This window comes from Halorhabdus rudnickae (assembly GCF_900880625.1).
GTDB lineage: Archaea > Halobacteriota > Halobacteria > Halobacteriales > Haloarculaceae > Halorhabdus > Halorhabdus rudnickae.
Genome location: NZ_CAAHFB010000005.1, coordinates 225431 through 281193, shown reverse-complemented (window position 1 = coordinate 281193; position 55763 = coordinate 225431). Strand labels below are relative to the sequence as shown.

Sequence of the window (55763 nt, the reverse complement as noted above, 5' to 3'; positions counted from 1 at the left end):
GCGGCCATTCCGCTGGCGAACGCTCGGCCGTACTCGCCGCCTTCGAGGCTCGCCAGATTGTCCTCCAGTGCCGTCCGCGTGGGGTTGCCCGTCCGGGAGTACTCATAGCCGCGATCCTCGCCCGGGGCGTCCTGGGCGAACGTCGAGGAGGCGTAGACCGGCGGCATGATCGCCCCCGTCTCCGGGTCGGGGTCCCACCCGGCGTGGATCGCTCGCGTCGCGAAGTCGTCGACGGATGCCCCGTCTTCGTTCACCCGCTCGAACTCGTCGTCGGTCATGCTTTGCCTTCCCACTCCTCAAAGGAGCCATAGATGTTCTTCGAAAGGTAGCGTTCGCCCCCGTCGGGGAACACCGTCACGACGGTATCGTACGGCGCGTCGCGTTCGCCCGTTGCGATCTCCTCGGCGACGTTCCGGGCCGCCACGCTGGCAGCGCCCGAACTCGACCCGACGAGGTGCCCTTCCTCTCGTGCGAGTCGCTGCACTTCGGCGTGAGCGTCCCGGTCGCCGACCCTCAGAAACTCGTCGATTTCGTCGGGGTCGAGCAGGTCGGTCACGTCCGGGTCGTGCGTGCCGATCCCCTCGATCTTGTAGGGACCTTCCTCCCGCTCGGCACCGAGCAGAGAGCCGAACGTCGAGCCTTCGGGTTCGACGGCGACGACCCGTACGTCGGGTACTCTCTCACGGACCGCGCGGGTGATCCCCGTTAGCGTCCCACCTGAACCGACACCGACGACGATAGCGCCGACTTCGCCGTCGAGGGCGTCGAGTATCTCCGGACCGGTCGTCTCGTAGTGTGCGTCGACGTTCAGTGGCGTCGCGAACTGCTGGGGGACGACGGCGTTTTCCCGTTCCGCAGCGATCTCGTGGGCCCGATCGGCAGCCGCTGCCATCCCGCCGTCACTGGAGATGTGCACGATCTCGGCACCGAGTGCCGCCATCAGCCGTTCCTTCTCCACGCTGAACCCCTCCGGGACGACGAAGACGGCATCGAGGTCCAGCCTGGTCGCGGCGATCGCCATGCCGATCCCCGTGTTGCCGGCAGTCGGTTCGACGATCGTCCCGCCGGGATCGATCTCGCCGCGATCGAGCAACGTCTCGAAAATGTGCTTGCCGATGCGATCCTTGACGCTGCCGCCAGGGTTGAACGTCTCCACCTTGGTGTAGACCGGCACCGCGTCTGGCGATGCGTCGAGTTCGATCAGGGGCGTCTGGCCGATCGCTTCGAGGACCGATGCTTTCGATGTTTCGTGTGTTGTCATGTATGGGTTGTGTGACTGCGCAGTCGCTCCGCGATACTTTCCGAACGGCGAAGAGACGAGTCAACAACAGCGACAACAGGGCCGCCGACGCGAAACGAGTGCAGGAGAATACCCGGACTGCCGATCACGCTGTCTGGCGCGGGACCACCGACCGAGCGTCGGCCGGCCACTCGCCCGAGAGGCCATCCGTCGGCCTCTGTCGGATCGATACATAACTCCATGTACTATTTGCCGCTTTATGTCGATTGCCCTTTCGAGAACCGGGGTTGAGACACACGCTTTCTTTGGGTTCTTGTTCTCAATCTGTGAGGATCGGCGGGACATCTTATATGGGCCACTGGCAACGCGGACGTGATGACACCACAGCTGACGCGGCGTCGATTTCTTGCGACGAGCGGTGCGGTGCTGACGGTGGGGACAACCGGTTGTCTGGGGTCACCGAGCGGTGGCAACACCGGTGAGATGTCTCTCGACGAACCGCTCTCGGTGAGTGAGGCGCAGCAGTACAACTCACCCAGTTGCAGCTGTTGTGAGCAGTACGCCTCGTATCTCCGGGACAACGTCTCGGGGAGCGTGACCGATACCGTTCCCGACGACATTACTACAGTCAAACGCGAGCGCGGCGTCCCCGAAGCGCTGGAGAGTTGTCACACGACCATCGTCGGGGACTACGTCGTCGAGGGGCACGTTCCTGCGCCAGCCATCGCCACGCTCCTCGATGAATCACCCTCGATCGACGGGATTGCACTCCCTGGGATGCCCGCCGGATCGCCCGGAATGGGCGGCGAGAAAACCGAGCCGTTCGTCGTACGGAAGTTTACTGACGGCGACGCGGGAGGCACGTTTACTGAAATCTGAGCGGGCGGGCGGTGTTTTCGTGAGCCTCAGTCGTCGACGGTCCGAACTGCAAACAGCGAGTCGTCGGTGAGGACCTGTTGTACGCGGCCGTGCCAGGCCTCCGCGAATGCTGCCCGCTGGTCCTCACTCGCCGATCCGTCGAGGATCCGCCGCAGGTTCCCCATGGCCGGGCCGCCATCCGGCACTTCGCTGACGTGGTAGGTGACCTCGACGGTTTCGCCCGTGTCTGTCCGCCGAAATCGGAACGTTGGATCGGCCGTCTCTGGATCGAAGGCGTCGAAGACCAGCAGGTTGCGCCGGTCGCCGACGCCGTCGCCGAGGCCGCCAAAGCCGTCCGCTTCCGTCGCGCCCGTAACGTACGAGATGATCCGGCTCATCACGCCGTAGGTGGCGTCGTCTCGTGGTCCGGGAGCGAGGACTTCGATATCGCTTCGGACGGGCAGGTCATCAGGATAGAGCGCGTCGAGACCGAGTTGCGTGATCCGGTAGGCTCCGGAGGCGGTCGGACAGGAGTGGCCCGCTTCCTGGACGACGTCGCGATAGGTGATCACGAACGGGTCGCCCGGTTCGAGGACGCCCAGCGCTTCGGCGACGGGGTCGCGAATGCGGATCGGTTCGACGTCGTATTCGACGGCCCAGTTCGTCTCGGTGCTGTGTGATTCGGTCGTGGTCGAGTTCGGAGTCATTGGTGAATGTGTGGAGTCACAAGTGGTGATATGGCTGTTCGTCAGTGCCGCAGCAGTCGCATCCCGTTGCCGATCACGGCGAGGACGCTGGCCTCGTGGACGAGCATACCCAGGGCGAGCGTGACGTAACTTGTCAGCACGCCCGCGAGCAGGACCGTCACGGTCAGCACCGCGAGGCCGACGTTCTCGTAGATGTTCCAGCGCGTCGCTTTGCTCAGCGTCACCGCGTAGGGAATCCGCTCTAGATCGTCGGCCATCAGCGCCATGTCGGCGGTCTCGATGGCGGTGTCCGTGCCAGCCGCGCCCATCGCGATCCCGACGTCGGCGGTCGCCAGCGAGGGGGCGTCGTTGATGCCGTCGCCGACCATCGCCACGACGTGGCCCTCGTCGCGGTACTCCTCGATGACCGTCTGCTTGTCTTCGGGGAGGAGTTCCGCACGGTAATCATCGATGCCGACCTCGTCGGCGACCGCGGCGGCGACGCGTTCGTTGTCACCGGTCAACATTACCGTCTCGATCCCCGCGTCCTGCAACTGGTCGATCACGCCCGGCGCCGCTTCGCGGAGTTCGTCGCGCATGGCGATGGCGCCGACGACGGTCCCGTCGGCGCTCTCGGCTCGCTCTCGCTCGCCGCTCGCGCGGTCGGCGGTCTCGCTCCCGTCGGTCGCTCCGACCGCCCGCACGACGTGGACGACAGTCTCGCCCCGCTCTTCCCGCTCACGGACGTATTCGGCGACCTCGTCGGGAACATCGATGCCGCGCTCGTCGAGCAGTTTTCGGTTGCCGACGACGATCTCGCGGCTCCCGTGGTGGGCGATGACGCCCTTGCCGGCGACGACCTCGAAGTCGTCGGGATCGGCGATCGAGCCGGCCGAGACCGACGACTCGCGCTGGTCGACCGAGACAGCGACTCCGCCGTCGGTCGCCGTCGTCGAACGGTCCTGCGCCGCCGCGACGATGGCGTCGGCGAGGTGGTGTTCGCTCTTCTTCTCGGCGATCGCAGCGAGTTCGAGCGCCTCGTCGTCGGTGACGCCGAAGCCTTCGACGTCCGCCACGGTCGTCTCGCCTTTCGTCAGCGTGCCGGTCTTGTCGAAGGCGACGAGGTCGATCTTGCCGGCCCGTTCGAGGTGCTCGCCACCTTTCATCAGCACGCCGTTGCGCGCGGCGTTGCCGATCGCGGAGACGATGCTGACTGGCGGGCCGATCACCAAGGCACCGGGGCAGCCGATCACCAGCAGCGTCAGCGAGAGGATCGCGTTCTGCGTGACGGCGTAGGTACCGATCGAGAGCGCGATCACGCCCGGCGTGTAGTACTTGGCGAAGCGGTCGATGATGCTCTCGGTCGGCGATTGGGCCTCCTGAGCCTCCTCGACGCGGCGGATGATCCGTTGGAGCGTCGTATCCGTCCCGGAACCGGTCGTCTCGACCTCCAGGGCGCCCTCCTGGTTGATCGTCCCGGCGTAGACCTCGTCGCCGTCGGCCTTGTGGACGGGCGCACTCTCGCCGGTGACGGGCGCCTGGTTGACGGCGCTTTCCCCCTCGACGACGTCGCCGTCGACGGGGATCTTCTCGCCGGGTTTCACGATCACGATCTCCCCCGTTTCGACCTCTCGGGCGGGCACTTCTTTCTGCTCGCCGTCGCGGCGTACGGTGGCTGTGTCGGGCGTCATCTCCAGCAGCTCCTCGAGGGCGTTGCGCGTCTTGCGCATCGTCCGCCCTTCGAGGTAGCTCCCCAGCGCGAACAGGAAGACCACGGCGGCGGCCTCCCAGTAGGATCCGATAGCGATCGCGCCGACGGCGGCCAGAGTCACGAGCGTCTTGATGCCCAAGGTACGGCTTTTGACCTCGTGGTAGGCCGTTTTCGCGATGTCGTACCCGCCAACGATCGCCGCCAGGATCAGGGTCGCGGCACTCAGCGTATTCAGGTCCGCGACGTATCCGATACTCCAGCCGCCGGCGTACAGCAGGCCGCTCACCACGACGATGATCGCCTTGCGGTGTTTGCGATAGTATTGGTTGATCGTTTGAGTATCCATGGTAAGCCTCCTCAGGCGGGCTGGGGCGTGTAGCCCTGGTTTTCGATGGTCTGATCGAACGTGGCGGGGTCAGCGACCGAATCGTCGTACTCGATCTCGACGCGACCGGTCGTGTAGTGGACCTCGACGGTTTCGACGCCCTGTTGGTTCGATAGCGCGCGTTCGACGGTACTCGCACAGGATGGACAGTCGAAGTCCAGGACGCGGAGTTGCGTTGTCTCGCTCATTGCAATTCAACGTAGCACCCACATTGCCATAAGTATTTTTTAGATGATATGTTTGAATAGTGGTATCGGTGATGCAGACGGTCAAACGGGTCGTCTAGGGCTTCGGTCGGCACTGGTGACTGGGCGTCCGAACAGACGGACGGCCACGCCGGACTTTTCACAGCACCGTGTGTCGGTTACGCTATGAGCAGCAAAAACGGCCATCAACTCACCGACATCGCCGTCCGTGATACTCGTGTTTCGGACGCGATCGACGAGCCGATGCGGGCGATGATCCTCGATATCCTTGGCGAGGAAGCGTTGACGGCGGGCGACGTGCACGAGCGCCTAGCCGATCGCGGGATCGACCGGACGGAAAACACGGTACGTCACCATATCAACGAATTGCGCGACGCCGGACTCGTGGACGTGGTCCGCTTTGAGGAGGGTCGCGGTGGGACGACGAAGTACTACGGTGCGAACACCATCGTCCTCTCGTACTCACTGCCGGACTCGGCCGATCCCGCTGTCGCGGACATGATCGACGCGATCGAGCCCCAGGTCGCCGACGCGCTCGCGACGCTGACCGGGCAGTTCGACGACGAGATCGACGAGATCGTCGCGGACATGCAGCCCTGCGAGCACTGCCGCAATCAGAAATACGAGACCTACGTGCTCCTGACCGTGTTACGACTGGCATTCGTTCGGTCCTATCAAGATATTGAGTGACTCCCGTCGATCGGAATCAGCGAACTCGGGGATCCGATGGCATCCCCCGGAGTCGGTGGTCGGGCCGTTCACTCCGACCGCTCGAGCCTGGTCCGGCGCTCCTCGAACTCGTCGTCGGTGAGATCACCACGGGCGTACGCTGCGCGTAGCTCCTCCATCGCGGGATCTCGGGACGACTGTGATTCCGTCATCCGACGGAAGAGGAGGTACCCCCCACCGAGTACAACGAGAAGGAACGCCAGTTGGACGAGCATACCGACGAGGGAGCCCCACCCGCTGGTGGTTCCGTACCCACCCATCATCCCGCCGTGGCCCATCATCCCACCGAGTCCGGCCCCCATCGTGAGCATCGGCAAAACGAAGATCGCCCCGAGGATGAGGAGCACGATGGTCGTGGTGTCGAGTTGATTCGATGACGACATCGCTATTCACTCTCCACGGTCGTTCCAAACTCGACCGAGACCGTTGCGATGACGCGTTCGAATCGGTCGTGGACGTCACCCGCGATCTCGTCGAGATCTGGGTTCTCCGCGATGCCAACCAGTTGTTCGGGGTCGACGGCGCTGACGACGACGTCACCGCCATCTGTCTCGTAGACGATGACATTACACGGGAGCAGGGCCCCTAGTTCTGGGTCTTCAGCGAGTCCATCGTGGGCGAGTGACGGGTTACACGCTCCGAGAATGCGATATCGATCGACGTCGACGTCGAGTTTCTGGTTCAGGGTCGTTTGGACGTCGATATCACTGAGGACCCCAAATCCTTCGTCCTGGAGTGCGGTGTTCACTGCGGCGACAACATCGTCGAACTGTGCATCGATCGTTGTCGTAATAGTATATGACATCGGTCTAGTGAGTCATTGATTTCGCGTGTGTGAAGTGCTTCGTTGCTTCGACACTATAGGTCCATCAGCAGTGGCCGTGCCCACCCATTCCGCCGTTAGCGTCGTGGGCAGCCGTCCCATCGTGGTAGTCACCGTCAGCCATGTCCTGGGCCATCTCATTGACGGTCACTCCCATGTGTGACTCCATCCACTCGACAGCACCGGAGCCCATGTGCTCGGTCATGTGGCCGTCCATCCACGTGGCCCACTCCTCAGCGGTTGCGTTGTTCGTCGGTGCGTCGTCAGCGGTCGTTTCGTTGCCGTGGGCGCTGACCGCCGGGAGTGCAACTGCGATTCCGATGATTGCAACCACCACGAGCAGCCAGCGGCCAGATTTGAGATTGGTCATTGTCGTTTGCCTCGAGTACCCGTAGGACAGCTCCGGGGATATCGGGATGGGTGTAAATCCGCGTCGGAGAACGTTCGAGACCGTATATAGCGAGTTCTAATCGTTTCTCAGCGAGAAGACCGTTCGTTGATGCCGAATTCGAGTGATTCAGTGGTCCTCTTCGTGTGAATTGGCTTCCCAGACGGATGTCCGGTTGCAATTGGGATTCGAAAGAACGAGATGGATACAGCGGTGGAGTCGAAGCAGAAACCGCAATAAATCGTCGTGTGCTATTACTTGTATGGATTCGACTGCCGCGGACATGGACTCAGCTTCGGACCGATCTTCGGGGTGGACGCGTCGCTCATTTCTTGGGCTCGCGAGCGCCGCTACTTTCGTCGGCCTTGCGGGTTGTAGCTCGCAGTCGTCGACATCTCCATCCAGTGATGGGAGTCAGTTAGCGGTCAATCGAGACGGGTATGCAGGAGATGCGTTCGCCGGAAGCCTCACTGATGGGGTCGGGTCGTCCGAACCCGCGGAGGCCGATCCAGGAACGTATGAGGGAGTAGTTGTGTACGACCGGTCGTGTGAGCCAGTCGGCGATGGGCTCACTGGCTGTGATGCGGGAATTGAGACACAAGAACTAGGGACGGTCAATTTCTATTACGAACACGACATGCATCAAAAGCCCTGTTTGGTGCCAGATCAGTCGGTCGTCTTCGAAGTCAAAAACGAAAGAACAGTCGTCCAAAGAAAGTCATAAAGTGTGCTATCAACTGGGTTGATAGTGACAAATTTATATAAATACACATTGTCGGAAGATTGTTCGACCATTGGTCGCGAGCGACAGTGAAACTGTTTACTCATTGCCGTATCCACGACGTCAACGCTGTGGTAGTTCAGTAGCGTTGGAATAGGCTGAGCGGGTGGTGCTCGACAGCAATTGGACATCATACCGCTGCACATCACTCATTGGGATACTTTCTTGCAGCCAGTTTCCAATAATAGCACGCGGTGGCGTCGCAACGGCAACGATCTCGCCCTCAGCTGTCGTGTATACGTGTTCGACGTATGGTGTCTTGATGACTGCTTCTCGAAGTGACTCCGCTTTATCGAGTTTAGTTTGGAAACGAACCATGACCTGTATCCGATTTTCGTACTGTGTGAGGTCAAGGTCAACGGTGAATCTACGTATGATGCCATCTTTCTCCAGTCGACGGACGCGTTCCGAAACGGACGATGCTGAGAGATTTACTGCCTCAGCGATGGTGCTGTACGGCCGTCGTGCGTTTTCCGCTAAGAGGCGGAGGATTTCACGGTCCGTGTCGTCAATTTCTATTTGAGTCATCGAAAGACGGAATGGGGGAAGGGGGTTGGGGTGGGTTGGGGGAGCTACGACGCAGGTGCGGGGTACTCCCGGTGGCTGTGCCGTTTAGACGTAGTCTTCCGGTGCCGAGGTAAACGTCTCCTTGCATCCCTCGGCACAGAAGTAGTACGTCTGACCGTCGTACTCGGCGGTAGCTGTTGCATCAGTTTCGTCAACGTCCATTCCACAGACGGGATCAGTTGCCATCGGTTTTACCCCGTGGATATGTACGGGGCGATGGTTCAAGCACTTTCCTCTTAGCAATCCAAAGTGAAGACAAGAGGCGACGCGAGCACTTCTGAACGTTCTGCTCTTTCAAAACCACGGAACGAATACCTCGTCCTCAGAATGCCGAATTCATCGCTTGAGCGTATCCACAGTTTCTTATCTGTGTCCAATATAATTGACGTGCTTGAGAGACGAAAGCGTCTAATGTCTACTTTAAAATTCATCAACTTAGAAATGTGAAACGCTGGGTTAGATGATAACTGCTGATATTTCGAATCCTAACCGGAGAAGTAAGGTGGCTATGACTGGACTGGCAGGGTGTGGCAACTAATCCGAGAAAGAGAAGCAACCGGTTCCGTGGGAGTAGGGAAGCGTATCCTCGACGGTCGAACAAAAGCCGGTGAGTGGGTTTAGGTAGTTCACTTTGCTTGATTCTGCTGCAAATCATCACTCGGATAGATCCGATACGTTCGCCCCTGGCGCTCTCGGGATAGTAAGCCGCGTTTCTCGAGGTCACTCACGGTTTGGCTCACCTTACTCTTCGAGAAGTCCGAGCGATCCCGGAGTTCGATTTGTGTGATGCCAGGCGAGGAGAGGACCGGTTCGAGAATTCGACGTTCGTCATCCGGCAAGAGGTCCAGTACGCGAGCCTGTGGCTGAGACTCTGGATTGATACCCCCCTCTGTTTGGGTGGTTTCCTCCGGCAATCCAGCCATCTCATGGTCATCCGGACTGGTCACCTCTTTTTGTGCGCGCTCGCTCGCGTCTGTGCTGGTGAGGTCGTCTCGTATCACGAGATACCCCCCACCGACGACAGTTGAAACGAGGATGGTTCCGAGGACGTACCAGAGCGGACTCGTTCCGTGAATACCCCCCATCGATGTACCCATATTCATCATCGATCCCATCTGTTCGAACGACTGTTGTTGCTGGTACGCGTCCCAACTGAGTGCCCCGCCGACGATTACGACGGCAGCGACGAGAAGACCAACCCCTGTATCAACTCGCCGTCGATTCATCCATCCCACCTCGATTTACTGTGATACCTGCTCATACCTCAGAATAGGCGAAACAGCGCTGTATCAGTTGTGATTGTCCGAGACACGGAAAAAGACTGGACACGTTACCTGACATCACAGCGCAGCGGTCAGTGACGGTCGTGGCTCTGGAAAGTTTCCGTCTCTGAGACCGCCGGGTGTTGTTGGGCAAATTCTGCCGGGTCTTCTTCGAACGTTCGCTTGCAGGCCTTCGAGCAGAAGTAGTACGTCTCGCCATCGTGGATGAGACTCGGCTCGCTGTCGTCGACTCGCATCCCACAGACGGGGTCGCGGTACTGGCCGGGTGCACCTAATCCCCGTCGATAGACGTACAAGAGGAGCCCCGAGAGTGCGAACGCGATAAGGTTGAGGTAGAACGTATAGTCGATTTTGAAGTATGTCCGTTCCGTTGCTGTTTCTCCACCGGCCAGGTTTGGAACGATGTCAAGGGCATTGAACAGAAGTTCCATGAGGAATCCACTGAAGGCCATCGTCACGAAGAAAACCCCGAGGATGTACAGCATGATCTTCCAACCGTAGTACTTCCGGTAGACGTTGAGGACGGGAATCGTGATGAGATCGGCGTAGATGAACGCGATGACACCGGCGAAGCTGACGCCGCCACCCCACAACGCGACCGCGAACGGGACATTCCCAATGCTGCCAACGAAGCTAATGACGGCAATAGCGACGCCCATTATCGCGTTCTCAGCGGTCAGGAGGAGGCCATCACCCTGGATGAACAGCGTGTTCCACACCCATTGGGGAACGAAGACGATGACGAACCCGGAGATGAGAAATCCCGCGATAACGTCCGTCCAGATCATTGACCACTCCTTGCGGAACTGATTGCCGACCTTGTACCAGCCACCCCACGACAATAGCTCGTCGCGCCACTCGCCGTGGCTCGCCGTTTCCTGATGGTAAGTCTCCATACACCCTTCTGAACAGAATTTTACCGTTTCACCGCTGTCGGTCGTGAGGGAGTACTCGTCTTTTCCCTCCATGCCACAGGTAGGATCCTCCGTGACGCCCGATTCGTGGTCGCGTTCGTTGAGTGTCTTCCGAACGTCGTCGAAGAGGTTCTCGGGGAGGGTAAGGTGAACGATGATCGCCATGACAGCGATGAGGACGAGGCCGCCGAGCAGTTCCGCGAGGAGGAACTCCCAGCCCAGCAGAATTAGAATCATCAATCCAAGTTCGACGATGAGGTTCGTCGAGGCGAACTGGAACGCCATGAAATTCACGGCGTGTGCACCTTTTTTGAACAGGCCCTTGCCGATGGCGACCGCACCGAAGCTACAGCCACTACTCGCTGCCCCGAAGACAGTCGCCTTGATGAGTCCGCTCAGGTCGCCGTCCCCGAGGACTCGGGCCATTCGCTCCTTGGAGACGTAGACCTGGACGAAACTCGTGATCGTGAGGCCCATAATGATAGCCCACGCCGCCACCCAGAAGAATCCGACACCGATGCGTAATGACTCGAGGATACCACCGACGAGGCCTGGCATACGTATACTATCACAGGCCATTGTTTTGTCATTTGTTCTTGTGAAGATGTGTTTGTTCACCACCCTAAAATTTGGATTCGAAAGCCCAATCGTTAGCGACAGCGATTCTCTGTTCGAGACGGCTGTTCTCGTTCGGTGAAAGCAGCGGTGCAGACGACCGTGAATGCAACTGTCAGACGCACCCGCGTCCTTTGAGGCTAGCTTTCACGTACACATTGTTAATCTCGGCTTGAGAAGGGGGATATTGATTTCTCTCGAAGGGGTATCAGTCGATCAGTTCCCACTGGTTGGTCATCCCTGCGTAGACACGTCGAAGAACGTCAGATCTCGAAAAGATGCTTGTGAAGAGAATGGGATGTCGTAGTAGCCGCAGTACCACCGCTCTCGGCGACCGATCAACGTCTTCAATATCTAATCCGGAAGCCGCACTGTTTGTCGATCCAAGGATCTGTGAGTTGCGAGTTTCAAGAAAATATCTCACAACTGTGGCGAATATATACTCTGCTTTCATCGTCTGATATAATCTGTCGGGGTATGTGTGTAATTGGCCGCTTTTAGCCAGCTCTGCGGCCAGAAATCCTGATTCGACGGCCTGTGAAATCCCCTTTCCAGTGAGTCGGTTTGCGAGACCTGCAGCGTCACCAATCCGTACGACAGAGTGCTCCGGAAGATACGTTCTGTCGGGATCGAGGCTTGGTCCCTCGGGAATGATTGCGACGTTCGTCTGTTCCTGCGACGGGACTGGCCACCCATTCCGCTTACAGGCATCCCTCAATGCCTTCATATAATCACTAGGCCGATCACTGACCGTCCAGCCGATACCAACGTTGGCTCGTTGCGATGTCTTCGGGAATGCCCACGAGTACCCAGTATAGTTCTCCAGAATTATCCGGCTGTTCGGGTACAATTCGGTGAAGTCCCCTTCGACATCACTGTTAAGCGCCACCATATATCCTGAATACTCGTTGGTTGTTCCGAGCGCTTTACTAGAGAGTGATGGCTGACCGGTTGCATCAACGACGAGATCATACTCATCGGCGAACTCGTGGAAATCTGTCCGTGTGATAGACTGGTTTTCGTGGATGTCAACACTCTTCTCTGAGAGTTGTTCTGCCCAGGACTGCTCAACGATATTTCGGTCCGTTATATATGTATCCGCAGCAGGAAAGGTACCGGCTCCAGTGTGGTGGCGATCGGCGTCGATTCCGTCATACACCTCCACTTCCATCGCTGGCAGCGGATTGAGAAAGCCGTTCTCTACAGTCGGCTCGAGTGGGATCTTCGATACCGCTGTCATCGCTTCTCCGCAATTAACGCGTTTGCTGTCGTAGGACTGACGCTCATACAGTTCGACGTCGAATCCAGCGTCGTCGAATCCAGCAGCTGCTGCAAGTCCGGCCATCCCTCCACCTATTATCGCAATTCTGGATCTTTGATTCATTGGTCAGGTCCTGATCGTGATTCATAGAGAAACCGACGCCACTGTCCACTACGAGGAACAAACATCGGAACTTTCCGTTTATATGTTCGATAGCGGTCACCAAATTGAGTGTCCATTTCGCGTTCTTCTTTGCGTGCTAACCACACAAACGTCAGAACAATAATGGGGAATAACCCGACAGAAAAGATAGTTGGCCAGTGAACAATTCCCTCACCAAAAAGAGCAATGAATAAGCCAGTATATTGTGGGTGTCGTACTACGCTGTATAGGCCCTCAGTAACAAGCTGATCTTCTTGCCGCGCCTGATGAACTTGCCTCCATCCCTGAATGAAGACGCCAATTCCAACGAATGCAAGACCATATCCCAGTGCCATTGAGATGATCATACCGGTCTCGCCTACGCCAACCAGTGTTGACCAGAGATTCGCGCTCACGTACTCACGGTCGAGCCCAAAGTATCGAACCAATAGATAAATCGTCAACGGGAAGCCAAACATTTCGGCGTACAACGCGATTACGAAGGCCTGTACAACACCAGCACCAGCCCATTCTCGCCACGTTTGGGGTGCAAAGTAGCGATAGAATACCCACGAGACGAGTACGATGACGATAACCGCGATTGCCCATCCTCCAGAATGAGCAATCGTCCCGTCCCAGTTTGGTATGTTTTGAATCATATTTTTTGAATATTACCAGCGCATAGTTGCCGCCTTTGTGACATCGAGATCCTTGAAATTCCGGTACAAGACAAGAATAATTCCAAGTCCGACAGCGACCTCTGCAGCAGCGAGGGCCATGACGAAGAGGCTGAACGTTTGCCCCGTGAGATTCCCCCATTGATATGAGAAGGCAACGAAATTTATGTTTGCCGCGTTGAGCATTAGTTCAACAGACATCAAGAACATTAACGCGTTTCGCCGGGTCAAAATCCCGAACAACCCGATACTGAACAGTCCTGCCGACAGTAGTAGGTAGTATTGAACTGCAATCATTAGTACATCACTCTCAATATGTCCCGGACTGCCTTCCACCAACGGGAGGCCAACTGCTGATTCTGGACCATCCCCACATAGAATCGTCTCTGTCCGAATGAATCTGCTTCACTTTGGGAAGAGGACAACTTAGTCATCGTTGCTAGCACCCCGAGAGGGAGATTCAGATGTTGATTGCTTCCGTGTGAGCATCACAGCGAAGCTGATCAGAATAAGTACACCGCCGACATATACAAGAACCTGCATCGCAGCGACAAACTCAGCCTGTAACATCACGTAATGTACTGCAATACTTAGAAGTGTTACACCCATTAGTAACGCAGAGTGCCACATATCCTCAACGAGGACCATTGCGAGAGCACTCCCGAGCGTGACTAACGCGAAGAACACGAACACGATCAGTTCGAGATGTTGTGTCATATATGAATCACCCTAGGAGGACTATATTGACGTGACCGTTTTGGGTAGATTTCATCGTTTATCATTATTTAACTAATAGGTCTAATTCTTGTAACTTCGATTCTACTATGTCGAATGCTGTTCCAGCCTGCTCAATACTGGTTGCTCCCGTGACCACGGCTTTTCCACTCCCAAACAGCAATATTACGACATCTGGTGTTTCCAGTCGGTACACGAGACCAGGAAACTGCTCCGGCTCATATTCAATATTCTTAAGCCCAACTCCAATTGCAACCGCATGTAAATTCAGTCGATGGTTGAAATCCCCACTCGAAACAATGTTCTGGATCTGTATTTCACGGTCACAATCGATAGCGATCCCGAGTGTTTGTAGTTCGTTGAACACGAATTCTAACGCGTTATTAACGTCTTGAACACTTTTTGCGCCAGTACAGACCGCTTTCCCAGAGCGGAAAATAAGTGTGGCAGCTTTGGGAGATTGGGTGCGAAAGACAAGTCCTGGGAAGGATTCCGGCTGATACTCTGTAGTGGGAAGGTCGTCGGCTAACGGCTCTAGATTCAGTTCCTGACCCAATTCGGTTGAGGCGACCACGTTCTGGATTTCGAGGGGCTCCTTTGACTCAGGCATGGTTTTCAAAGGGCCACGATAGTCTTACTACTCCCGCTCATAACCGCTGATCGTGAAGGAGTCTCGCAGAAGCCTGCTACTGTTCTACTCGACACCATAATCACCACCGTACTTCATGAAGACGTAAGTCAACCCGAGCGTGCTCACCATCGCGGCGAACGCTAAGATACCTAGGGTTTTTGCACTGTCCGGCACCTGTGGTGCTGGTTGTCCACCACCACTCTCGCCACTGCCACCACTCGCAGTGCCAGTAAACGGGTACGCAATCGACCCTTGATCGACGATCGTTTGGCTATCTGGCAACTGTCCGCTCGGAGGGTTGGTCGGGATAGAGCTCTCTGTTGCCGGTCCACCGGGACTTCCGACGACGATTCGCCCGACCTGTCCCAATGATACGTGAGCGGTGCAGTTGTAATCATATGTCCCCTCAACCTCGAACGTATGTTCGAACGTCTCTCCTTCTTGCAATAACCCGCTGTCCCAAGGCTCTGCACCGCTTGGGATGCGGTCTTCGTAGGCCGTCGAGGAATGTGGGGCTCCCGCGCCGATTTCAAATGTCACGGTCTCCCCCGGTTCGACGAATAGACCGATCGGATCCACGAAGAAGTCACCACCCTCCATAGTGATTTGTACCGTTTTGGCTTCCTGTGCTGCTGCCGACTGTGCCAGAGTACCCGCTGCTGCAATCCCTCCAGCTGTTTGTAGAAACGTTCGACGCCTCATTATTCTATCATGATGTGCCGAGACGCTCGCTTCAGTATGCGACCAGCAGCACCGTAAGTACCTTCTCTCTGTAGAAAGCGTCGCAATGTCAATAACGGCTTCTTTGGCCGTTTTCGGCTACCAGTAGAGTACTCGGGCACTATCACGATATACGTGCTCCCCATTCATTCGAATTCCTATTAGAAAAGACAAGACTCTAAGGACATGCACTTTCGACAATACGGCTATGACATCGGGCGATCAGTATAGTCGAATGATGCAATGGAGGGAACGCAACAATGAGAACCATCTATCCGTCAGTATCAGCCCTCTTAACGCCCGTTACCGTTGGTTCCGGATCTTCAGATCAAAAGGGATTTCCTATATAAAGACGTTGTCAACAACTCCACTTTCACCCGCTTAGGATTGACATCAGTTCGCTTTTGTCTGGGAGTATGGCGGCATCACTTCGCCCCGACCAATCATCAGTGGAACAACATCCGTCATCGTGGGATACGTTGCGTCGGTATCGATTGGTCAGTCGGTCATCGTCGCATGTTTCTCATCTGCGACCGAATCCTGGCTATGGAGCCAGTAGAGGAATACGAAGAACGCGGTCACGAGGACGTTCAACACGAGCTTGTAATTGAGCTCGATGGATACCTCGACGATCTGCGCGGAGGCCCGCGAGGTGATGAGTCCGAGACCCAGGAAGAGGAAGGGACCACGAACTCCGCGACGACGGCGCTGATGAAGATCATCAGGCTCATCACTGCTGTGAAGGTCGTACCGTAGTACTCGTCGTAGGCTTCATGATGGGTGGGACGATGAGATCCGCGAGGATGTATGAGAGCACTGATCCGAAGGGCAGTCCACGGGTCCAGAGGACCGTCCCGAAGGGAACGTTTCCAACCGAACAGACGAACGTAACCACCCCGAGCATTGCGCCGAGTGCGGCCGTCCAGAGAACGCACACCGGTAAGCCGAACACGGCGCCGGAGAAGACACTTGTCCACACCTATTCGGGGATGAACCCAGCGATGAGGCCAGCGAAAATAAACCCAATCGCGATCTCATCCCAGAGCATCGCCCATCCCTCCACTGTTTGTCCGCAAGTCCCATCCACCCGGACCAGGATGTCGCCTTCTCCCGAATCGAGATGTTGGCTTCCACTGGATCGAAGGAATCCTTGCAGGACTGCGAACAGAAGTAGTAGGTCTGCCCCTCGTACTCGATGGAGTAGTCGGTCTCTTCGGGATCGACGTCCATCCCACAGACGAGATCCTGTACGGTGGTTCCCTCGTCGTCGGTGACGTTCTCGCGTGCTTCGTCGAGATCTTGTCGGGAACGGCGTAGACGAAGCCCACCAACATCATGGCGAAGAGGATCAGGCCACCGATCACGTCGGCGAGCAAGAACTCCCAACCGAACAGCAGCCAGATGACGATGCCAATCTCGATGACGAGGTTCGTCAAGGCGAACTGGAACGCAGCGAGTGCCACAGCAGCTAACGCTCCTTTCTTGTAAAGGTTTTTCGCGGTGGCGATGGCGGTGTTCAGATAAGCGCCGGTCAAGGAGCCATCATCTGCCGGCTAAGCAGCCGAATCCTGGTGGATTGAAAGAGCGAGCCAGTTTCGGGAACCTCGACGACGTAAGCACTGCAGGGCGCGAAGCGCCCGAAGCGCGCAGCGAGTCGCGGGACCGAAACTGGTGAGGGCTTCCAGAGCAGTCTCTCTCCGTTTGAGTCCTTATCTGAACACCTATGGAAACGCTGCTACCTACACAAACCACCGTTTTCGATAAAATAGTTACGCCGTCTCGCGATCTGCTGCTGACACAGCCGGCAGGCGGTCCCAATCGTCACGCGGTGCGGTCGCTGTCTGACGATAGCTGCCGCTCACCGATGGCCTCGGCCGGCCACTGAGGGCCGCCCGCTCGGCGGCCCTCAGATTCCTCGTCTACGCGCTTACACCAGGTGGGTCATACACTTCACCTTGGTTGAGCATGTGATAGATCGACACCAACATCTTTCGCGCTGTCGCCACGATTGCTTTCTGTGAGTTCTTCCGACTCGCTAGCCGCTCGTAGAAGCGACTCAGATACTCGTCGTTACAGGTGTGAACTGCTGTATGGGAAGCTTGGACGAGCAGCCATCGGACCCTCCCCGATCCACGCTTCGAGATGCTCCCTTCGATCCGCGAGTCGCCTGACTCGCGGATCACCGGATTCAACCCGACGTAGCTGACGACTTCTTTGTCACCGTCAAATCGGCTGATTTCGCCCAACTCCGCGTATATCGTCAGTGCCGTATAGTAACTCACGCCAGGAATTGTCATCAGCAGCTGGGTCTCCTTCAGAGACCCAGCGCGTTCTTCGATTGTCTCGTCGAGATTGTGAATCTCTTCGGTGAGCGTCTCTATCACCGCAAGATACGACTCTAACAACGAATTCCATGGCGTCGGGAACGAGAGTTCCCGCAGGAACTCTCGTCCCTCCACGCTCAACGGCTTCACATCCTCCGTGATACCGTGATCGGAAAGCAACCCGTGGACTTTGTTGGCGTACTTGGTTCGATCCTCAACCAACGTCTGTCGCCCGCGCACGAGTGCGCGGGCTTCCCTGATCTCGTCGGTCGGAACGTAGCTTTCTGGCATGGAGTTCAGCCGTACCATCCGCGCGAGTTCTTTTGCGTCGACGCGATCAGTTTTCTTGTCCGAATTCGCGATCTGAGTCAGCTCTTTCGGGTGGGCAACAGTCACATCCAAATGTTCCGACAGCGTATCGTGGATGTGGTAGTAATTGCTGGTCGCTTCCAGTGCAGCTTCGGCACCAGCATATCGCTGGGCGAGATCGTCGAGGTTCGCGTTCTCGACGCGAACCTCTTCGACGATCTCACCAGCCTCATCCATTACTGCCACCTGTGCGTACCGTTTGTGAACATCAATTCCGAGGTACATGGTTTGTTCACCCGGGACGCCAGTGCGTGAAGCAGAGATGCACCTATTCGGGCTTTCCCGACTGCCGCCGAGAGCGGCAGTCGGGCTGTAACGCCCATGACTCGGCTCCCTTCGCACATGGACCAGTCACTACCACGTGCTCGATGGCACGGTTCAGATATCGGTCTCTTGCGCCCCATGTCTTGGTTCACGCTCTCATGGCGTAGCAGCGTTTCCATCGAGTCACTACCGTGGCGATGGCCGAGTACGAACACGACGAGGAGACGAACCCGAAGAACGTAGCGAGACCGATATCGCGGGGACCGTGACCTTCGAGAATATCCGAGATCTGCTGGGTTGATACCTACGCGTCCACACCGCCCGCGATGACAAATCCGATGACGAGCGCCCACCAAGTGATCCACGCCATCGTGACGGTCGTTGTCGCGGCCTGTTATGTGCTCTCCGCGAAGAACGTCCCGAGCGGTTGGTTGGTCGTCACGACGCCGATGGCGACAGTGATTACCCCGCTGATCGAGAGGATTGCGTAATCTGATCTGTCCATTTGTCTTGAATTATGCTACGGTTCCTATTCCAAATGCGGTTGTGTCTTCTACTGTGGTGCTTATCGTGCTCTGATCTTTTGATTAGGTTTGTTATTTGCGGTTTAGAATTTGGAATCCAAACCAGTGAGAGTTCAGCGAGGGATAACAGATTTGTGGCTGGCTGGTGTGATAAGTCATATGCTCACTTCCCCCAGCGAGATTCTCCTGACGGGTATTATTCTCGCGAGTACTGCGTATACAGCGATCAAAACGCCTGCAATCTGGCAACGGTACACGGGAAGATATGGTCAGCTACTCGTTGGTGTCCCGCTCGTTGGCCTCCTGTTCGGTCTCGTTCACGTCGGGATGTTCACGCCGCTCTCACATGGCCTGCTTGCCACGATTGAAACAGGGGCTATCCTCGGTGTAGCAGCAGTAATCGGCGGACTTGGGTACATTCATCCGCGACTTGGATACTCGGGGGGAAAGCCGCGATGACCGTACTACTGCTTTCGCTCCTCTCGATATTCGTCGCTGGCGGGCTTGCACGCTATTGCTACGCGCTCCTCTATCGAGACGACGTATTGGTGATTCAACGTCCGTTCTTTTTCAGAATCGGCTTCGGGGCGCTCTGTGCTGCAGTAATCGGGACGAGTGCAGTATTAGTTGGCTGGGACCCGACACAGCTAATCCACACCGTCTTTGCAGTGTCGATCGCTGCAGCGGTCCACGCCGTTCAGGGTGGTCTCCACCCGGATACCGAAGCGTGGTTCTACTCGCTATTCCGAACTTGAGCATCGATTCGTGCGAGTTTCGCTCCCGATCGGGTTGGTTTGGATTCCGAATGGGTAGCACCTAAAGGAGGCGACCGAAAAAAAAAACAAGACGATTCTCTCCGGAACCGATGGCGTACGATGCTGATGGTACCGGGGGCCTGAAGCGCTAAATGGCCCGGGCAGTATTGTTATATGTGCGCTTTGGGGTTCACGCTGCAGTTGCTGGCTCCCGTTATTGACCTCACCCAATTGTGGAGGAGATCGACATCTATCGAAACCAGATTTGGTGGTTGGACTTCTAGGAACTCCCCAATCTCTTCTTGAGCGAAACTGTGTAGACAATACCCCATTGAATTCACGAGATATGAACGGTATCCTCTTTGAAAAACGATTAGATAGCGTTATACACTGTCTTGAACGTTCTCCACAGTGGATTTAGACCCAGTGCCATAACCCCACGCCCCTATTTTGTGTATATGTGGTACAAGACATAAAATATAGACTGACGCCAATCTGGGACACGTTCCGTTCAATAACCACTCTTACGGGCCCTAAAATATCGAGCGAGTGGATTTCGAATTCAATTTCGGCCAATGCGGAGTCCTTTGATATTGAACAGACAGTGCAATAAAGAAGTAGAACGTACATCAAAGCAGCGAGTGACTCTCACAAACTCATGAAAATGATTGCTGAATATCGACTGCCATCGTATGAACCGATCACCGAATTGAACGAGGCAACTGTCGCTCCTAACGGTCCATGGGGGAGTCCAAGAGTACCCTCTGGGGGACGATTGCATGGATAATATTGGCCGAGGACTGGGTATCGGAACTGTCATTTTGGGGGGACTAGCTTTTCTCGCTCCGTCTTTCCTCGGTAGTACCGGCTTCGGCCGCAATGTCGGTGAATATGGAGGGGACGGCGGAATGATGGGAAATCGAGGCCTGTATCTTTCCCAAGAAGCGACTGAACCCATCGTTAAGGCCCTGACCGCGGATCAGACCGGAGTCTTCTCGATCGACTGCGGTTCCTACTGCGGATACGGTCACCAGCACATGGACGCGCCCGGTATTCTCTCCGTCCAATGAACGAATCACTCAAAACAGAGGACCATCACATGAACGACTCAACTACAATCGAAGGAAGAACCGATGCAGAAAAACGACGATTCGAAGCGTTCACTCTGCCCCCATCGTGGGGCGGGGCAGGCTTATCGGCTGAAGACGCTGAGGAGCGAATCGCAACGCTGGAACGACAACTTGAGGAATAACTCCAATGACGTACACGCTATCGACGACGACTGATGCATCGTTCGACGAAACCATCGACACCATCACGACCGAACTCGAAGCCGAGGGGTTTGGTATCCTAACGGATATTGACGTTCAAGAGACGCTTCAGAAGAAGTTGGACATTGAGACCGATCGATACCGGATCCTCGGCGCGTGTAACCCTCCACTCGCACACGAGGGACTTGAGACAGAACCCAACCTCGGTGCGCTTCTTCCCTGTAACGTCGTCGTCTATGAAACTGACGAGGGCGAAGTGGTCGTGAGTGCGGTCGATCCTCGAGTGCTCGTCGGTATCACAGAGAATCCTGCCCTAGACAGCGTCGCCACCGAAGTTTCCGAACGGTTCGAACGGGTTCTCGACGAGGTGAGCGAACAGCTCGCGACGGAGACCGATCAATAATGGCCGAGCGAAACCGATTTGAAACGTGGACGCTTGCTCTGGCCGTTCTCGGAGCGATCGTCCTGTTCCCGCTCCTCCTCGGAGGTGGGGGGATGGCGGCAGGCGGATTCGGGATGCTCGGCGGGGGAATGTTTCTCACGCCGATCATCCTCGTCGCCCTCGTCGTCTATCTCGTGTACGACTCCGAGAGTAGAACCGGGTCGACATCCAGTCCCGACGCGATGGACACACTCCGGGAACGCTACGCTCGGGGCGAACTTACAGACGAAGAGTACGAAACACGATTGGGCACACTCCAGAACGATGACCAGGGTCTGTGACCATGCGAACTGACCGATACTAACTAGACGACACCCTCCACGACTAACCCACCCGACACCAATGAGATCAGATATACTCGACACACTCGCACGATCGCTCGCCACCAAAACCACGACATCGGCCGACGACCCAGTCGATATTACCGATCGACTCCGCCCCCAAAGCATGCACGGCGGACGAGGCCTGGGTCGCCTATTCGGCGGTGGGATGACGGGACACGGACACCATCACGATACGGGGGGCTGTGGATCACACGAAACCTCGACCGAATCCGACCACCGAACCGAGGGCGACCACGAAGATACGTCAAAAACCGATGAGGCCCTTGCAATTCTCCGCGAGCGATACGCCCGCGGTGAAATAGACGAAGAGGAGTTCGAACGCCGACTCGATACGCTTCGAACGATGGGATTGTGACCGCCCGAATGCGCTGGTGATACACAAATTACAATTATACACTATGTCAGAAGATAAAACGCCATCTCACCCTGTGTTCGCGGCGATATACGATCCCGTGATGGAACATGCCGAGGATTCGCTGCTTCGTGAAATCCGGGAATCACTCGTCGAGGACATGAAAGGGACCGTCCTTGATCTGGGTGCGGGGACCGGTGCGATGTTTCCATATTTCAAGAGAGCAACGGACCAGGAATTATCACTCACCCTGCACGCGATTGAACCAGATCCACATATGCGCCGACGAGCGGTTCAGAAAGCGGACGAACTTAACCTCGATATTGCGATTCAACCCGAGGGGGCACAGTCACTCCCGTACGCCGACGATTCGGTGGACGTAATCATTGCGTCACTCGTGTTCTGTACGATCCCAGACGTCGATGCAGCACTTTCCGAGGTCGCTCGCGTTCTCAAATCGAATGGCGAGTTTCGATTTCTCGAACACGTTCAGGCGGACGGATGGCTGGCTCACGTGCAGACCGCGGTGAACCCGGTATGGCGGCTCGGTGCAGCTGGCTGCAATCTCGATCGAGATACGGCGACTACATTCAAAAACGACGATCGGTTCGACGTCATTGAGCTTGAAGAGTTATCGATCGGCGTACCCCCGGTGGCGCCATTTGTTCGTGGCGCACTCGTTCCGAGATGACGAATACCGGAATCAGTAGTTGTTCAACGGATTCAAAGAGTAGTTTCTTCCGATGGGTGGCACGAGCCACGTTCGTTCGAACGCTCAACCTTGCCAGAGGACTCCTGCATAGACTTGTAGACCGTTTCGTCATCAACGTGCTCCGTTGAGTTATTCACGAGCCTCCTTGTAGCTAGTCCCACATCTTCCCTAAATTGATGATGATATTCTCTCCGAGATTTTCTACGGATCATTCAGACGTGTTTGAAAGTGCATCATACCACCAAGTGTCTCGATCGGCGTATCCCTGACGTAGCATCCTTCCGTTCGGAGGATGCTGCGTGGGAACCACCAGAAACGATGACGAACCAACCACCGACTGGCAATTCATCACTAACGACGTACGCATCAAACTCCACCAGCGCTACTTAAGAACTCGAGATTGGAGCGGCAGTGAACGAACAACGTCGTAATGGAACTATCGAGAACGAACGGTTACATCACCAGCTGAGTTTGAGCGAACTGGAAGCGATAGTACCAGATCCCGAACGCGATCCCTGCGAGGTCTATCACAACAATGATCCACGCATATCGGAGTACGACAATCTCGAGAGTACGGGGGTGCGGCGGAGGTACAATAAAAGGGCGTCCCGAGAAACGATAGTTGCCAGTGAGCTCTCGGCTTACATTCCTGATCCGCTTTCGGGACGGTTCGTCATGATGAGCCCACTGAGCCGCATCAGGACCGCGAGGGCGACCATCCCGAGGTCCCAGCTCATCCCAGCGGTCATCGATGAACCCATACCGCCGCTTATCCCGCTGTTCATGCCGGATCCCATTCCACCGTCTATTCCCAGTTCATACTCCCGGTGACGCCGACGAGGGCTTGGTTGAGCAACATCACGAGCGAGTACCCGATCATCAGCGGCCCGCTCGCGTGCCCGAGCCGATCCGCGTAGGGCGTCATCAGAACGACACCGTAGATGACCACGATGACGCCGAGGAGCGCCATGAGCAGCCCGCTGTTCGAATTCATCATCCCGCTGCTGGCGGTCGCGGAGAGCAACGAGTACAGACCGGAGACGAGTCCGATTACCGCACCGTATTGCCGTGTCGTGTCGGTCGTGTTCATTGTATCCATTATCAGGCTCCGAGCATCATCCGAAGTGACCCACGGACGCCCATCGGCAGTCCGATCGCACCGATGAAGAACGTCATAAGCCACCACCACGCGTGATTCATCTCCTCTTTTGCGTCCGCGAGGTACCACACGATGCCAAGAGTCACGAGGAATTTGAGGACGAATGTCGATCCGGAGAAGCCGGTGGCTTGGTACACGAAGTTCGTTACGACCAGCTTCGGGGAGAAGCCGAGGAACGTCACACCGATGAGATTCTGTGCTGCGTCCCACAGCTGCCCGAAGACGGCCAGCAGGATCAGCGGGTGTCGGAGGTGTGCGACATCGACGAAGTTCGTTCCCCAGTAGTAGAGCGCGGTCACGCCCAGAGCGATTCCCGTCGTCGCGATGGGGGCCCACAGGCGGAATGTCGCCCCGGTCGAGAAACCATGCCGGAGCGCCCACCCGATGGCACCGACAGCCCAGATCGCCCCGACGAACCCGACCGTCGACGGAGTAGAACCGAGATCGCGATCACGCGCGAGTGCGCCGACGCCGAGCGCGAGGACGGTGACACCGGTGACGACGACGTAGATCGACGGCGTGATGAACCACACCGCGTAGTCGCCGAGTAGTCCGATGTCTTCGAGAGCGCGCATCGCCCCGCCAGCGACGATCATCGGCGCGAGCCCATAGGCCAGTCTGGCGTTGAAGGATACGTCCAGCGCGTCGAGATACGCTCTGAGTCCGGGGAGGCTATAGGCGACTGCCGCGAGGTACGTCACCGTATTCACCGCGTTATAGCCCTGGACAGCGCGGATCCCCTCGTGGGTGACGGGCTGGCTGGCGGCGTCGGCGACGACCGGTCCCCAGAGGTACTGCCAGATGAACTGATCGTAGATGAGCGTCGGGAATGCGAGAAGCGCTACACCGACGAGTACGAGCGGAGTGAGAAGGTACAGCGCCCACCACTCGCGTGAGCCGGTTTCCGGAAGCGCAGTCTCGATGCGCCGGGTCACGGTACTCACGATTCGCTCACCTCCAGTCGCCACGTCGTACTCTTCGAACGAGCCCACTTCTCGAGTGAGACGTCGGCGAGTTCGTCCTGGAGTTGGCTGAGGTACTGTGCAACGGCTTTCGGCGATCCACCGAGATCACTGGCGATCTCGTGAGCGCGGAGATATGTGGGTTCGCTGCTGGCAGTTTTGACCAGGTATCGCCGGACTGTGTGGCGGGATATATCGGACATGCGTGGGTGAGTGGGAGGAGATTTAGCGGAAACGACCGAAGAGCTTGTAGTCGTAATCGGGGGTGTACCGGCGGAACAGCAGGCTGTTGGTCAGCACGGAGACGCTGGAAAAGGCCATCGCCGCGGCGGCCAACACCGGCTGCAGCAGGCCCAGCGACGCCAGCGGAATCATCGACGTGTTGTATCCCAGCGCCCACACGAGGTTCTGCTTGATCTTCTGGAGCGTCGCATCCGAGATGCGGATCGCTTTCACCACGTCGACGGGGTCGTCTCGCATCAGCGTGAGGTCCGCGGCTTCGATCGCCACGTCTGTTCCGGACCCGATTGCTGTCCCGACGTGTGCGACAGCGAGCGCGGGAGCGTCGTTGACGCCGTCGCCGACCATCATTGCCTTGCGACCGTCGTCCTGGATAACGTCGACGGCGTCGGACTTGTCCTCGGGGAGGACCTCCGCACGGACGTTCCCGGGATCGATCCCGACCTGTTCGGCGACCGCGCGGGCAGTCCGCTCGTTGTCGCCAGTGATCATCATCACGTCTACGCCGCGCTCCTGGAGCTGGGTTACGGCGTCCGTTGCACTCTCTTTGATCGTGTCGGCGTCGGCGACCACGCCCGCGAGTTCGCCGTCGACCGCGACGAGCATCGCCGTCTTCCCCTCGTTCTCGAGGCGTTCCATCGTCTCGGCGGCCGGCGAGGGGTCGATGTCGTTGTCACGCAACAGTTTTCGATTGCCGACGAGAACCGTCTGGCCGTCCACCGTCGAGCGAATTCCATGACCGGGGACGTTCTCGAAGTCCTCGGGTTCGGGGACATCCAACCCGCGTTCCTCGGCTCCGTCGACGATGGCGCGTGCGAGGGGGTGTTCGCTGCCGCTCTCGGCCGCCGCTGCGAGTTTGAGGATGTCGTCTTCGTCCCGTCGCTCGCGTTCAGTGACGACTCCGCCATCAGCAGTTGCATTGCCACCGTCCGCTCCGAACGCGTTCCCACCGCCGTCGAAGACGACCACGTCGGTCAGTTCCATCGCGCCTTCAGTGAGCGTGCCCGTCTTGTCGAAGACGACGGTGTCGACGTCCTTCGCGCGTTCGAGGATGTCACCACCCTTGAACAGCACGCCGTTCTGGGCCCCGATCGTCGTCCCGACCATCGTGGCCGCGGGCGTCGCCAGCCCGAGCGCACAGGGACAGGCGATGAGGATTGCGGACGCGAAGACGATAACCGCGAACTCGAAGACTGATACCCCCCCAGCGGCGACTGGCCCGCCAGCGACCTGGCCCCACAGTGGGAGCCAGTCGACGAAGCCGGCGAGAACTTCGGGGAACAGGAACCAGACGATACCCCAGAAGAGCGCGTTTGCAATGACTGCCGGCACGAAGTACGCGGAAATACGGTCGGCGAGGTTCTGGATTTCGGGCTGGCGGGACTGGGCCTCCTTGACCGTCTGCACAATCTGCTTGAGAGCGGTGTCCTCACCGATCTTCGTCGCCTCGACGATGAGGACGCCGTTCTCGTTGATGGTCGAGCCGACGACCTCGTTTCCTTCTTCCTTCTCGACGGGAACCGATTCGCCGGTAACCATCGATTCGTCCACGGCGGACTGCCCATCGACGACGACGCTGTCGGTTGGAATCTTTTCGCCGGGCCGCACTTTCATCCGGTCACCGACCGAGACGTCTTCAAGCGGAACTTCCTCTTCGTTGCCGTCCTCGTCGACGACGGTGGCCGTCTCGGCTTCCATCTCCAGGAGTTTCCGGAGTGCTTCGCTGGCCTGGCCCTTCGAGCGGGCTTCGAGGTAGTTGCCCAGCGTGATGAACACGAGGATGAGCGCGGCCGTGTCGAAGTACAGACCACCGGCGATCAGGCCCAAGAGGACAGCTACCGAATAGAAGTACGCCGTGCTCGAACCGATGGCGATCAGCACGTCCATGTTGGCGCTCTTGTTCTTCACGAGCGCCTTGTAGGAGTTCTTGTAGAACTCCCAACCAAGAAGCGCCTGGACGGGCGTCGCGAGGAGGAACTCGACCCAGCCGAATTTGATACCGGTTGCCTCAAGGAACCCTTCCTCGATCCCGGCCATCAATTCCGGCGCGATAATGTAATTCAGGGCGAGGAAGACGACCAGCGGTGCCGAGAGTGCCGCCCCGAACAAAGTGAGTCTGAGCTGCTTTCGTATCTCGGCCTGCCGGGCGGCATCACGCGCATCCTGCCCCGAACCCTCTTCGCCACGGTCTTCGCGAACTGGCGAATAGCCGGCGTCTTCGATGGCATCGTACATCGCATCGAGTGACGCCTCCGCAGGGTTGTAGGTGACCTGCGCTTCGTCGGTGGCAAAGTTCGCCTCTGCCGTGATGACACCTGGCGTGTTCTCGAGGGCAGTCTCGTTGGTCTGCACACAATTTGCACACGTCATATCGGAGATAGCAATCGTCACTGTCTCCGAGACTGCACCGTAGCCCGCGTCGTCGATCGCGTCGTAAATCTCTCCGAGCGATACCTTGTCGGGATCGTATTCGACGGAGCCCTCGTCGGTGGCGAAGTTCGCGTCCGCCTCCGACACCCCGTCTAGGGATTCGAGGGTGTCCTGGATCGTCCCCGAACAGTTGGCGCAGGACATCCCTGTGATATCGAGATGGGTTGTTCGGCTTGTCATGCTTGGTATATTATACGGGGTCTAGGTTTAGGCAAGTTACTGCTTCGAGAGGGCGGTTATTCCCCCCGGAGAAGTTTGGATTCCAACTCCAGAGATTATGCTCCCTCTTCGAGACGCTGATACTGGTCTTCAAAGCGACTGCGACACGACGAACAACAGAAATGATAGACGTCCTCGTCGATTCGAACGGATTCGCCCTCGCTATCGACCGTATTCCCACACTCGGCGCACGTAATTGCGAACTCGGTGCCGTCGAGCGAGGGCGTCCATTCGAGGCCGTCGATGAGCGTCACCGAGTAGTTTGTCGATGGCGCGTCCTCGAGCAGGCCCTCGATCCACCGTCGGACGTTCTGTCCTTCTGCGCGGCCGTAGAACCATAGTTTCCCCTCGGCAGTGACGAAGAGGTGTTCGATCCCATCAGCATCCTGGAGTCGGCTTCGCAGTGACTCAATGGCTGCTGCGTCGTTCTCGAGTCGGACGAACACCGGAACGCCAGCTCGTAATTGGGCGCGGTTTAGGTCGACGGTGAAGCCGTTGATGACGTCGGCTTCCTCTAACCGTTTCACACGGTCCGATACGGCTGGACCCGAGAGATCGATCTCCTCACCGATGCTGCTGAACGGACGCCGAGCGTCCGCTGTCAGTAGCGAGAGAATCTCTAGGTCTGTCTCGTCTAAATCACGCATATCTATCCGTAGGTACCTCGCATCACAATACTGTTTCCCCGGCCGCTTGGCTTCGAACACCATATCCATTCGGGAGGTGGACTTTGGATTCGAAGCAGAAACTGACAAAAATATCCCCATCATATGTACTTGGTGTATGACGCAAACCATCACTGTCGAAGGAATGACCTGCGAACACTGTGAACAGACAGTCGAAGAAGCGCTGCGAGACGTGAGCGGCGTGACCGATGCGACGGCCGACCGCGAGGCCGAGCAGGCGAGCGTCGACGGTGACGCCGATGTCATGGCGCTCGTCCAGGCCGTCGAGGACGCTGGATACACGGCATCCGCCTAAGCAACGCCGGACCGTCCGCCGACGAGCGTCCCACTATTCTCGTTCGACGCCGATCCTCCCGATGTCCAGGGCAGGTTCGAGGTGTTGAATAGAATAATGGGGGACGACACCAAACCCCAATCCATGAGTAACCAATCAAATGACGAACACACTACGGACCACTCACGGGAGGATAGAACACCGTCTCGATCCGAAGATTCTATCTCCTGTTGTCGTATTTGCCAGTTACAAGCAGAGACGGAATCGCGAGCGGCAACTCGCCGCCCGTCCGAGCAGCAGTCCCCGGCCCCGGAACACGACGCTCCCCCAGGGGCGGACGAGGCCACCACGGAGTCCGAACTGACAGACGAACACGCACAACACGACCACGACGCCGAAGACAGGCACCGCCCCGAGACCGAACACGTCCACGATTCCGAGGCCGAACACGACCACGACGAGCACGGCCACAGCGGGGACGCCCACGAAAGCGGGCACGGGGGCGAAAACGGGGATCACGGCGGCCACACGGATCATTCGGGCCACGAGGCGATGTTCCGACGGCGGTTCTGGGTGTCGCTCGTCCTCTCGGTGCCGGTGATCATCTTCAGTGAGTTCATTCAGGAGACCATCGGCTACACCGCACCGACGTTTCCCGGCAGCGTCTGGATCACCCCCGTCCTGTCGGTGATCATCTTCGCGTACGGTGGCGTGCCGTTCCTCTCGATGGCGCGGAGCGAACTGAACGAGCGCGAACCGGGGATGATGCTGCTCATCTCGCTGGCCATCACCGTCGCGTTCGTTTACTCGATCGCGAGTCTCTTGCTGGCGGGGACGACACCGTTTTTCTGGGAACTCGTCACGCTGATCGACATCATGCTGCTGGGCCACTGGGTGGAGATGCGCTCCGTCCGGGCGGCCTCCGGCGCGCTCGACGAGCTGGCAAAGCTCATGCCCGACACCGCCGAGCGCGTCACCGAGAGTGGAGACACCGAGGAGGTGCCGGTCTCCGAACTCGGCGAGGGCGACGTCGTGCTCGTTCGCCCGGGCGCGAGCGTGCCTGCCGACGGCGAGGTCGTCGAGGGCGAGTCCTCGGTCGACGAATCGATGATCACGGGCGAATCCCGATCCGTGGGCAAGGAGCCCGGATCGGAGGTCGTCGCCGGGACGGTTAACCAGGATGGGAGTCTCCGTGTCGAGATCACGAAGACGGGTGAGGAAACGACGCTCGCGGGCATCATGCGCCTCGTCGATGAAGCCCAGCAGTCCAAATCCCGGACGCAACTTCTGGCCGACCGCGCAGCAGGGTGGCTGTTCTACGTGGCACTTGGCGTCGCGGCGATTACGGCCGTCGCGTGGGTCGTCGCCACCGGGTTCAACATCGGCGTCCTCGAGCGCGTCGTGACGGTGCTCGTCATCGCGTGTCCACATGCACTCGGCCTGGCCGTCCCACTCGTCGTCGCGATCAACACCTCGACGGCCGCCCGGAACGGGATGCTCATCCGCGACCGCATCGCCATGGAGGAGGCCCGCAATCTGGACACGGTGATGTTCGACAAGACGGGCACGCTCACGAAGGGCGAACAGGGCGTCGTTTCGGTCGAGACGACGGACGGGTGGGACGAACAACGAGCGTTCGAAATTGCCGCCGGTGTCGAGGGCGATTCCGAACACATGATCGCCCGCGCAATCCGGAACGCCGCCGAGGAACGCGGCGTGCAGCGGGCACGCGTCTCGAACTTCGAGAACCTCCGGGGCCTCGGCGTCAGAGCCACTGTGGATGGCGAGGTGAGACCCACCTCGAATGGGTCGAGCGGTGAGCACGGCGACCCGCAAGACGGCGAGACGGTGCACATCGGCGGCCCGAACCTGCTCGAGGAACTCGACATCGACCGATCCGAAGCGATGGCCGCGTTCGCCGAGGACGCCGGAGCGAACGCACAGACGGTCATCTACCTGATCCACGACGAGTCCGAGGTCGTCGCCGCGTTCGCGCTGGCGGACGTCATCCGCGAGGAGAGCCGGGAAACGATCGAGGCGCTACACGGACTGGATATCGAGGTGGCGATGCTCACCGGCGACAGCGAGGACGTCGCGAGGGCTGTCTCGGAAGAACTCGGTATCGACCAGTACTTCGCGGAGGTGCTACCCGACGAGAAAGACACGAAAGTCGCCCAGCTCCAGTCCGAGGGGAAACTCGTCGCGATGGTCGGTGACGGGGTCAACGACGCGCCCGCACTCACGAGAGCTGACGTCGGGATCGCCATCGGCTCGGGGACCGACGTCGCCATCGAGTCGGGCGATATCATCCTCGTCGAGAACAACCCGCTGGACGTTGTTGGACTCATCACGCTCTCGAAGGCGAGCTACCGAAAGATGCAAGAGAACCTCGTCTGGGCGACCGGCTACAACGTGTTTGCGCTCCCGCTCGCAGCAGGGATTCTGGCACCCTTCGGGGTCCTGCTGTCGCCGGCGATCGGCGCGGTGTTCATGTCGCTGTCGACGGTCATCGTCGCTATCAACGCCCGTCGCCTTCGGGGAGTCGATCTCTCGGCATGACGATGTTGATCGTTGGTGGCTACGGGTCCGTGGGACGAACGATAGCGGGAGAACTGGCCACCGTATCCGATGGACCGAACTCGGTGATCGTCGCTGGTCGCGACGGGACGAAGGCGGCCACCGCCGCTGGCGCCCTCGGTGAGAACGTCTCCGGTATCGCGTTCGATCTCCAGCGTACCGAATCGTACGATCGTGTCCTCAAAGACGTCGACGATGTCGTGATGTGTGTCGACCAGTCCGGAACGGCGTTCGTCAAGGCCTGCCTCGAACGGGGAATCGACTACGTCGATGTGACGGCCTCCGACGAGTTCTTCCGTCGGGTCGAAGGTCTCGACGATCTGGCGCGCGATCACGGGGCGACAGGGGTTCTGAGCGTCGGGCTTGTGCCCGGCGTGACGAATCTGCTGGCGAAACGGCTGACAGACCAGCTGTCGGCGGTCTCAGAAATCCGGATCGGCGTGCTTCTGGGTCTCGGGGAAGCGTTCGGTCCCGCGGCGAGTCGGTGGACGCTCGATCGAATAGGGCGGCAGTTCACGGTCCACGACGCGGGAGGCTCGCTGCCGGTCCGTGGCTTCGTGACTCCGGAATCGATGGAGTTCCCCCGGTACGGCCGTCGTCGGGCCTACAGCTTCGACTTCGCGGATCAACACGTTATCCACCGGACGCTCGACGTGCCTGCGAAGACGTACCTCTGTTTCGACTCCAGGGCCGTCACCGCGGCCGTCCATGGGCTTTCACGATTCAAGCTGTACCGACCCGCAGTCGAGGCGATCGGACGCGACCGGCTGGCGGAACTCGTTTCGACACCATCCGTTGGCGGAGACGGGTTTGCGGTGACGGTCGCGGCCGATGGGCAAGCGGATACGACCGCAAAGACGCTGGTGACGGCACTCGACGGGCGAGAACAACGTCGGGTGACGGGCATCGTCGCATCAACCGTCTCGAAGATGATCCGTGATACGACGGTCCCCGACGGTGTCCACCACGTCCACGAGATTTTCGATGCCGAACCGATCCTCGACGTCCTGCGAAAAGGGGGGTACCGTCTCACGAAGAGCACGACCACGGCGGGGACGCCCACGGAGGCGGACACGGGGGCGAGAGCGGGGAGCACGGCAGCCATATGGATCACTCGGGCCACGAGGGGATGTTCTGGCGGCGATTCTGGGTATCGCTCGTCCTCTCGTTCCCCGTCCTATTTTTTCAGCGACTTCAGCCAGGATGGGTTCTGATATTAACTAATTTTGAATTAATTAATAAAGACAGCATAAGATCGCCCTGATTTTAGCAGTTAATTTAACAAAAGAGTGTGTTCACGTTCCAAGTAAGCCATGAGCGAGGCACGGCATAACACTCAGAGTAGTAAATCACAGACGACTGTCGTCGAAGCGAAAAACATCGAGAAGGCATACGGCTCCTGGCTGCCGTTCTCTCGCTCCGTCGAAGTCCTCGACGGAGCAACCTTGGAGATTGGCAGTGGGGAAATCGTCGGCATCATGGGCGAAAACGGCAGCGGCAAGTCGACGTTGATGCAGGTCCTGGCTGGCGTGTTGGGCTACGACCGCGGCACCGTCACTCGCTCCGGACGTATCGGTTGGTGTCCCCAGGAACCGCGACTCTACGACCGACTGACCGTTGATGAAACGTTCGATCTATTCGGTGAAGCCTACGATATGTCCAACAGCGACGTCGAAGGGGCGCGGTCGTGGTTGCTGGAGGAACTCGATTTCGAGCGGTTCCGGGACCGGCAGGTTCGAAATTTGAGCGGCGGGAACAAGCAGAAGCTCAATCTCAGTGTCGCGCTGATGCACGAACCCGACCTGCTGCTGTTAGACGAGCCATATACGGGCTTCGACTGGAAGACCTTCCAAGCGTTCTCTGGGACCTCACTGAAGATCTCCGAGACCGCGGCGTCGGTATCGCCATCATCTCTCACATCATCAACGAACGTGACCGCTTCGACGTAATCTACGAACTTCACGACGGCCACCTCCACAGAGAAGTCGTCGATGAGGAAGGAGCCCCCGCATCGACGCCGACCGAACCGGAAACCGACTGCGAGCAACCTGGGACCACCGGAGGACAGCCCGAATGAGTCTACTCAGTCGATACTCCGTCGGCATCCGTGCGAGCGCACTGTCGTTCTTTCGCGAGCCGCTGAACCTCGCACTCTTGGTCGTGCTCCCGGCCGCTTCGATTCATATCTTCGGCGTTGCGTACGGTCAGTTCCCCGAGTTCGGATTTCTAGATCTGCCCGCATCGCTCGATACCACCGCCAGGATCACGGGGGCAACCTTTGCGACCGGGACTCTCGCGGGTGTGCTCGGCCTCTTCCAGCTCATCAGCGCCCGTGATGCCGATCACCGCCTCTCAATCTGCGGTTTTCCCGCGCTGGATTTGCTAGTCTCCCGGTTCGCGACGCTCGTTGTGATCAGCCTGGTGATTGCGGGTGTCTCCACGCTGACTCTAGTCGGACTGTTGGCCGAGCCCGTCGCCTCGCCGCTGTTCGTTTTCACCGGGCTCACACTCGTTGGTGTTATCTACGCAATGCTGGGGATGCTGGTCGGGGCCGTTCTCCCCCGAGCGCTGGAGGGGTCGCTTTCCCTGGTCATCCTCGCGGACATGGATAACGTCATCGCCAGTGGCATCTTCCCGATTCAGGATCGAATCACGCAACTGTCGCCGACCACCCATGCCCACGAAGTTGTCTCCCGAGCTGTCCTTGACGGCGAACTCGCGTCGGGAGAGCTGCTACCGGCGTTGACTATCGTCGCAGTTCTGAGCAGTCTCGCAGTACTGGCTTACACGCACACTGTCAAGCCCGTCGCTACGGGGGTGTCGCGCAATGAATAACCGCGTCACGACGGCGGTAACGATGGGGTTGCGAGAGTTCCGTCGAACGCCGGTCCTGATCGGATTGCTGATCGTCCTCCCGCTGTACTTCATCGGGGGGTTCATGAACATCGTCCCGGACGCGACGCTGACTATCCCGATTGGCGGCGAGTCAGTGACGGTTACGCTCTCGGAGTTCGTCGCAGCACTGGTGACGCCCGTCACCGCCGGACTGCTGTCGGGTATCGTCGGACTGTTCCTGATGCAGTCCTCGAAAGCGGCCGATGACCGGCTTCGCCTGGCTGGGTATCGCTCGCGTGACCTCATTGTCTCCCGTGTGAGTCTGCTCGCTGCTGGTGGCCTGATCGTCAGTGCTGTCTCACTAGCTATCGTCCTGGTCGGGTTCTCTCCGGTATCGATACCCGCTTTCATCGCTGCAACAACCCTGACAGCACTGATTTACGGTGTCCTGGGTGTGATCATCGGTGTCTCTTTGAGTCGCTTAGCTGGGGTGTACGTCATGCTCTTCTTACCGTACGTGGATATGCTGATGTTCCAGAACCCGATGGCGACCGACTCCGCAGCCTGGACGAAGGTGCTCCCAGGCTACTTTACGACGAATGCGACGATGGACGCAGCCTTCACCGAGGGTTTGGACATCTGGAACTTCGTTGGTGCCGCGGGGTACTTCATCGTCGTCTTGATCGTCGGGATCGTCGTGTTCCACCGTGTCACCGCTGTCGAATGACTCATCGAATGAACCGATTCCTGCTCTCGTTGCGCTCTTGGGACTTGATCAGACTGGACGATTGAAGTGTTTCCACTCGATTTCTGGACCCCTATATCTCGACGGGGGTCCAGCAGCACTACGATAGGTGTCAGCCGTACGTCGATCTCAAAGCGATGATCGACCGGGAAGCAATGGGGGCAGCGTATGTACCCGACCGCAAAGTCCGCGACGATGATGCCTCCAGAGAGGACTTGGTAGAACGGTATTGACGGGAGGAAGCCGGTTACGGGTGTTCCAAAAACGATCAATACCACTACTGGTCCCAAAAACACGTACTGTCGACGTTTCCCATCATATCCTGAGACGTTCGCTCAAATTGTGTTCTTACGGCAGATTCGTCATCTCAGTCAGCCGGGATAATTGCAGCCGATTGATCGGGCTGTCGGGTTGCTTGGACCGAGTAGAGTAGACTCCCGGTAAATAGGAGGAGGCTTGCGACGATGAACAACACACTGAGTGGCGAAGCTGGATCGACGAATACCCAATAGAGTGGGGCAGCGATCGAGGGGCCGGCAGCCAGCACCGCGACCTTCGCAACAAGTGGGCCACAACAGCCGCAGGTGCACGTCCCGACGATTGCCGCACTCCCGGCAGTCCCTTCAGTTAAGCCAGCTTGTTGCTCAATGCGCCAGTAGCGAGCAATGAGAGCGGCGTTCAACCCAACAAGCGTGCTCAACATTCCAACGATGACTACTAACCCAGGCGATATGGCCAGAGTGAATGGGATATGTAAAAACGGGACATGCGGAATGACAATTTCGAGTGTTGGCCACGAAACCAGCTGATAGATGACTGGAAGGACTACGATCGTTACCTCGTTGGGGATGCCTGCCTCTGGGAAAAACGAGAGGTAACCCGTTACAGTAACGAAAAAGAGTGCTAACACGACACCGATGCCGATACCAAAGCGACGGGCGACTGGATCACGCATCACTGCGCGAATGATGCTCCCGCCGTCTTTCCACACAATATAGCCGACTAAAATTGGTGTCCCGAGGACGATAGCGTACCCCAGTGGATGTGTATCACTTGTCGATCCAGGCACGAGGAAGGGGTAGGAGATCCACAATCCCATAAGGATACCAAGGAACGCATATCGTGGACGAGATGGCCACCGAAGCCATCCGACCACGAAACTTGCGACCATGATGCTCAATCCACTCATTACTGCCAGAGGCTGATACCATGTCCTGGGGAAGGGCATCGTACTGGCTGTGTAAGTTGGATCCGGAGAGAGCCCATCGAAAAGTATGGCACCGAACGTAGCGATCGCAATACCAATAAACACCCCGTAGAGAGCGGTCGTTGGCGTGACGCGGTTGAGCCGTTTGAGAAGAATGAGCCCGCCGAGGATACCGACACCGACCAGTACGAGGATGGCGCCGTGTCCTTGGGAAAGTCCGCCAGTCGTCTTGTCGCCGTGAGCGGACACAACGGGAACCTGCGTCAAGGCCACAATTGCAGCGAGAAATATAGGGAATGGTCGAACCGCGACGCTTTGAGGGACCTGTCCACAGATCGTTTTTCGCTGCGGTTGAGCCTCTCCCATTGGCATTGTTCGGTATATGGATACTAACGTACATGTATAATGGCCATGAGGCGAATCCTTCCGACTTAGGCGACGAACAAAGCTGATTGTACGGTGTAACAGATGAATTGACATCCCCCTCGCCGTGAACGGCGAGAATTCCCGAGCGGTGGGAGTTTCAGGTTTGCAGTCCAGACGTGCACTACCAGTCCTTTCGGGCACGGGTAGTCCCACAGCGTCGGACTGGTGGACTGTTGACCATGCCAAATGGCCGCTACCCCTATCCTTGACCGTGTATGGCGTCCCAGTGTTGTTTTTGCCACGGGGACGCCAGCAGGTGTCAGCGGACTCGGGGGTATCGTCGCGCGTGCTTTGAGCAGTCGGCACATTGGCACACCCTTCGAGGATGTGGCGTTCACCGACTGGTCTTTCGGATACTGTCGTCCGAGAGACAAAGTCTCTCGTGATCACGAAAAGCTTCGATTTTCGAACGACCTCGTTTCGTGGGCGGACAGGCCCCCTCCGAAGCACGGTTCGGAATCCGCTCCGTTCCGACCGATTTCTGTCCGTCGGTAAGTCGGCCTGTCATTTAAACGCCAGCGTCGGAAACACAGACTCGGGTGACAATAATTGTCTGTTTCCCACCGGGTCGGCTTCATCCCCGCCCTGCTCGGCGCTCGGTTCCGACTCGGCGTCGGAACACTCTCGCCTCGCAGGAAAAGCGCAGTTTTCGCCTCGAATCTCAGATAACCCGTCAACACCCGGTTGGGACTACTGCTATCGGAACCGATTTTGGGCTGACTACCCAATTTATATCCAATGACTGGCGAAAGGGGAATCCCCCGCAGAGAATTCCTCAAATCGGCTGTCGCAATTGGCGGTTCAGCGGCGCTTAGCGCTTGTTTAGCACGTGAAGAGGCTGATGTTCCAACGGGACCAGACGACCTCTCGTCGTATCCACCACGTCAACACGCGTGGAACGAAGTCCTACCGCGGGACGACCACGGGAACGTCGTCGCGCCGAACCATCGCGTTCTCCTTTATTTGAACTGCCGACGCGATGGTCAGCCGACTGACCAGGACCGCGAACGGATTGAGACGGCGCTTCGTGGTATCGAATACGCATACGAACGAGACGGAGACGGAGTGTTGCTTACGGTGAGTTATTCTCCAGCGTACTTCGACCGATTTGACAATCCCCTTCCCGAAGGCGTTGACCTCCCCCACCCAGAGGCACTCGCTCCGTTCGAGAATCCTGAGCTGGACAGGCCCGACGCAGTCGTCCATCTGGCGAGTAATACAGCACAGGTGGTACTCGGTACCGAAGAAGCCCTCAAAGGAAACAAACCGACGCTCAATGGTGTCGATCAGCCTGACGCTGCATTGACCGAGGTTTTCTCAATCGCCGACCGGCGGACGGGCTTTATTGGGGACGGGTTGCCGGCGAAGAATGCAGGCGATGCGGAGGGTGTTCCTGCCGACAAAGTCCACGAGGATGCACCACTGTTTATGGGATTCAAATCGGGATTCAAAAAGAACCAGGCTAGCGAAGACCGCGTTACAATCCAGTCGGGGCCGTTCGCCGGGGGGACGACCCAACATATCTCCAAGCTCCAGCTCAACCTCAACCAGTGGTACAATCAGGATGATCGCTGGCAGCGTGAAGCGAAGATGTTCTGCCCGTACCACGCCGAGAACGATGTCATTGAAGGTGCTGGGGACAATCTCGGCGACAGCAGCGAAGTCGAGGACTGTGAGCCGACCGATAAAACCGCCCGCGAGATGGGTGTCGTCGGTCACGCGCAGAAGAACGCCCGTGTTCGCGACGATGATGACTCGCCGCTGCTACTTCGACGTGACTTTGATTCGACTGACGGAGGACAAGCGGGCGTACATTTCCTCTCGCTCCAGCGACGGATCACCGACTTCGTCGACACGAGAGAAGCGATGAATGGCACTGACGTCACCGAGCAGTCGGCCGTCGGTCAACGGAACAACAACGGCATCCTGCAGTACATCCGTACGGAGCATCGCGGTAACTTCCTCGTTCCCCCACGATCACTGCGTTCGTTGCCGCCTGCGCGATCGGTAGAGAACAACCAGAAGGTGACGCATGAATCGTCGTGACGTACTCCGAGTGGCCGGGAGCGGTTCACTCGTAGGGGTCGCAGGGTGTACAGGCCTGTTCGAGACGCGATCAGCACGGGCACCTCCGCTCCCCGAGAACCGCCCGGACGCAGTCTACTATCCGACCCACTATGAGGGCATGAAAATGCCTGGAATGAAGGAACAGGGCGGATATGGGTGTGCTCTCACGTACTCGTATGCACATCGATTCTGGCTGATGAAACCGAATGGAATCACGGAGGTCGAGATTCAACCCGAGGATTCGATCCATCTTATGCCAGTCGTCTGGGATGCCCAGACGGGGATCATCCCGCCCGACATCAATCCACAGCTCACAATCTCGCAGGAGGGGGAGTCAGTTGACCAGTTCGCGCCGTGGCCGATGCTTTCCCAGCCGATGGGTTTTCACTTCGGCGATAACGCACAACTCCAGGGAACCGGGACATATACTGTCGAGGTCCGCATCGGTGGCCCGTCAACGCGACGGACCGGATCGCTGACGGAGAACCTGGGGAACGCATCGTTCACGTTCGAGTTCGAGTTCAGCGAATCGACGCTCGAAGAGATTTCGTATACGGACATCCCCGATGACAGAGAAGGCACGAAGGGTGCTGTCGACCTGATGGACATGGAGATGTTACCCAGCTCGCAAGTCCCGACACCGGACGCGCTCCCTGGGGACGTTCGTAGCTCGGGGACGAGTGGGGACGCGAAGTTCGTGGTTACGATCCTCGAAGACGCGTCGCGTTTCGGTGGGGACGAGGAGCAGAAGTACCTCGCTGTTTCTCCGCGCACGCCTTATAATCGAACGATGCTGCCGATGATGTCCCTTTCGGGAACACTGCACCGTGACGGTACGTCAGTGTTCGACGGAATTCTACAGGAGACCATCGATCCAGAGCTCCGCTATCACTACGGAGCGACGGTCGCGGATGTACGGACGGGAGACGCGTTGACGATCACTGTCGAATCACCCCCACAGACGGCCCATCATGAAGGATACGAGACAGCATTCGTTGATATGCCGGACGTACAGATGACATTGTAGTTCTCATGGTGTATTCAAGTGATACAATGAATCGACGGACGTTGCTTAAACAGGGTGCCGCAGTCTCAGGTGGACTGTTGCTGTCTGGTTGCCTGGAGCAGCTTGGATTCGAGACGCAATCCGCGTGGCGTGATCCACCGCTCGTGGAGGATCGACCTGACGCCGTCTACTATCCTGCCATCATCGAAGGGATGGGAATATACGGAACGACGATAGCCGGCAATCTCGGATTTGCACTGATGCATTCCTTCCCGCACCGTTTCTGGAATCTCACTGGCTCACGAAAGACGAAAGTCGTCGTTCAGTCGGATGATTCGGTGCATCTGATGGCGAGTGTCTGGGACACCGAGACGAGGACGATTCTCCCGGTTGACGTCTCTGTCGAAATCAGTAACAGCGACGGTCAGGTGTTTTCTACCAACCTCTGGCCGATGATTTCGCCGAATATGGGATTCCATTACGGCGACAATATTGCGCTTCCGGGGGAAGGCCAGTACGATGTGATGCTCCAGGTCGGCCCGCTACAGACGGCTCGCACCGACCCGCTCACAGACCGATTCACCCAGGGACAGTCAGCGACGATGCAGTTCACGTTCGATACGAGTGTAACGTACAACTTGGAGATCCGTCGACTTGGTGAGAAGGCGGGTACCCGTGGGACGGTCGATCTCATGGACATGGAGATGGTCCCTGAACCGGTCGTCCCACCAACATCTGAGCTTCCGGGCCGACTACTTCACGAGGGACAGTCTGGTGATGCGAGGATGCTCGTGGCTCTCGTCGATGGGGACCACCGGTTTAGTGATGCAGGGGGTCCCTACCTGTTCGTTTCTCCCCGAACGCCGTACAACCGCGTGATGCTCCCACGGATGGCGCTATCAGTAACAATCAATCGACGCGGGGTCACAATCACCCAAGGGCCACTTCAAGCGACCCTCGACCCGAATCTCGGAAGTATCTATGGAACGGCGCTCGACGAACTCAGATCGGGCGACACGATCGGAATCGCCGTTGAGACGCCTCCACAACTGGCGCGTCATGACGGCTACGAAACCGCGTTCATCAATATGGAACCAATAGAGTTCACTGTCGAGTGAGTTCTCTCGTAGTCTGATTGCGTATTTTGGGCGTCATCGATCATGCTCGCATCCAGGTGTCATAGAACCGTTGGCATACTTGTGTTGGAGCGGTCAGTACAGGTGAAACACATATCGTTCAATACAGAAATTCGACGGAGCATCCGCATATTTGTACACGGTCATATAATACCCAATTGATGACCCACATCACGCATACTCGTCATTCGATTGCCTCAATTGGTGCAGTCGTCGGGGGCTTGCTCATAATTGCGTGGGGAATCCTTTCAATACTCTCTTACCCTGGATATGCTACGACGTTTAGGCCCCTTGATACAGTCCTCATTGCTCTTTCTGACTACCTCTGGATTCCGGCAGTCGGGCTGTGTATCCTCTCAGTCGGTGTCGCACCTCTTATTCGGAGGAGAGTAACGCACAACAGCGTCTGGACAGTGGGAGTCACAGTATGTGGTGTAATCCTCCTCTGTTTTGGTGGCTTTCTGACCTTGATTTCTGTTAACTCAGTCGCCGGGCTACTGTATCTCTCACCGCTATTTCTTTCTGGAGTGGTATTGGTTGTAGCTGGATTATATCACCGCGTGCAGGACTGGACCTGAGATTTGACCCCGGCGACATTCTCCAGACACAGATTCACGAACAACAGCTTGTCAGTAGGCACACCTACTGAACGGATATCTCATCACAGTTCAGCCAGAAATCAACAACTTGTGAAATTGTGTGATCCTATCACACAACATCGACACACGGTCAGGGAAGATATGGAGGCGTCGCACCGGGCAGAGAGAGAATCCAGAGGCTGATGACGGTGTAGCCAATCATCACGGCGACGAACGGGTATTGGCTTCGGATTGCGACGAGTCGGCTCGAGAAGAGTTCGTAAGCGGTCGCGTGCGCTGCCCAGATAGCGAGGAGATGCCCGACGAGCACGTAGGCGATACTCAAGCCCTCGAACCATCCAGGTGGAGACAATGTCAGGGGATTCGCTGGGGGCGATAGTGGGGATACAATTGCCATGCCTAGAGCCGGACTGAGGGATACAGCCAGTCCGGTGTAGTGAGCGAGGTGATATCCCGCTGCGATGGCCAATAGCGAGGGTGCAAACCGAAAGGCGATACGTTTCGCTGTGATGTATGTCCCGGTCCGTCGCCGAGAGAGTACGCCCGCATACCAATACCCGGCGAAGAAAACGACGTAGCCACTGACGAAAAGGAGTGTGTAGATGAAGATCGCACGGATCTGTACGGATCCCACTCCAATATTGGAGAGGCTGACGAGTGCCTCGATAGTTGCTGCGCCCGTCTTCGTCGTGATGAAGCCGCTGTACGTGAGCTCCCAGATCAGCGCAATGACGAACGCAACATCGGATGTGTCCGTGATTAAGTCTGAGTCAGTCAGGTCACTACCGGGCAGTTTTACAGTGAGCTTCCCGTCTCGCCGTTTTAGTGGAGCGACAGCCCCGAAGAATCGAAACAGGACAGATATCGGATCTGCGTTCTCGAACCACGCGTCAGGGCCGAAGAGTACTGCGCCTGCGATTGTGACGGCACTGTAACCGAGGATCGCAATCGAAAGAATTGACGGAATCGTGCTGACAGGGAAAATCACCTCAATCCACACAAGTAGTAATAGGCCACCTACAGCTGGCCATCGGGCTAATTCTTCAGGATACGGTCGGTGTCCGGCTGGGAGAAGCGAGACGATACCTCGCCAGGGGTTCAGTACTGGCCAAACGTTCCCTCCGAGATACGTAAGCATCGGCAAGCCCGCTCGAACGACGACAAATGTGACGAGAATGGTGAAACTGGCCGTTGGGAGCTGCGGTCCGGTCAGTCCGAGATACACTGCCAGTCCAAGGACGACAACCCCAAGACTACGTCCGATCCATCGAATCGGTGTCCACCAGTCGTCGACCGTCGGGCCAGGGAGTGACCAGTTGTGGAGATAGCGGATAAACGCTCGATCAGTGACGAAGCTCGCAAGCAGGGCAGAGGCGCCGATCGCAGCGCCGCCAGTGGCAAGATACAGCCACCGAGGAATAGCAAGGGTATCCCGAGGCTGCTTCGAGAGCGTCATTCCGTTCCCGGCAGCGACTGTTCCGGTAAACAGCGTCAGAATCGAGACCCAGGTTACAAACTGAATGAATATCCTGAGTTTTGTGTTCGAGACGACCCAAATAGGACGCTTCGATATATGACGTGTTTCTACTTGTTTCGTTTCGCTTTCCTCGGCAGTCGTGTTGGAATCAAGCGACGATGGCATATAGCATCAAGAAGCTGAAGTACAAGATCACGAGGGCTACGAGTGCTTTCAGTCGCACTCTGCGTAACTCGTCTTCTTCGTCCGAACGGGCAGAACGGAACGCTTCTACTTCGTCGTCATTCAACTGTTGCGGATGTTCTAGGCCCTTGTGGAGTACGAGACGATCTGTCGTCGGAAATGGGTGGTTGCAGTACTCACACCTCCCAGCAGCTGAATCGCCTCGTGGAATAGTTGTGCCTTCGTATGACATACGGGTGAACGTCGGTATGTGACAGTAGAACCGTCAGCGTTGAAACCGTTCTGGTTCAATTCGGTATAGCCGCTTTCTTTCGAACGAGTTCTCTCACCTGCATGCAAATACTAACTCATCTCCGTGGATATGGTATTTTGTAATAAAATACACGAGATAATAACAGCGAATCTATTATACCTCCAAGACTTTACTCTAGGCGATGGGAGAAACGTCAGACTTGGACTCCTCCTTCACGGGTACGAGCGCTTGGCCACCTTTCGTCGCTATGGGTCTTGCTCTCTCGGAGGCTGGTGTTTTCCTCGGCGTGCGTCCTGTGTCTGTCGCCGGGCTGTTGCTGTTTGTCGGTTCTGTGACAGGGATTCTGATGGATTCAGGGTACATCTCCCGACCGATACGAGTGGCTGGTATACAAGGGATTGCTTTGATCGGTGTTGGAATTATATTGGTTCTTCAGAATCAGACTGGAACAACGGTTCGTGGACAGTCGATCGCTATCGCTGGCGCTCTCAGTCTTCTCAGTGCTCTCCTTTGGATCGGATTCGTCCGGACACAGACTCAGGATTCAAGAGAGACTTCCGAATCGACAGACACAACTTCCGATTGAAAACCAAAAAAACACATGGAATTCGATACGACCACAACCGCAATCGGGTTCATCACCCTGTTCGCTGTTCTCGTTGGGGGTACAGCGATAAGTCCGATGAGCACAAGTACCGTTGTGATGGTTAGCATCGGGCTTGTCGTCTTTGGCGTGCTGTCTCTCGTTTTCGGCGTCAAACACGGCGAATTCCGAGCAACCCACCAGCGATAATGCTTCCAAAGTCACGAGAGATAAACTGTTCGGCTCCGAGTGTCTTGTAATTCGAAACACGGTTCCTGGAAACGCTCGTATCCCGTCAGCGCATATGAGATGACCTTTGATAAAATATATTTATATTTGCTCTGGTGCATACTCAAAAAGAATCCGAACGCCGACTATTTCGGAGTGTTATTAACTTATGGCCCTATTTTGTTAGTATTGGGCATTTATAACGGGGTTTTTAGCAGCTACATTAATAAGACACTGTATCCTAGCAGCTGGTAATGAACTCGTCCGATCGGAATTCAAGCACTTCACATGAGACATCACATTCTCATGATGTAGATAACCACGATCACGGACACGATCATACTCATGATTATGATCACACCAGTGATCATGAATCTAACAGTGTCACTGTGACTGCGTCGAATCAGGATGATGTCGCCCAGTTTTCGGTGCCCGAGATGGACTGCCCCTCCTGTGCGGGGAAAGTGGAAAACAGCGTCCGGAAACTCGACGGGATCAGTGCTGTTGATCCCCAAGTGACGACAGGGACACTTTCTGTCACTTACGAAGAGGACCAAACACATCCGGACGAAATCGCTGAACGCGTCGAAAAAGCCGGGTACACGGTCGAAAACCAGGCCGAGACGATTACGACCTTCACTGTCCCCGAAATGGACTGTCCGTCCTGTGCAGGAAAGATAGAGAATGCCCTCGATGGCCTATCGGGACTTTCGAGTTATGAGACCCAGCCGACGACAAGGAAGGTAGTGACGACCTACGATGGTGACTCCCTCTCATCATCGAGGATCGTCGACGCGATCGAGAGTGCAGGCTACGAGGTGACCGACTCGACCGCGACCGACGAAGCCACAGTGGATGGTGGTTCCGACGAACGCGAGAGCGTCTGGACCAGTTCGCGGGCGATCAAGACCTGGATCAGCGGCGGATTCGTCGCACTCGGACTTCTCTTCGAGTTCATCCTCACCGGGCAAAACGTCTTGGTGACTGATCTCGCCGGTCGCGAGTTACTTCTCGCCGATATCCTCTTTCTCGTTGCCGTTGGTGTCGCCGGTCCGATCATCTTCCGCAACGGCTACTACTCCGCGCTGAACCGGAACCTCGACATCGATCTGTTGATGACGATCGCCATCAGCGGCGCCATCATCGCTGGCCTCGTCTTCGGAAAATCACTGTACTTCGAGGCTGCCACCCTCACGTTCCTGTTCAGCGTCGCGGAACTGCTCGAACGCTACTCGATGGACCGCGCCCGGAACTCACTGGAAGAGTTGATGGACCTCTCACCGGACGAAGCCACAGTGAAACGAAATGGCGAGGAGGTCACGGTGCCCGTGGATGACGTGGCTATCGGCGATGTCGTCGTCGTGCGTCCGGGCGAAAAGATCCCAATGGATGGCGAGGTTCTCGACGGGGAGAGTGCTGTCAACCAGGCCCCGATCACAGGGGAGAGCGTGCCCGTGGACAAGACGCCGGGCGACGAGGTGTACGCCGGGACGATCAACGAACAGGGCTATCTCGAGGTCGAGGTCTCCTCGGAAGCGGGCGATAATACGCTCTCACGCATCGTACAGATGGTCGAAGACGCACAGTCCAACAAGACCGAGCGCGAGCAGTTCGTAGAGCGCTTCTCCTCGTACTATACGCCGGTCATCGTCGGCTTCGCAGTTCTGGTGGCGATCATCCCTCCGCTTTTGTTCGGGGCGTCGTGGCCGACGTTCATCGTCTACGGCCTCACACTCCTCGTGTTGGCGTGTCCTTGTGCGTTCGTCATTTCCACGCCAGTGTCCGTGGTATCGGGTATTACCAGCGCTGCAAATAATGGCGTCCTTATCAAGGGTGGCAACCACCTCGAAGCGATGGGGGCCGTCGAAGCGATCGCGATGGACAAGACAGGAACGATCACAAAGGGGGAACTCACTGTTACTGATGTCGTCCCGTTGAATGGCAACAGTGAGGAAGATGTCCTTCGGTGTGCTCGCGGTCTGGAATCGCGATCCGAACACCCAATCGGCGACGCTATCGTCGAATTAGCCGACGAGAGCGATGTCGGGGAACCGACGATCGAGGACTTCGAGAGTATCACCGGCAAAGGCGTCGAAGCCGATCTCGACGGGAAGAAACATTACGCGGGCAAGCCTGCCTTGTTCGAAGAACTCGGCTTCGACCTCGACCATGTCCACGCGACGACCGACGGCGGTGTCGTCACGACGATGAGTCAGCAGATGTGCGAGCGCAACGACTGTGTCGATCTCCTCGAGGAGACGGTGCCCGAACTCCAGTCACAGGGGAAGACCGTGGTCCTCGTCGGCACCAAAGACGAAATTGAGGGTGTCATCGCCGTCGCTGACGATATTCGGCCCGGAGCGAAGCAGGCGATACAACAGCTCCACGACCGCGGCGTCGAACACATCATTATGCTCACGGGAGACAACGAACGGACCGCCCGGGCGATTGCCGCCGAAGTCGGCGTCGACGAGTTCCGCGCGGAACTCCTGCCCGACGAGAAGGTCGAGGCGATCAACGAACTCGACGACCAGTACGGCGGTGTCGCGATGATCGGCGACGGTGTCAACGACGCGCCGGCACTTGCGACAGCGACTGTCGGCGTCGCGATGGGGGCCGCCGGCACGGATACTGCCCTCGAAACGGCAGACATCGCGCTGATGAGCGACGACCTCTCGAAGTTGCCGTACCTCTACGAACTATCACATGACGCGAATGGCGTCATCCGGCAGAACATCTGGTCGAGTCTCGCCGTCAAAGCCGGTCTGGCTGTGGCAGTCCCGTTCGGGGTGGTGCCGATCTGGTTGGCGGTCCTCGCTGGCGACGCCGGGATGACGACAGCCGTTACCGGAAACGCAATGCGGCTCTCCAGAATCAAGCCGGAGACAGACAGTGAAACCAATGCTCAGAGAGGATGATATGAGGGCAGAGATCGATCCCCCCACCGAACACGACTCCGAGTCGGACCCGCAGGGATATCCGTTCGGGCTCACGTCGCGACAGTTGCTTGTCATCGTTGTTCTCGGCGGTCTCATTGGTCCTGGTTTACTGGTAAACGCTCTCGAATCAGTGAACCTCTCTGTCGCAGCGGACCTCGTGTGGATCGGTGGCTACGGTGGGACCATTTTGGTTGTTTGGTACATGTGGCTCCGTCCGTTGAATCTCGGTGGATCAGCAGGACAAGATGCGTCATTTACTCACGGGGGAGATCAAATCGAATCTGAGGATGATTTGGACAATGTTGGGACTGACACAGCAACTACTGCCGAGTCTCAGTCGAAAGAATCGACGCCAATGAACGGGGACATGTCCCAAGTATCCGCCAATGAAAACCAGGAAGCTTCGGAATCTAACTAACCTTAGTATTGAATAAAATATATGTCTGTCCGAGAACATACACACGGTAATACGGTAGACCATGAATCTGCCTCCGACAACGGGGGCAGTACGCGCCGGTTAGCGCTCGTCGCGGCCATCAATTTTGTCGGATTCATTGTCGAACTGGCTGGGGGACTCCTCTTCGGTTCGGTCGCGCTCGTCAGTGATGCGTTGCATATGCTGTTCGATATGCTCGCGTACGTGATGGCGTTCGGTGCGAGTTATACCGCAGAACGGTTCGAAGGAGGGGAGCGGTGGTCGTACGGCCTCCACAGATTGGAAACTGTTGGTGCGTTCCTCAACGGGGTTTTGCTCGTTCCGATGGTCGCGTATATTCTCTGGGAGTCCTACCAGCGGTTCCTGGAACCAGTGACGATCGACCCCGTTATGACGTTGATCATCGCAACCGGGGGTTTGCTTGTCAATATTGGCTCGGTCTATATTGTTCAAGGAGAAGAAATGAGCCTCAATGAACGGGGCGCATTCTACCACCTCCTCGGGGATGCTGGCGGCTCAGTGGCGGTGATCATCTCGACTCTGGCGATTGTAGTATTCGATCTTCCGATCGCCGATCCAGTCGCAGCCGTCCTCATCGGCGTTCTGATTCTAGTTTCGGCAGGGAAGGTACTTCGAGAGAGTACGTCGATCCTGCTGGAACGAAGTCCCGTGTCGCCGGATGAATTACGAGACAAATTGACAAATCTCGATGGCGTCGAAGGCATCGACGACCTGCATGTCTGGCAAGTCTGTAGTCAACTGACGGTCGGAACGGTACGCCTCCAGTATGCGTCGACATCGCTCGACCAGCAACAAACTATCCGCTCACGAGCCCATGAGCTACTATCGGACCACGGGATTGATCACGCGACTGTCGAACTTGTGGGTGAGACAGCGATCGATCCGGGAACCAACGACCGGACGAGTCACGACCACTAAGTATGACACTCACCACAATCATCCATACAGATCACTTCGTTCCTTGTTCTTTCAAATGACGGGAGTAATGTCACGAGTCCGTGCTGTTGTAACTGCGATTGGACTCACGTACGGATCAATGATTATCGGCTCAGTCGTCGTCACCGTTGCTGCCACGGGACTGGCTGTATTCGGAATCGATATCACAACTCGTCCAACGATGCGTCTTGTGTCGAGTACCGTACTGTTACAAGGAGTAACGTTCGGTGGCCTCGCTGTTTTCTATCTCACTGTTCGCGGTCTCGATATCGACTTCGTGCCGGTCTCGGTTCCGGACAAGCGGGATATTACCGTGATCATCGTCGGGATCGTTGCTCTTCTCGGCCTGCTCGTCGTTGCATCAACGATCATCTCCGCGCTTGGACTTGAGTCAGCACAAAATCAGGTCGTTACGATCGGTCAGCAGAATCCAACGGTATTTCTACTGCTCATTCCGCTTCAGTTTCTGTTAGTTGGTCCAGGCGAGGAACTACTGTACCGGGGACTGGTTCAGGGGACACTCCGGGAAACGCTGCATCCGGTCCGTGCAATCGTTCTTGCGAGTGTGCTCTTCGCATCGATCCATCTCTTCTCGCTGACCGGAGAAGGGAAGTGGGTGTACGTCGGTGTTGCATTTGTTCTTGCCCTGGTGCTGGGCGCGTCTTACGAGTACACCGACAACCTTGCTGTTCCGGCCGTGATTCACGGTGCGTATAATGCAGTACAGTTTGCAAGTGCATACGTAGAGGTGACTGGAGGACTGTGAAATTCACAAATCTTCGATCTCTGCGTTACGCTCAGGACTACAGCGCGACCCTACCGGTCGTTTCAGTCTCGTTGGCGAGGAACCGGAATATCGCAAATTTAAGGGAGAAGGGGCAACAACCACAAATTGTATGAAATGAGATATATTGTCTATCTTCTTGTGAGTCTTGCTCTTGTGGGAACATGGCTACTGGGACTGGTGCTTCCTGTGGGAGATATTGGATCAGTGGTAATCACTATTATCGCAATGGGTTTGCTGATCACGACCGTCATATACTACCAAGGGACAATACACGACTGACATACAGGACCGAATTATTATTTGTCGGCGAAGGGACCGAAGTCATCAACGGGTAACACCGAGTAGTCGATCGTGAGTGTGTCATTCGTCGCTCGAATCTTCCCGACGACGGTCGAGATCTCGTCGAGCGAGCCCTCTAAGACGAACAGTTCCATACAATAGTGCTCGCCGATATGGCTGTGGAAGTTCGAGGCGACGATTCCTTCGTGCTCGTGACGAAGGCGCATCATCTTCTCCTCGACGTTTGTCGTTTCGTAATCGAAGACGACCGTCACGACACCCATTAATTCGCGCCCCTCGAGCTTTCGGTCCTCGAATTCGCCGAGAAGATTGCGACTGGCCTCTCGGAGTAGTTCACTGCGGCCGGAATAGCCATGACTGTTCGCGAACTGATCGAGTCGATCAACGAGTTCATCCGGCATCGAGATGCTAATTACGGTCATATAACAATCTACTGCCGCTCGAGTATTAAATATTGTTACTATAGGGGGTTCTGTTACTTCCGCACTAGGAATATCCCATTCAGATTGGGACGGCCGTGTATAGACGCTAATAAGACCCAAACTCATTGAACGGGACAGCCCATTGCGAAAGTAGATAAAATATATTATATACACAGAAATATTATAATTTATGGGACCTCGTCCCAGATATCGGCAATATTTATTGTCTCCTCTGACGCCTGTTGCCGTCCGGAATTTCACAAAATGCGCTTCATCTACGTCGATTACCCCATCAGTAGTATATAAAAGCCCGTGATACTGAGGGGGAGTATAGCGTCATTCGTTGCGTCGATAATCACTCGAATTATAGACTATCACCACTAGATACCAGAACGAAAACATAATGTGGTCGGACAGGCGTAGGTTGCAGTATCGATGTATCCGAACGCTTCAGCACACCTCCGTCGCGCCGACCGGCCGGCAGGTGGTGGCATATGACCGACCAGTTCGCCGTGATCGACCCGGCGGAACTCGACGTCGGAGCGGACGCGACCGTCGTGGACGTTCGCGAGCGTCGCCACTTCGAGGACGTCGGGCACGTCCCCGGCGCGGTGAACGTGTCCTACGACAGCTTCAGGGACCCCAGCAGCGTCTCGACCGGGAAACTCCCGGTCCGCGAGGAGTTCGAGGCGCTGCTGGGCGAGGCCGGGATCGACCCGACCGACGACATCGTCGCCTACGACGACGAACGCGGCGTCTACGCCGCCCGGTTCCTGCTGACCGCCGCCGCCTTCGGCCACGAGGGGGACCTCCGCCTCCTCGAGGGCGGCTTCGACGCCTGGCGACAGCAGGGGTCAGTCGAGACGGGCAGCCCCGACCCCGAACGGACGACCTACGAGGCCGCCGCGATCGACGACGACCTTGTGTTCGACCGCGAGGCCGTCGAGGAGGCCGTTGAGGGCCACGCACTACTGGTCGACACCCGGACGCCCGCCGAGTACGAGCAGTCACACATCCCCGGCGCGGTCCAGTTGAGCTGGGAGGAGTTGCTCGAGCAGGGCCGACTCCGGCCGGAAGACGAGATCGAAGCGCTCCTCGCCGAGAAGGGCCTCGAGCGCGGCCGGCAGATCGTGCTGTACTGTAACACCGCCCGGCGGCTGAGCCACACCTTCCTCGTCCTCGCCGACCGCCGGTTCGAGAACCTCGCGTTCTACGAGGGGAGCCTGACCGACTGGGTCCGGGCGGAATCGCCCGATTGGAATCCTCAGCAACTCTACGAGGACGTCCGGGAACTCGCGCCGGGGGGCGTCGACGCCATCAGGGACGAACTCGGCGAGGACGTCTTCAGCCGGACGCACCTCATCGGGCTGTACACTCAGAAGCAGGACGAGCACTTCATGCTCCGGACGAAGGTGCCCTGCGGTCACCTGACGGCCGAACAGGCCCGAACGTTCGGCGAGATCGCCGAGGAGTTCGCGACCGCGCCGCCCGAACACGGGGCCAGCGAGCAGAACCCCGAGTTCGGCGACGGCTTCCTCGACATCACGACCCGCCAGGGCCTCCAGCTCCACTGGATCCGCATCGAGGACATGCCCGAGATCTGGGATCGCTACGCCGCGTGTGGGTTGACGACGATCCAGGCCAGCGGGAACACGCTGCGCAACGTCGTGACCTGTCCCGCCTCGGGGCTGGGCGATGACGACCACGACGTCGGCCCGCTGGGCGAGGCGATCGCCGACCGCTTCGAGGGCGACCGCGAACTCGCGAACCTGCCCCGGAAGCTCAAGGTCTCGCTGAGCGGCTGTACCGACAACTGTGCCCGCGCCGAGATCCAGGATCTCGGGTTCGTTCCGGCCGAGAAGGACGGCCGCGAGGGCTATCACGTCCGGGTCGGCGGCGGCCTCTCGGACGGCCCGCGGGCGGCGACGGACCTCGGGGTCTTCCTCGAACCCGACCAGACCCAGGATGTCGCCGTCGCCACCGCCGACCTGTTCATCGACCACGGGAGTTACCTCGACACCGCGGTCAACCGCCTGCGCTTCCTCGTCGAGGAGTGGGGGACCGAGCAGTTCCGCGAGGAACTAGAGCGCTACCTCGACTTCGAGTTCGAGCCCGCCGGCGAGGACCTGACGACCGACTACCGGGGCGATCACGTCGGCGTCCACGAGCAGGGCGACGGCCGGTACTACGTCGGCATCAACGTCCCGACGGGGCGAATGGACGGTCAGGACCTGATCAGACTCGCCGACCTGAGCGAGGAATATGGATCGGGCGAACTCCGGACGACGATCAACCAGAACCTCGTGCTCCCGGACGTCGCCGAATCGGACCTCGATGACCTCCTCGCATCGCCGGTGTTCGACCGCTACAGCCCGGACCCCGGCCCCTTCGAGCGCGGGATCGTCACCTGCACGGGCGCGGAATTCTGTGGCTACGGGATCGTCGAGACCAAGACCCGCGGCCTGCGGTGGGCTCGCGAACTCGACCAGTGGCTCGCCGACAGCGAGCTGGATAGCGACGCGTTCCCGGACGCGATCCGCGTCCACATGAGCGGCTGTTCGGCCTCCTGTGCCCAGCCCCAGGTCGCCGATTTCGGCCTGCGCGGCGAGCGCCACCGCGATGATACCGGCGAGGTGGACGCCGCGGACGTCGGCGTCGGCAGCGATCTTGCGGCCGGGGAGTTCATCGACTGGGTCGCCGGCAGCGTCCCGCTCTCGGCGGTCCCCGACGCGATCAAGCGAACGCTCCGGACCTACCAGCGCGACAGCGACCCCGGAGAGTCCTTCACGAACTGGGCGAACCGCCAGTCGCTGCCGGCGCTCAGACGGACGATCGAGCACGACGATGGCGCGACGGTTGCGGTCGAATCGGAGGTGAGCTAGATGTCAGGCACGAACCCCTCGATTCCCAGTGTCGGATCGGACCCGCGCGAACAGCCCGGCGAGGTCGCCGAACCCCCGGGCAAGATCTGGTTCCGGACGCTGGACGAGGCGGTCATCGAGGCCGACCGCTGTATCCAGTGTGGCTCCTGTGTCGCGGCCTGTCCCTCCGACTCCATCGGGATCGACGAGGCCGAGAACCGCCCGACGCTGGTCAAGATGTGTACCGGCTGTTCGAGCTGCTGGGACTACTGTCCCCGGAGCGGCCTCCGGTACGAGCGCGTCGTCGAAAGTGCCCAAGAGGAGCGCGGTCTTGACGAGCCGGAAACCGTCGCCGCCCGGGCACGAAGTGGGGACGCTCGCGACGCGGGCCAGGACGGCGGCGGCGTGACGGCACTGCTCGCGACGCTGATCGAGGCCGGCGAGATCGACGGGGCCGTCGTCGCGAGCGAGGACCCCGAGGAGCCGCTCGGCGGCGTCGCCCGACTCGCCACGACACGCGAGGAACTGCTCAACAGCGCCGGCAGCATCTACAGCCAGGTGATGAGCCTCGGCGAACTCGACGGGCTGATCGCCGAGTCGGACCTCGAGGATCCCAGTCTGGCGCTGGTCGGGACGCCCTGTGTGATCCAGGGCGCGAGCGCGCTGGATCGCTACGACCGGGACGTCGTCGAGGCGATCGACCTGACGGTCGCGCTGATGTGCACCCGCAACTTCGAGGCCGAGCGCCTCGCCGGCAGGATCGCCGAACACGGCGTCGACCCGGCGGCCGTCGACCGCCTCGACGTGACCGAGGGCGTCCTCTACGCCTACGGCGACGACGGGGAGACCCTCCTAGAGGAGTCGATCGACAGCTTCGACTCGGCCGGGTTGCGGGGCTGTGACGAGTGTGCGGACTTCCTTGGCGGCGCGGCCGACCTCAGCGTCGGCAACGTCGCCAGCCCGGACGGCCGGACGACCCTCGTCGTCCGGACCGAGCGTGGCCAAGCAGCTCTCGAAGACGCCAGCGAGGGCCTGGATGTCGAGGCACTCGAGGACACGACGGCGCTGGAGAAGCTGGCGAACTGGAACCAGCGTCGCGCCGAGAGCATCCTCCCGCGGGAGTACGATCCTGAGGGGGCGATTGGCATCAGTCACGCCGAACACCGCGAAGCCTACGACGACACCGACCGCGCGCCCGAACCGCTCAACCCGGCACGGGTGCATCAATACGAGGACTGGTGTTAACTACCCAAACTCAGAGACTGATATGACTAACATACCCCAGCAGGAGAAGACCGAATCGGACCGCGAAGCCACCGACAGCGAGCACCTCGATGAGGTACCCGATGGATGCGGTTGCACGGAGATATGGGAACACCTCTCTGACGAGCGTGCCCCTGTCGACGATAAAGAGTAACGACATATCGGATCGAGGTTGAGCCCAGGGTCGGGCACTCACTACCGGTGAATGCCCGACACGCGATAGAACGCGATGACGGCTACGACCATGACCACGAGCAGGTAGCCAAGGCCCCACCCAAGCGACGCGGCTGAATCGACGGTCCCTGTCAACCCGGCATCGACCAGCACGCGCACGGGATGGTAGCCCGGGAGGAGCCGCATCCACCAGTCGGGCTCGGACTGAACGAACAGCGGGTCCTGGAACAGTCCGATGTCCAGCATCGGCACGATCAGCATGATCCACAGCCCGGCCAGTCGATCCACGACGGCACCCAGCAGAATGCCGAGCATCCCGTAGATGAGCGAGAGCAGGACCATCGCCGCCGCAAACCACAGCGGGTTCTCGGGGACGAAATCGAGCCACATGACGCCCACCGAAACGCCCGTCACGAGGAGGGTGATCGCTGTGAGAATGCCGAAGCGCGCGGCGATGACCTCCCGGGCGCGATAGCCGGCCACCGCAAGACGGCCGTCGACGCTGGCCGTCCGCATCACGAAGAGGCCGGCGAGGCCGGCGATCAGTGCGCTCGTGATCGGCGTCATGATCACGCCGTGGACGTCGGGCATCGGGCGCATGACCGACGCCGTCTCGCCGTCGACGAGCGTGCGGACCGGCATGTCGACGTCCTGCGTGACGGCAAACGCGAGGGTGATGAAGGCAAACGGCAGCACGACGAGCAGTGCGACGAGCACCCGGTTGCGGACTTGCTCGCGGAGCCCGATTCCAAGGGCCGTCAGCGTTCGGGTCACGCCGCCCACCTCCCCGAGGTCTGCATGGTGAGTGTAAACACCGCCGTCACGAGTGCGAGGAGGACGACGAGATACCCAGCGACGAACGCGAACTCACCCGTGGCTATCGTGCCCTCGAGGACCGCACTTTCGAGCGCCGCCTTCGGATGATACAGCGGGAAGAACTCGACGAAGTCCGGCACGTCGGCCGCCAGTGGACTGTCGCCACTGAGGAAGGCGTCCATCATGGCGAGGAAAACCACGACCAGCGAGCCCTCGAACAGGCGGGGCACGATCGCGCCGACGAGTGCGCCCAGGAACGCGTAGACGATCCCCGCGAGCGCGAGGGCGGCGAACGCGACGAGTGGCGCCTCGGGGCCGATCAACACGTGCAGGACAGCGAAATTGAGGACGGCGACGGCCACCGCGACGACAGTCAGCATGAGCAGGCGCGTCGCGAGCAACGTGCGGGCCGGAAAGCCGGCCTGGATCAGCCGTCGATCGGCCGAGCGGGCGTGGATCATCTGGACGAGTCCCAGCAATCCGGCGATGATGGCGACGCCGAAGACCGCGCCGAGCATCCGTCCCAGATCCAGCGGGATGGCCTCGACGGTCGGCATCGACGGGAGACCCGCCATCGCCTGCCCCCACCCCTCGATGACTACGAGCGGGAGGACGACCGCGAGGACGAGATTCAGCGGTGTCCGGACGAACGCCTGCAGGTTGAGCCGGACGCCCTCCCGGATCCTATGCATCGTCGCCCTCCCGGGTCGTGTCTGTCCCATCGGTCCCCTCCTCCGTCACGTCCTGCACCGTCCCGTCTCGGAGTTCGTAGACCCGATCGAGCCGTTCGCGCTCTTCGATCAGGTGG

At 58.1% G+C, this 55763-nt stretch carries 60 protein-coding genes and 2 pseudogenes (2 of these 62 running past the window's edge); 29 read left to right on the top strand and 33 right to left on the bottom strand.

Annotated elements, in window-relative coordinates:
• Window positions 1–278: the beginning of a cystathionine gamma-synthase gene (locus tag BN2694_RS14820; protein WP_135666965.1), read on the bottom strand. 922 nt of this gene lie to the left of the window's left edge; only the first 278 of its 1200 coding nucleotides appear in the window; the start codon lies at window positions 276–278; the stop codon falls past the left edge of the window.
• Window positions 275–1261: a PLP-dependent cysteine synthase family protein gene (locus BN2694_RS14815; RefSeq protein ID WP_135666963.1), complete on the bottom strand. Its 987-nt coding sequence runs from the start codon at window positions 1259–1261 to the stop codon at window positions 275–277. Before BN2694_RS14815 ends, BN2694_RS14820 begins: the two co-directional genes overlap by 4 nt.
• Window positions 1262–1615: 354 nt before the next feature.
• Here BN2694_RS14815 and BN2694_RS14810 point away from each other — a divergent pair, with 354 nt between their 5' ends.
• Window positions 1616–2119 (top strand): DUF411 domain-containing protein, encoded by a 504-nt coding sequence (locus BN2694_RS14810; RefSeq protein WP_210408996.1) that lies wholly within the window; start codon window positions 1616–1618, stop codon window positions 2117–2119.
• A 26-nt stretch (window positions 2120–2145) separates the two neighbouring features.
• Here BN2694_RS14810 and BN2694_RS14805 read toward each other — a convergent pair whose 3' ends face one another.
• From BN2694_RS14805 to BN2694_RS14795, 3 genes are read right to left on the bottom strand one after another with little or no spacing between them, the layout of a single operon-like run.
• The gene (locus BN2694_RS14805) at window positions 2146–2805 is read right to left on the bottom strand and encodes a hypothetical protein (RefSeq protein WP_135666960.1); all 660 of its coding nucleotides are present in this window, start codon (window positions 2803–2805) and stop codon (window positions 2146–2148) included.
• 41 nt (window positions 2806–2846) lie between these two features.
• A complete protein-coding gene (locus BN2694_RS14800) occupies window positions 2847–4841 on the bottom strand; it encodes a heavy metal translocating P-type ATPase (RefSeq protein WP_135666958.1) in 1995 nt (664 codons plus the stop codon).
• 11 nt (window positions 4842–4852) lie between these two features.
• Window positions 4853–5068, bottom strand: a complete 216-nt coding sequence (locus BN2694_RS14795; protein ID WP_135666956.1) for a heavy-metal-associated domain-containing protein — start codon at window positions 5066–5068, stop codon at window positions 4853–4855.
• A gap of 183 nt (window positions 5069–5251) precedes the next feature.
• Between BN2694_RS14795 and BN2694_RS14790 the strand changes: the two genes are divergently transcribed.
• Window positions 5252–5776 carry a winged helix-turn-helix domain-containing protein gene (locus tag BN2694_RS14790; RefSeq protein WP_135666954.1) on the top strand — a complete coding sequence of 175 codons (525 nt, stop codon included), beginning with the start codon at window positions 5252–5254 and terminating at the stop codon, window positions 5774–5776.
• 68 nt (window positions 5777–5844) lie between these two features.
• Here the strand turns inward: BN2694_RS14790 and BN2694_RS14785 are convergent, their stop codons facing one another.
• The 16 genes and pseudogenes from BN2694_RS14785 to BN2694_RS14715 all read right to left on the bottom strand — a co-directional run bounded on the left by BN2694_RS14785 (window position 5845) and on the right by BN2694_RS14715 (window position 18269).
• Window positions 5845–6198, bottom strand: coding sequence for an SHOCT domain-containing protein (locus BN2694_RS14785; protein WP_135666952.1), 354 nt, complete (start codon window positions 6196–6198; stop codon window positions 5845–5847).
• A gap of 2 nt (window positions 6199–6200) precedes the next feature.
• Window positions 6201–6620, bottom strand: coding sequence for a DUF302 domain-containing protein (locus BN2694_RS14780; RefSeq protein WP_135666950.1), 420 nt, complete (start codon window positions 6618–6620; stop codon window positions 6201–6203).
• 64 nt (window positions 6621–6684) lie between these two features.
• Entirely contained in the window at window positions 6685–7008 is a 324-nt protein-coding gene (locus tag BN2694_RS14775; protein WP_135666948.1) for a hypothetical protein, read from the bottom strand.
• A gap of 862 nt (window positions 7009–7870) precedes the next feature.
• A complete protein-coding gene (locus BN2694_RS14770) occupies window positions 7871–8335 on the bottom strand; it encodes an Lrp/AsnC family transcriptional regulator (protein ID WP_135666946.1) in 465 nt (154 codons plus the stop codon).
• Window positions 8336–8419: 84 nt separating this feature from the next.
• Entirely contained in the window at window positions 8420–8560 is a 141-nt protein-coding gene (locus tag BN2694_RS14765) for a YHS domain-containing protein (protein WP_135666944.1), read from the bottom strand.
• A 440-nt stretch (window positions 8561–9000) separates the two neighbouring features.
• Window positions 9001–9600, bottom strand: a complete 600-nt coding sequence (locus BN2694_RS14760) for a helix-turn-helix transcriptional regulator (RefSeq protein ID WP_135666942.1) — start codon at window positions 9598–9600, stop codon at window positions 9001–9003.
• A gap of 128 nt (window positions 9601–9728) precedes the next feature.
• The gene (locus tag BN2694_RS14755) at window positions 9729–11129 is read right to left on the bottom strand and encodes a permease (protein WP_135666939.1); all 1401 of its coding nucleotides are present in this window, start codon (window positions 11127–11129) and stop codon (window positions 9729–9731) included.
• Window positions 11130–11394: 265 nt separating this feature from the next.
• Window positions 11395–12570 (bottom strand): NAD(P)/FAD-dependent oxidoreductase, encoded by a 1176-nt coding sequence (locus BN2694_RS14750; RefSeq protein ID WP_135666937.1) that lies wholly within the window; start codon window positions 12568–12570, stop codon window positions 11395–11397.
• Window positions 12567–13247 (bottom strand): methyltransferase family protein, encoded by a 681-nt coding sequence (locus tag BN2694_RS14745; RefSeq protein ID WP_135666935.1) that lies wholly within the window; start codon window positions 13245–13247, stop codon window positions 12567–12569. The genes BN2694_RS14750 and BN2694_RS14745 overlap by 4 nt, the downstream gene beginning before the upstream one ends.
• A gap of 12 nt (window positions 13248–13259) precedes the next feature.
• On the bottom strand, window positions 13260–13562 hold the full coding sequence (gene nuoK, locus BN2694_RS14740; protein WP_135667016.1) for an NADH-quinone oxidoreductase subunit NuoK: 303 nt from the start codon (window positions 13560–13562) through the stop codon (window positions 13260–13262).
• Window positions 13563–13691: 129 nt separating this feature from the next.
• Window positions 13692–13982 carry an NADH-quinone oxidoreductase subunit J gene (locus BN2694_RS14735; RefSeq protein ID WP_119712961.1) on the bottom strand — a complete coding sequence of 97 codons (291 nt, stop codon included), beginning with the start codon at window positions 13980–13982 and terminating at the stop codon, window positions 13692–13694.
• A gap of 64 nt (window positions 13983–14046) precedes the next feature.
• Window positions 14047–14610 carry a TATA-box-binding protein gene (locus BN2694_RS14730; protein ID WP_135666933.1) on the bottom strand — a complete coding sequence of 188 codons (564 nt, stop codon included), beginning with the start codon at window positions 14608–14610 and terminating at the stop codon, window positions 14047–14049.
• An 84-nt stretch (window positions 14611–14694) separates the two neighbouring features.
• Complete coding sequence (locus BN2694_RS17835; RefSeq protein WP_244605480.1) at window positions 14695–14913, bottom strand: hypothetical protein; 219 nt, start codon at window positions 14911–14913, stop codon at window positions 14695–14697.
• Window positions 14914–14985: 72 nt separating this feature from the next.
• A pseudogene (locus BN2694_RS17830) lies at window positions 14986–15231 on the bottom strand (plastocyanin/azurin family copper-binding protein); the annotation flags it as partial.
• Window positions 15232–15849: 618 nt separating this feature from the next.
• A pseudogene (locus BN2694_RS18185) lies at window positions 15850–16865 on the bottom strand (permease); the annotation flags it as partial.
• Window positions 16866–17270: 405 nt separating this feature from the next.
• A complete protein-coding gene (locus BN2694_RS14715; RefSeq protein ID WP_135666928.1) occupies window positions 17271–18269 on the bottom strand; it encodes an IS110 family transposase in 999 nt (332 codons plus the stop codon).
• Window positions 18270–18634: 365 nt separating this feature from the next.
• Here BN2694_RS14715 and BN2694_RS17250 point away from each other — a divergent pair, with 365 nt between their 5' ends.
• From BN2694_RS17250 to BN2694_RS14680, 8 genes are all read left to right on the top strand, one after another.
• Entirely contained in the window at window positions 18635–18799 is a 165-nt protein-coding gene (locus BN2694_RS17250) for a hypothetical protein (protein WP_167880058.1), read from the top strand.
• Between the two features lie 192 nt (window positions 18800–18991).
• Window positions 18992–19291 (top strand): hypothetical protein, encoded by a 300-nt coding sequence (locus tag BN2694_RS14705; RefSeq protein ID WP_135666926.1) that lies wholly within the window; start codon window positions 18992–18994, stop codon window positions 19289–19291.
• Complete coding sequence (locus tag BN2694_RS14700) at window positions 19288–19587, top strand: hypothetical protein (protein WP_135666925.1); 300 nt, start codon at window positions 19288–19290, stop codon at window positions 19585–19587. The genes BN2694_RS14705 and BN2694_RS14700 overlap by 4 nt, the downstream gene beginning before the upstream one ends.
• Window positions 19588–20498: 911 nt before the next feature.
• The gene (locus tag BN2694_RS17245; RefSeq protein ID WP_167880057.1) at window positions 20499–20657 is read left to right on the top strand and encodes a hypothetical protein; all 159 of its coding nucleotides are present in this window, start codon (window positions 20499–20501) and stop codon (window positions 20655–20657) included.
• 187 nt (window positions 20658–20844) lie between these two features.
• A complete protein-coding gene (locus BN2694_RS14695; protein WP_135666923.1) occupies window positions 20845–21261 on the top strand; it encodes a DUF302 domain-containing protein in 417 nt (138 codons plus the stop codon).
• Window positions 21261–21581: an SHOCT domain-containing protein gene (locus tag BN2694_RS14690; protein ID WP_135666921.1), complete on the top strand. Its 321-nt coding sequence runs from the start codon at window positions 21261–21263 to the stop codon at window positions 21579–21581. Before BN2694_RS14695 ends, BN2694_RS14690 begins: the two co-directional genes overlap by 1 nt.
• A gap of 166 nt (window positions 21582–21747) precedes the next feature.
• Window positions 21748–21999, top strand: coding sequence for an SHOCT domain-containing protein (locus tag BN2694_RS14685; RefSeq protein ID WP_135666919.1), 252 nt, complete (start codon window positions 21748–21750; stop codon window positions 21997–21999).
• Window positions 22000–22042: 43 nt separating this feature from the next.
• Entirely contained in the window at window positions 22043–22687 is a 645-nt protein-coding gene (locus BN2694_RS14680; protein WP_135666917.1) for a class I SAM-dependent methyltransferase, read from the top strand.
• 662 nt (window positions 22688–23349) lie between these two features.
• Here the strand turns inward: BN2694_RS14680 and BN2694_RS17805 are convergent.
• From BN2694_RS17805 to BN2694_RS14655, 6 genes are all read right to left on the bottom strand, one after another.
• Window positions 23350–23493, bottom strand: a complete 144-nt coding sequence (locus BN2694_RS17805) for a hypothetical protein (protein ID WP_244605474.1) — start codon at window positions 23491–23493, stop codon at window positions 23350–23352.
• Window positions 23494–23513: 20 nt separating this feature from the next.
• On the bottom strand, window positions 23514–23807 hold the full coding sequence (locus tag BN2694_RS17800) for a hypothetical protein (RefSeq protein ID WP_244605473.1): 294 nt from the start codon (window positions 23805–23807) through the stop codon (window positions 23514–23516).
• Window positions 23808–23809: 2 nt separating this feature from the next.
• Entirely contained in the window at window positions 23810–24811 is a 1002-nt protein-coding gene (locus BN2694_RS14670) for a DUF63 family protein (protein ID WP_135666915.1), read from the bottom strand.
• Window positions 24808–25032 (bottom strand): DUF7123 family protein, encoded by a 225-nt coding sequence (locus BN2694_RS14665; protein ID WP_135666913.1) that lies wholly within the window; start codon window positions 25030–25032, stop codon window positions 24808–24810. Before BN2694_RS14665 ends, BN2694_RS14670 begins: the two co-directional genes overlap by 4 nt.
• A 22-nt stretch (window positions 25033–25054) precedes the next feature.
• On the bottom strand, window positions 25055–27679 hold the full coding sequence (locus tag BN2694_RS14660) for a heavy metal translocating P-type ATPase (RefSeq protein WP_135666911.1): 2625 nt from the start codon (window positions 27677–27679) through the stop codon (window positions 25055–25057).
• 95 nt (window positions 27680–27774) lie between these two features.
• On the bottom strand, window positions 27775–28365 hold the full coding sequence (locus BN2694_RS14655) for an AsnC family transcriptional regulator (protein ID WP_135666909.1): 591 nt from the start codon (window positions 28363–28365) through the stop codon (window positions 27775–27777).
• Between the two features lie 136 nt (window positions 28366–28501).
• Between BN2694_RS14655 and BN2694_RS14650 the strand changes: the two genes are divergently transcribed.
• From BN2694_RS14650 to BN2694_RS17240, 6 genes are all read left to right on the top strand, one after another.
• Window positions 28502–28699 (top strand): heavy-metal-associated domain-containing protein, encoded by a 198-nt coding sequence (locus BN2694_RS14650; protein WP_135666907.1) that lies wholly within the window; start codon window positions 28502–28504, stop codon window positions 28697–28699.
• 531 nt (window positions 28700–29230) lie between these two features.
• Entirely contained in the window at window positions 29231–31237 is a 2007-nt protein-coding gene (locus BN2694_RS14645; protein WP_135667014.1) for a heavy metal translocating P-type ATPase, read from the top strand.
• Window positions 31234–32469 carry a saccharopine dehydrogenase NADP-binding domain-containing protein gene (locus BN2694_RS14640; RefSeq protein WP_135666905.1) on the top strand — a complete coding sequence of 412 codons (1236 nt, stop codon included), beginning with the start codon at window positions 31234–31236 and terminating at the stop codon, window positions 32467–32469. The genes BN2694_RS14645 and BN2694_RS14640 overlap by 4 nt, the downstream gene beginning before the upstream one ends.
• 99 nt (window positions 32470–32568) lie before the next feature.
• Window positions 32569–33204, top strand: a complete 636-nt coding sequence (locus BN2694_RS14635; RefSeq protein WP_244605472.1) for an ATP-binding cassette domain-containing protein — start codon at window positions 32569–32571, stop codon at window positions 33202–33204.
• A gap of 124 nt (window positions 33205–33328) precedes the next feature.
• Window positions 33329–34090, top strand: a complete 762-nt coding sequence (locus BN2694_RS14630; protein WP_135666903.1) for a hypothetical protein — start codon at window positions 33329–33331, stop codon at window positions 34088–34090.
• Window positions 34083–34817 carry a hypothetical protein gene (locus tag BN2694_RS17240; RefSeq protein WP_167880055.1) on the top strand — a complete coding sequence of 245 codons (735 nt, stop codon included), beginning with the start codon at window positions 34083–34085 and terminating at the stop codon, window positions 34815–34817. Before BN2694_RS14630 ends, BN2694_RS17240 begins: the two co-directional genes overlap by 8 nt.
• Window positions 34818–35202: 385 nt before the next feature.
• Here BN2694_RS17240 and BN2694_RS14620 read toward each other — a convergent pair whose 3' ends face one another.
• Entirely contained in the window at window positions 35203–36414 is a 1212-nt protein-coding gene (locus BN2694_RS14620) for a hypothetical protein (RefSeq protein ID WP_210408995.1), read from the bottom strand.
• A 792-nt stretch (window positions 36415–37206) separates the two neighbouring features.
• Here BN2694_RS14620 and BN2694_RS14610 point away from each other — a divergent pair.
• The 4 genes from BN2694_RS14610 to BN2694_RS14595 all read left to right on the top strand — a co-directional run bounded on the left by BN2694_RS14610 (window position 37207) and on the right by BN2694_RS14595 (window position 41255).
• Entirely contained in the window at window positions 37207–38514 is a 1308-nt protein-coding gene (locus tag BN2694_RS14610) for a DUF7405 family protein (RefSeq protein ID WP_135666898.1), read from the top strand.
• Window positions 38501–39562 (top strand): iron transporter, encoded by a 1062-nt coding sequence (locus BN2694_RS14605; RefSeq protein ID WP_135666896.1) that lies wholly within the window; start codon window positions 38501–38503, stop codon window positions 39560–39562. The genes BN2694_RS14610 and BN2694_RS14605 overlap by 14 nt, the downstream gene beginning before the upstream one ends.
• A 26-nt stretch (window positions 39563–39588) precedes the next feature.
• Window positions 39589–40659 (top strand): iron transporter, encoded by a 1071-nt coding sequence (locus BN2694_RS14600; RefSeq protein WP_135666894.1) that lies wholly within the window; start codon window positions 39589–39591, stop codon window positions 40657–40659.
• Between the two features lie 179 nt (window positions 40660–40838).
• Entirely contained in the window at window positions 40839–41255 is a 417-nt protein-coding gene (locus tag BN2694_RS14595) for a hypothetical protein (RefSeq protein ID WP_135666892.1), read from the top strand.
• A 151-nt stretch (window positions 41256–41406) separates the two neighbouring features.
• On the opposite strand, the gene BN2694_RS14590 is transcribed toward BN2694_RS14595, so the two are convergent.
• On the bottom strand, window positions 41407–42918 hold the full coding sequence (locus tag BN2694_RS14590) for a hypothetical protein (protein WP_135666890.1): 1512 nt from the start codon (window positions 42916–42918) through the stop codon (window positions 41407–41409).
• 452 nt (window positions 42919–43370) lie between these two features.
• Between BN2694_RS14590 and BN2694_RS18255 the strand changes: the two genes are divergently transcribed.
• The 6 genes from BN2694_RS18255 (at window position 43371) to BN2694_RS14560 (ending at window position 49098) form a co-directional block, all read left to right on the top strand.
• The gene (locus BN2694_RS18255) at window positions 43371–43775 is read left to right on the top strand and encodes a DUF7541 family protein (protein ID WP_135666886.1); all 405 of its coding nucleotides are present in this window, start codon (window positions 43371–43373) and stop codon (window positions 43773–43775) included.
• A 15-nt stretch (window positions 43776–43790) separates the two neighbouring features.
• Window positions 43791–43982 (top strand): DUF7333 family protein, encoded by a 192-nt coding sequence (locus BN2694_RS14575; RefSeq protein ID WP_135666884.1) that lies wholly within the window; start codon window positions 43791–43793, stop codon window positions 43980–43982.
• Window positions 43983–44254: 272 nt separating this feature from the next.
• Window positions 44255–46918, top strand: a complete 2664-nt coding sequence (locus BN2694_RS14570; RefSeq protein ID WP_135666882.1) for a heavy metal translocating P-type ATPase — start codon at window positions 44255–44257, stop codon at window positions 46916–46918.
• Entirely contained in the window at window positions 46902–47357 is a 456-nt protein-coding gene (locus BN2694_RS17235; RefSeq protein ID WP_167880054.1) for a hypothetical protein, read from the top strand. Before BN2694_RS14570 ends, BN2694_RS17235 begins: the two co-directional genes overlap by 17 nt.
• 21 nt (window positions 47358–47378) lie before the next feature.
• Window positions 47379–48314: a cation diffusion facilitator family transporter gene (locus BN2694_RS14565; protein ID WP_135666880.1), complete on the top strand. Its 936-nt coding sequence runs from the start codon at window positions 47379–47381 to the stop codon at window positions 48312–48314.
• Between the two features lie 67 nt (window positions 48315–48381).
• Window positions 48382–49098, top strand: a complete 717-nt coding sequence (locus BN2694_RS14560; protein WP_244605471.1) for a CPBP family intramembrane glutamic endopeptidase — start codon at window positions 48382–48384, stop codon at window positions 49096–49098.
• A 317-nt stretch (window positions 49099–49415) separates the two neighbouring features.
• Here BN2694_RS14560 and BN2694_RS14555 read toward each other — a convergent pair whose 3' ends face one another.
• Window positions 49416–49841 (bottom strand): CopG family ribbon-helix-helix protein, encoded by a 426-nt coding sequence (locus BN2694_RS14555; RefSeq protein ID WP_135666876.1) that lies wholly within the window; start codon window positions 49839–49841, stop codon window positions 49416–49418.
• A gap of 494 nt (window positions 49842–50335) precedes the next feature.
• Between BN2694_RS14555 and BN2694_RS14550 the strand changes: the two genes are divergently transcribed.
• The 3 genes from BN2694_RS14550 to BN2694_RS17230 are packed head-to-tail and all read left to right on the top strand — an operon-like array spanning window position 50336 to window position 54119.
• A complete protein-coding gene (locus BN2694_RS14550) occupies window positions 50336–52723 on the top strand; it encodes a rhodanese-like domain-containing protein (protein ID WP_135666874.1) in 2388 nt (795 codons plus the stop codon).
• Window positions 52724–53947 (top strand): Coenzyme F420 hydrogenase/dehydrogenase, beta subunit C-terminal domain, encoded by a 1224-nt coding sequence (locus tag BN2694_RS14545; RefSeq protein WP_135666871.1) that lies wholly within the window; start codon window positions 52724–52726, stop codon window positions 53945–53947.
• Between the two features lie 22 nt (window positions 53948–53969).
• Window positions 53970–54119 (top strand): hypothetical protein, encoded by a 150-nt coding sequence (locus BN2694_RS17230; RefSeq protein WP_167880053.1) that lies wholly within the window; start codon window positions 53970–53972, stop codon window positions 54117–54119.
• A 41-nt stretch (window positions 54120–54160) separates the two neighbouring features.
• On the opposite strand, the gene BN2694_RS14540 is transcribed toward BN2694_RS17230, so the two are convergent.
• The 3 genes in view from BN2694_RS14540 to BN2694_RS14530 are tightly spaced (each overlapping or abutting the next) and all read right to left on the bottom strand, a layout consistent with a single transcriptional unit that may run on beyond the window.
• Window positions 54161–54913, bottom strand: coding sequence for an ABC transporter permease (locus BN2694_RS14540; RefSeq protein ID WP_135666869.1), 753 nt, complete (start codon window positions 54911–54913; stop codon window positions 54161–54163).
• Window positions 54910–55647 carry a hypothetical protein gene (locus BN2694_RS14535; RefSeq protein WP_135666867.1) on the bottom strand — a complete coding sequence of 246 codons (738 nt, stop codon included), beginning with the start codon at window positions 55645–55647 and terminating at the stop codon, window positions 54910–54912. The genes BN2694_RS14540 and BN2694_RS14535 overlap by 4 nt, the downstream gene beginning before the upstream one ends.
• A protein-coding gene (locus BN2694_RS14530) for an ABC transporter ATP-binding protein (RefSeq protein ID WP_135666865.1) crosses the window boundary here: on the bottom strand, window positions 55640–55763 show its end. Its footprint extends 599 nt past the window's final position; only the last 124 of its 723 coding nucleotides appear in the window; the start codon falls outside the window, past its right edge; the stop codon is at window positions 55640–55642. Before BN2694_RS14530 ends, BN2694_RS14535 begins: the two co-directional genes overlap by 8 nt.

Bases quoted from the DNA above. Each gene is read 5' to 3' on its own strand.
- BN2694_RS14815 (WP_135666963.1), bottom strand. From the start codon at position 1,261: ATGACAACACACGAAACATCGAAAGCATCGGTCCTCGAAGCGATCGGC.
- BN2694_RS14810 (WP_210408996.1), top strand. From the start codon at position 1,616: ATGACACCACAGCTGACGCGGCGTCGATTTCTTGCGACGAGCGGTGCG.
- BN2694_RS14805 (WP_135666960.1), bottom strand. From the start codon at position 2,805: ATGACTCCGAACTCGACCACGACCGAATCACACAGCACCGAGACGAAC.
- BN2694_RS14800 (WP_135666958.1), bottom strand. From the start codon at position 4,841: ATGGATACTCAAACGATCAACCAATACTATCGCAAACACCGCAAGGCG.
- BN2694_RS14795 (WP_135666956.1), bottom strand. From the start codon at position 5,068: ATGAGCGAGACAACGCAACTCCGCGTCCTGGACTTCGACTGTCCATCC.
- BN2694_RS14790 (WP_135666954.1), top strand. From the start codon at position 5,252: ATGAGCAGCAAAAACGGCCATCAACTCACCGACATCGCCGTCCGTGAT.
- BN2694_RS14785 (WP_135666952.1), bottom strand. From the start codon at position 6,198: ATGTCGTCATCGAATCAACTCGACACCACGACCATCGTGCTCCTCATC.
- BN2694_RS14780 (WP_135666950.1), bottom strand. From the start codon at position 6,620: ATGTCATATACTATTACGACAACGATCGATGCACAGTTCGACGATGTT.
- BN2694_RS14775 (WP_135666948.1), bottom strand. From the start codon at position 7,008: ATGACCAATCTCAAATCTGGCCGCTGGCTGCTCGTGGTGGTTGCAATC.
- BN2694_RS14770 (WP_135666946.1), bottom strand. From the start codon at position 8,335: ATGACTCAAATAGAAATTGACGACACGGACCGTGAAATCCTCCGCCTC.
- BN2694_RS14765 (WP_135666944.1), bottom strand. From the start codon at position 8,560: ATGGCAACTGATCCCGTCTGTGGAATGGACGTTGACGAAACTGATGCA.
- BN2694_RS14760 (WP_135666942.1), bottom strand. From the start codon at position 9,600: ATGAATCGACGGCGAGTTGATACAGGGGTTGGTCTTCTCGTCGCTGCC.
- BN2694_RS14755 (WP_135666939.1), bottom strand. From the start codon at position 11,129: ATGCCAGGCCTCGTCGGTGGTATCCTCGAGTCATTACGCATCGGTGTC.
- BN2694_RS14750 (WP_135666937.1), bottom strand. From the start codon at position 12,570: ATGAATCAAAGATCCAGAATTGCGATAATAGGTGGAGGGATGGCCGGA.
- BN2694_RS14745 (WP_135666935.1), bottom strand. From the start codon at position 13,247: ATGATTCAAAACATACCAAACTGGGACGGGACGATTGCTCATTCTGGA.
- nuoK (WP_135667016.1), bottom strand. From the start codon at position 13,562: ATGATTGCAGTTCAATACTACCTACTACTGTCGGCAGGACTGTTCAGT.
- BN2694_RS14735 (WP_119712961.1), bottom strand. From the start codon at position 13,982: ATGACACAACATCTCGAACTGATCGTGTTCGTGTTCTTCGCGTTAGTC.
- BN2694_RS14730 (WP_135666933.1), bottom strand. From the start codon at position 14,610: ATGCCTGAGTCAAAGGAGCCCCTCGAAATCCAGAACGTGGTCGCCTCA.
- BN2694_RS14715 (WP_135666928.1), bottom strand. From the start codon at position 18,269: ATGTACCTCGGAATTGATGTTCACAAACGGTACGCACAGGTGGCAGTA.
- BN2694_RS17250 (WP_167880058.1), top strand. From the start codon at position 18,635: ATGACAAATCCGATGACGAGCGCCCACCAAGTGATCCACGCCATCGTG.
- BN2694_RS14705 (WP_135666926.1), top strand. From the start codon at position 18,992: ATGCTCACTTCCCCCAGCGAGATTCTCCTGACGGGTATTATTCTCGCG.
- BN2694_RS14700 (WP_135666925.1), top strand. From the start codon at position 19,288: ATGACCGTACTACTGCTTTCGCTCCTCTCGATATTCGTCGCTGGCGGG.
- BN2694_RS17245 (WP_167880057.1), top strand. From the start codon at position 20,499: ATGGGAAATCGAGGCCTGTATCTTTCCCAAGAAGCGACTGAACCCATC.
- BN2694_RS14695 (WP_135666923.1), top strand. From the start codon at position 20,845: ATGACGTACACGCTATCGACGACGACTGATGCATCGTTCGACGAAACC.
- BN2694_RS14690 (WP_135666921.1), top strand. From the start codon at position 21,261: ATGGCCGAGCGAAACCGATTTGAAACGTGGACGCTTGCTCTGGCCGTT.
- BN2694_RS14685 (WP_135666919.1), top strand. From the start codon at position 21,748: ATGCACGGCGGACGAGGCCTGGGTCGCCTATTCGGCGGTGGGATGACG.
- BN2694_RS14680 (WP_135666917.1), top strand. From the start codon at position 22,043: ATGTCAGAAGATAAAACGCCATCTCACCCTGTGTTCGCGGCGATATAC.
- BN2694_RS17805 (WP_244605474.1), bottom strand. From the start codon at position 23,493: ATGAACAGCGGGATAAGCGGCGGTATGGGTTCATCGATGACCGCTGGG.
- BN2694_RS17800 (WP_244605473.1), bottom strand. From the start codon at position 23,807: ATGGATACAATGAACACGACCGACACGACACGGCAATACGGTGCGGTA.
- BN2694_RS14665 (WP_135666913.1), bottom strand. From the start codon at position 25,032: ATGTCCGATATATCCCGCCACACAGTCCGGCGATACCTGGTCAAAACT.
- BN2694_RS14660 (WP_135666911.1), bottom strand. From the start codon at position 27,679: ATGACAAGCCGAACAACCCATCTCGATATCACAGGGATGTCCTGCGCC.
- BN2694_RS14655 (WP_135666909.1), bottom strand. From the start codon at position 28,365: ATGCGTGATTTAGACGAGACAGACCTAGAGATTCTCTCGCTACTGACA.
- BN2694_RS14650 (WP_135666907.1), top strand. From the start codon at position 28,502: ATGACGCAAACCATCACTGTCGAAGGAATGACCTGCGAACACTGTGAA.
- BN2694_RS14645 (WP_135667014.1), top strand. From the start codon at position 29,231: ATGTTCCGACGGCGGTTCTGGGTGTCGCTCGTCCTCTCGGTGCCGGTG.
- BN2694_RS14640 (WP_135666905.1), top strand. From the start codon at position 31,234: ATGACGATGTTGATCGTTGGTGGCTACGGGTCCGTGGGACGAACGATA.
- BN2694_RS14635 (WP_244605472.1), top strand. From the start codon at position 32,569: ATGAGCGAGGCACGGCATAACACTCAGAGTAGTAAATCACAGACGACT.
- BN2694_RS14630 (WP_135666903.1), top strand. From the start codon at position 33,329: ATGAGTCTACTCAGTCGATACTCCGTCGGCATCCGTGCGAGCGCACTG.
- BN2694_RS17240 (WP_167880055.1), top strand. From the start codon at position 34,083: ATGAATAACCGCGTCACGACGGCGGTAACGATGGGGTTGCGAGAGTTC.
- BN2694_RS14620 (WP_210408995.1), bottom strand. From the start codon at position 36,414: ATGCCAATGGGAGAGGCTCAACCGCAGCGAAAAACGATCTGTGGACAG.
- BN2694_RS14610 (WP_135666898.1), top strand. From the start codon at position 37,207: ATGACTGGCGAAAGGGGAATCCCCCGCAGAGAATTCCTCAAATCGGCT.
- BN2694_RS14605 (WP_135666896.1), top strand. From the start codon at position 38,501: ATGAATCGTCGTGACGTACTCCGAGTGGCCGGGAGCGGTTCACTCGTA.
- BN2694_RS14600 (WP_135666894.1), top strand. From the start codon at position 39,589: ATGAATCGACGGACGTTGCTTAAACAGGGTGCCGCAGTCTCAGGTGGA.
- BN2694_RS14595 (WP_135666892.1), top strand. From the start codon at position 40,839: ATGACCCACATCACGCATACTCGTCATTCGATTGCCTCAATTGGTGCA.
- BN2694_RS14590 (WP_135666890.1), bottom strand. From the start codon at position 42,918: ATGCCATCGTCGCTTGATTCCAACACGACTGCCGAGGAAAGCGAAACG.
- BN2694_RS18255 (WP_135666886.1), top strand. From the start codon at position 43,371: ATGGGAGAAACGTCAGACTTGGACTCCTCCTTCACGGGTACGAGCGCT.
- BN2694_RS14575 (WP_135666884.1), top strand. From the start codon at position 43,791: ATGGAATTCGATACGACCACAACCGCAATCGGGTTCATCACCCTGTTC.
- BN2694_RS14570 (WP_135666882.1), top strand. From the start codon at position 44,255: ATGAACTCGTCCGATCGGAATTCAAGCACTTCACATGAGACATCACAT.
- BN2694_RS17235 (WP_167880054.1), top strand. From the start codon at position 46,902: ATGCTCAGAGAGGATGATATGAGGGCAGAGATCGATCCCCCCACCGAA.
- BN2694_RS14565 (WP_135666880.1), top strand. From the start codon at position 47,379: ATGTCTGTCCGAGAACATACACACGGTAATACGGTAGACCATGAATCT.
- BN2694_RS14560 (WP_244605471.1), top strand. From the start codon at position 48,382: ATGTCACGAGTCCGTGCTGTTGTAACTGCGATTGGACTCACGTACGGA.
- BN2694_RS14555 (WP_135666876.1), bottom strand. From the start codon at position 49,841: ATGACCGTAATTAGCATCTCGATGCCGGATGAACTCGTTGATCGACTC.
- BN2694_RS14550 (WP_135666874.1), top strand. From the start codon at position 50,336: ATGACCGACCAGTTCGCCGTGATCGACCCGGCGGAACTCGACGTCGGA.
- BN2694_RS14545 (WP_135666871.1), top strand. From the start codon at position 52,724: ATGTCAGGCACGAACCCCTCGATTCCCAGTGTCGGATCGGACCCGCGC.
- BN2694_RS17230 (WP_167880053.1), top strand. From the start codon at position 53,970: ATGACTAACATACCCCAGCAGGAGAAGACCGAATCGGACCGCGAAGCC.
- BN2694_RS14535 (WP_135666867.1), bottom strand. From the start codon at position 55,647: ATGCATAGGATCCGGGAGGGCGTCCGGCTCAACCTGCAGGCGTTCGTC.